The 56,933-nt window shown below is 63.5% G+C and carries 49 protein-coding genes (1 of these 49 running past the window's edge); 28 read left to right on the top strand and 21 right to left on the bottom strand.

The window, feature by feature from the left end:
* The coding region (locus H156_RS0109510) for a methane monooxygenase/ammonia monooxygenase subunit C (RefSeq protein WP_036246336.1) at positions 1 to 410 on the bottom strand (410 nt) is incomplete at its 3' end.
* 222 nt (positions 411 to 632) lie between these two features.
* Between H156_RS0109510 and glgX the strand changes: the two genes are divergently transcribed.
* Positions 633 to 2,723 (top strand): glycogen debranching protein GlgX, encoded by a 2,091-nt coding sequence (glgX, locus tag H156_RS0109505; protein ID WP_036246334.1) that lies wholly within the window; start codon positions 633 to 635, stop codon positions 2,721 to 2,723.
* Here the strand turns inward: glgX and H156_RS0109500 are convergent, their stop codons facing one another.
* The gene (locus tag H156_RS0109500; RefSeq protein ID WP_010959661.1) at positions 2,724 to 3,536 is read right to left on the bottom strand and encodes a quinoprotein dehydrogenase-associated SoxYZ-like carrier; all 813 of its coding nucleotides are present in this window, start codon (positions 3,534 to 3,536) and stop codon (positions 2,724 to 2,726) included.
* Between the two features lie 41 nt (positions 3,537 to 3,577).
* Positions 3,578 to 4,627, bottom strand: coding sequence for a quinoprotein relay system zinc metallohydrolase 2 (locus H156_RS0109495; RefSeq protein ID WP_010959662.1), 1,050 nt, complete (start codon positions 4,625 to 4,627; stop codon positions 3,578 to 3,580).
* Positions 4,628 to 4,876: 249 nt separating this feature from the next.
* On the opposite strand from H156_RS0109495, the gene H156_RS0109490 reads away from it, so the two are divergent.
* Both H156_RS0109490 and H156_RS0109485 read left to right on the top strand, forming a co-directional pair.
* On the top strand, positions 4,877 to 6,736 hold the full coding sequence (locus H156_RS0109490) for a methanol/ethanol family PQQ-dependent dehydrogenase (protein WP_010959663.1): 1,860 nt from the start codon (positions 4,877 to 4,879) through the stop codon (positions 6,734 to 6,736).
* Between the two features lie 171 nt (positions 6,737 to 6,907).
* Complete coding sequence (locus tag H156_RS0109485) at positions 6,908 to 7,762, top strand: substrate-binding domain-containing protein (RefSeq protein ID WP_017365287.1); 855 nt, start codon at positions 6,908 to 6,910, stop codon at positions 7,760 to 7,762.
* 55 nt (positions 7,763 to 7,817) lie between these two features.
* Here the strand turns inward: H156_RS0109485 and lysS are convergent, their stop codons facing one another.
* The 6 genes from lysS to H156_RS0109455 form a co-directional block, all read right to left on the bottom strand.
* Positions 7,818 to 9,308 carry a lysine--tRNA ligase gene (lysS, locus tag H156_RS0109480; RefSeq protein ID WP_010959665.1) on the bottom strand — a complete coding sequence of 497 codons (1,491 nt, stop codon included), beginning with the start codon at positions 9,306 to 9,308 and terminating at the stop codon, positions 7,818 to 7,820.
* Positions 9,309 to 9,312: 4 nt separating this feature from the next.
* Positions 9,313 to 10,411 (bottom strand): peptide chain release factor 2 gene (gene prfB / locus H156_RS0109475; protein WP_154656702.1). Its coding sequence is split into 2 segments (ribosomal slippage): positions 9,313 to 10,335 and positions 10,337 to 10,411, totalling 1,098 coding nucleotides; the frame shifts between segments, so codons are not numbered across the junction.
* A gap of 88 nt (positions 10,412 to 10,499) precedes the next feature.
* Positions 10,500 to 11,012 (bottom strand): Csu type fimbrial protein, encoded by a 513-nt coding sequence (locus H156_RS0109470; protein ID WP_010959667.1) that lies wholly within the window; start codon positions 11,010 to 11,012, stop codon positions 10,500 to 10,502.
* Positions 11,009 to 13,432, bottom strand: coding sequence for a fimbria/pilus outer membrane usher protein (locus H156_RS0109465; protein WP_017365284.1), 2,424 nt, complete (start codon positions 13,430 to 13,432; stop codon positions 11,009 to 11,011). Before H156_RS0109465 ends, H156_RS0109470 begins: the two co-directional genes overlap by 4 nt.
* Positions 13,416 to 14,147 (bottom strand): fimbrial biogenesis chaperone, encoded by a 732-nt coding sequence (locus H156_RS0109460; protein WP_017365283.1) that lies wholly within the window; start codon positions 14,145 to 14,147, stop codon positions 13,416 to 13,418. The genes H156_RS0109465 and H156_RS0109460 overlap by 17 nt, the downstream gene beginning before the upstream one ends.
* Before the next feature lie 28 nt (positions 14,148 to 14,175).
* Complete coding sequence (locus H156_RS0109455; RefSeq protein WP_017365282.1) at positions 14,176 to 14,721, bottom strand: Csu type fimbrial protein; 546 nt, start codon at positions 14,719 to 14,721, stop codon at positions 14,176 to 14,178.
* 353 nt (positions 14,722 to 15,074) lie between these two features.
* Here H156_RS0109455 and H156_RS0109450 point away from each other — a divergent pair, with 353 nt between their 5' ends.
* Complete coding sequence (locus tag H156_RS0109450) at positions 15,075 to 15,347, top strand: hypothetical protein (protein ID WP_017365281.1); 273 nt, start codon at positions 15,075 to 15,077, stop codon at positions 15,345 to 15,347.
* 61 nt (positions 15,348 to 15,408) lie between these two features.
* A complete protein-coding gene (locus tag H156_RS0109445; protein ID WP_017365280.1) occupies positions 15,409 to 16,125 on the top strand; it encodes a HugZ family pyridoxamine 5'-phosphate oxidase in 717 nt (238 codons plus the stop codon).
* Between the two features lie 6 nt (positions 16,126 to 16,131).
* Here the strand turns inward: H156_RS0109445 and H156_RS0109440 are convergent, their stop codons facing one another.
* Positions 16,132 to 16,839: a retropepsin-like aspartic protease family protein gene (locus H156_RS0109440; protein WP_017365279.1), complete on the bottom strand. Its 708-nt coding sequence runs from the start codon at positions 16,837 to 16,839 to the stop codon at positions 16,132 to 16,134.
* A gap of 150 nt (positions 16,840 to 16,989) precedes the next feature.
* Complete coding sequence (locus H156_RS0109435) at positions 16,990 to 17,262, bottom strand: DUF3862 domain-containing protein (protein WP_010959673.1); 273 nt, start codon at positions 17,260 to 17,262, stop codon at positions 16,990 to 16,992.
* Between the two features lie 157 nt (positions 17,263 to 17,419).
* On the opposite strand from H156_RS0109435, the gene H156_RS0109430 reads away from it, so the two are divergent.
* Genes H156_RS0109430 through hflC form a run of 3 tightly spaced genes read left to right on the top strand, consistent with a single transcriptional unit; the run spans position 17,420 to position 20,109 of the window.
* The gene (locus H156_RS0109430; RefSeq protein ID WP_017365278.1) at positions 17,420 to 18,118 is read left to right on the top strand and encodes an SIMPL domain-containing protein; all 699 of its coding nucleotides are present in this window, start codon (positions 17,420 to 17,422) and stop codon (positions 18,116 to 18,118) included.
* Positions 18,119 to 18,160: 42 nt separating this feature from the next.
* A complete protein-coding gene (hflK, locus tag H156_RS0109425; protein ID WP_017365277.1) occupies positions 18,161 to 19,150 on the top strand; it encodes an FtsH protease activity modulator HflK in 990 nt (329 codons plus the stop codon).
* Positions 19,147 to 20,109: a protease modulator HflC gene (hflC, locus tag H156_RS0109420; protein ID WP_017365276.1), complete on the top strand. Its 963-nt coding sequence runs from the start codon at positions 19,147 to 19,149 to the stop codon at positions 20,107 to 20,109. The genes hflK and hflC overlap by 4 nt, the downstream gene beginning before the upstream one ends.
* A gap of 89 nt (positions 20,110 to 20,198) precedes the next feature.
* Here hflC and H156_RS0109415 read toward each other — a convergent pair whose 3' ends face one another.
* Positions 20,199 to 20,591, bottom strand: coding sequence for a hypothetical protein (locus tag H156_RS0109415; RefSeq protein ID WP_017365275.1), 393 nt, complete (start codon positions 20,589 to 20,591; stop codon positions 20,199 to 20,201).
* A 140-nt stretch (positions 20,592 to 20,731) separates the two neighbouring features.
* Between H156_RS0109415 and H156_RS0109410 the strand changes: the two genes are divergently transcribed.
* Genes H156_RS0109410 through H156_RS0109395 form a run of 4 tightly spaced genes read left to right on the top strand, consistent with a single transcriptional unit; the run spans position 20,732 to position 24,945 of the window.
* Complete coding sequence (locus tag H156_RS0109410) at positions 20,732 to 21,328, top strand: TetR/AcrR family transcriptional regulator (protein WP_017365274.1); 597 nt, start codon at positions 20,732 to 20,734, stop codon at positions 21,326 to 21,328.
* Positions 21,329 to 21,388: 60 nt separating this feature from the next.
* Entirely contained in the window at positions 21,389 to 22,768 is a 1,380-nt protein-coding gene (mtoX, locus tag H156_RS0109405; RefSeq protein WP_017365273.1) for a methanethiol oxidase, read from the top strand.
* Positions 22,769 to 22,793: 25 nt separating this feature from the next.
* Complete coding sequence (locus H156_RS0109400) at positions 22,794 to 24,680, top strand: cytochrome c peroxidase (protein ID WP_017365272.1); 1,887 nt, start codon at positions 22,794 to 22,796, stop codon at positions 24,678 to 24,680.
* Positions 24,681 to 24,738: 58 nt separating this feature from the next.
* Positions 24,739 to 24,945: a hypothetical protein gene (locus H156_RS0109395; protein ID WP_017365271.1), complete on the top strand. Its 207-nt coding sequence runs from the start codon at positions 24,739 to 24,741 to the stop codon at positions 24,943 to 24,945.
* A gap of 123 nt (positions 24,946 to 25,068) precedes the next feature.
* Here H156_RS0109395 and H156_RS0109390 read toward each other — a convergent pair whose 3' ends face one another.
* On the bottom strand, positions 25,069 to 26,298 hold the full coding sequence (locus H156_RS0109390) for an AmpG family muropeptide MFS transporter (RefSeq protein WP_010959681.1): 1,230 nt from the start codon (positions 26,296 to 26,298) through the stop codon (positions 25,069 to 25,071).
* Complete coding sequence (locus H156_RS0109385; protein ID WP_010959682.1) at positions 26,282 to 27,055, bottom strand: exodeoxyribonuclease III; 774 nt, start codon at positions 27,053 to 27,055, stop codon at positions 26,282 to 26,284. The genes H156_RS0109390 and H156_RS0109385 overlap by 17 nt, the downstream gene beginning before the upstream one ends.
* A 114-nt stretch (positions 27,056 to 27,169) precedes the next feature.
* On the opposite strand from H156_RS0109385, the gene rpmE reads away from it, so the two are divergent.
* A complete protein-coding gene (gene rpmE / locus H156_RS0109380; protein WP_010959683.1) occupies positions 27,170 to 27,373 on the top strand; it encodes a 50S ribosomal protein L31 in 204 nt (67 codons plus the stop codon).
* Positions 27,374 to 27,408: 35 nt separating this feature from the next.
* Here the strand turns inward: rpmE and H156_RS0109375 are convergent, their stop codons facing one another.
* Together H156_RS0109375 and H156_RS0109370 are read right to left on the bottom strand one after the other, a co-directional pair.
* Positions 27,409 to 28,020, bottom strand: coding sequence for a hypothetical protein (locus H156_RS0109375; protein WP_026045942.1), 612 nt, complete (start codon positions 28,018 to 28,020; stop codon positions 27,409 to 27,411).
* 15 nt (positions 28,021 to 28,035) lie between these two features.
* Positions 28,036 to 30,483 carry a penicillin-binding protein 1A gene (locus H156_RS0109370; RefSeq protein WP_238536856.1) on the bottom strand — a complete coding sequence of 816 codons (2,448 nt, stop codon included), beginning with the start codon at positions 30,481 to 30,483 and terminating at the stop codon, positions 28,036 to 28,038.
* 310 nt (positions 30,484 to 30,793) lie between these two features.
* On the opposite strand from H156_RS0109370, the gene H156_RS0109365 reads away from it, so the two are divergent.
* The 9 genes from H156_RS0109365 (at position 30,794) to H156_RS0109325 (ending at position 39,144) form a co-directional block, all read left to right on the top strand.
* A complete protein-coding gene (locus H156_RS0109365) occupies positions 30,794 to 31,855 on the top strand; it encodes a pilus assembly protein PilM (RefSeq protein WP_017365267.1) in 1,062 nt (353 codons plus the stop codon).
* Complete coding sequence (locus H156_RS0109360) at positions 31,855 to 32,460, top strand: PilN domain-containing protein (protein ID WP_017365266.1); 606 nt, start codon at positions 31,855 to 31,857, stop codon at positions 32,458 to 32,460. The genes H156_RS0109365 and H156_RS0109360 overlap by 1 nt, the downstream gene beginning before the upstream one ends.
* Positions 32,457 to 33,095 (top strand): type IV pilus inner membrane component PilO, encoded by a 639-nt coding sequence (locus H156_RS0109355; RefSeq protein WP_017365265.1) that lies wholly within the window; start codon positions 32,457 to 32,459, stop codon positions 33,093 to 33,095. The genes H156_RS0109360 and H156_RS0109355 overlap by 4 nt, the downstream gene beginning before the upstream one ends.
* Entirely contained in the window at positions 33,095 to 33,637 is a 543-nt protein-coding gene (locus H156_RS0109350; RefSeq protein WP_010959689.1) for a pilus assembly protein PilP, read from the top strand. Before H156_RS0109355 ends, H156_RS0109350 begins: the two co-directional genes overlap by 1 nt.
* A 115-nt stretch (positions 33,638 to 33,752) precedes the next feature.
* Complete coding sequence (locus H156_RS0109345) at positions 33,753 to 35,813, top strand: type IV pilus secretin PilQ (RefSeq protein WP_238536855.1); 2,061 nt, start codon at positions 33,753 to 33,755, stop codon at positions 35,811 to 35,813.
* Between the two features lie 61 nt (positions 35,814 to 35,874).
* Entirely contained in the window at positions 35,875 to 36,414 is a 540-nt protein-coding gene (aroK, locus tag H156_RS0109340) for a shikimate kinase AroK (RefSeq protein ID WP_010959691.1), read from the top strand.
* Positions 36,411 to 37,490 carry a 3-dehydroquinate synthase gene (aroB, locus tag H156_RS0109335; RefSeq protein ID WP_017365263.1) on the top strand — a complete coding sequence of 360 codons (1,080 nt, stop codon included), beginning with the start codon at positions 36,411 to 36,413 and terminating at the stop codon, positions 37,488 to 37,490. The genes aroK and aroB overlap by 4 nt, the downstream gene beginning before the upstream one ends.
* Before the next feature lie 27 nt (positions 37,491 to 37,517).
* Complete coding sequence (gene hemE / locus H156_RS0109330; protein ID WP_010959693.1) at positions 37,518 to 38,570, top strand: uroporphyrinogen decarboxylase; 1,053 nt, start codon at positions 37,518 to 37,520, stop codon at positions 38,568 to 38,570.
* A gap of 4 nt (positions 38,571 to 38,574) precedes the next feature.
* Positions 38,575 to 39,144, top strand: a complete 570-nt coding sequence (locus H156_RS0109325; RefSeq protein ID WP_010959694.1) for an NUDIX domain-containing protein — start codon at positions 38,575 to 38,577, stop codon at positions 39,142 to 39,144.
* Here H156_RS0109325 and H156_RS0109320 read toward each other — a convergent pair.
* Entirely contained in the window at positions 39,120 to 39,485 is a 366-nt protein-coding gene (locus H156_RS0109320) for a DUF488 domain-containing protein (protein ID WP_010959695.1), read from the bottom strand. The two genes, H156_RS0109325 and H156_RS0109320, sit on opposite strands and share 25 nt — an antisense overlap.
* Positions 39,482 to 43,177: an FAD-dependent oxidoreductase gene (locus H156_RS0109315; RefSeq protein WP_017365262.1), complete on the bottom strand. Its 3,696-nt coding sequence runs from the start codon at positions 43,175 to 43,177 to the stop codon at positions 39,482 to 39,484. Before H156_RS0109315 ends, H156_RS0109320 begins: the two co-directional genes overlap by 4 nt.
* Before the next feature lie 183 nt (positions 43,178 to 43,360).
* On the opposite strand from H156_RS0109315, the gene H156_RS0109310 reads away from it, so the two are divergent.
* Both H156_RS0109310 and H156_RS0109305 read left to right on the top strand, forming a co-directional pair.
* Positions 43,361 to 43,702, top strand: coding sequence for a hypothetical protein (locus H156_RS0109310; RefSeq protein ID WP_010959697.1), 342 nt, complete (start codon positions 43,361 to 43,363; stop codon positions 43,700 to 43,702).
* Positions 43,699 to 45,465, top strand: coding sequence for a putative bifunctional diguanylate cyclase/phosphodiesterase (locus H156_RS0109305; protein WP_017365260.1), 1,767 nt, complete (start codon positions 43,699 to 43,701; stop codon positions 45,463 to 45,465). The genes H156_RS0109310 and H156_RS0109305 overlap by 4 nt, the downstream gene beginning before the upstream one ends.
* A gap of 114 nt (positions 45,466 to 45,579) precedes the next feature.
* Here H156_RS0109305 and H156_RS0109300 read toward each other — a convergent pair whose 3' ends face one another.
* Complete coding sequence (locus tag H156_RS0109300) at positions 45,580 to 48,489, bottom strand: PKD domain-containing protein (RefSeq protein WP_017365259.1); 2,910 nt, start codon at positions 48,487 to 48,489, stop codon at positions 45,580 to 45,582.
* A gap of 241 nt (positions 48,490 to 48,730) precedes the next feature.
* Between H156_RS0109300 and H156_RS0109295 the strand changes: the two genes are divergently transcribed.
* Positions 48,731 to 50,143, top strand: coding sequence for a DNA recombination protein RmuC (locus tag H156_RS0109295; RefSeq protein ID WP_193375383.1), 1,413 nt, complete (start codon positions 48,731 to 48,733; stop codon positions 50,141 to 50,143).
* A 4-nt stretch (positions 50,144 to 50,147) separates the two neighbouring features.
* Here H156_RS0109295 and H156_RS0109290 read toward each other — a convergent pair whose 3' ends face one another.
* Positions 50,148 to 52,058: a DCC1-like thiol-disulfide oxidoreductase family protein gene (locus H156_RS0109290; RefSeq protein WP_017365258.1), complete on the bottom strand. Its 1,911-nt coding sequence runs from the start codon at positions 52,056 to 52,058 to the stop codon at positions 50,148 to 50,150.
* A gap of 681 nt (positions 52,059 to 52,739) precedes the next feature.
* On the opposite strand from H156_RS0109290, the gene H156_RS0109285 reads away from it, so the two are divergent.
* Both H156_RS0109285 and gloB read left to right on the top strand, forming a co-directional pair.
* Positions 52,740 to 54,350 carry a MutS-related protein gene (locus tag H156_RS0109285; protein WP_017365257.1) on the top strand — a complete coding sequence of 537 codons (1,611 nt, stop codon included), beginning with the start codon at positions 52,740 to 52,742 and terminating at the stop codon, positions 54,348 to 54,350.
* Positions 54,350 to 55,120 carry a hydroxyacylglutathione hydrolase gene (gene gloB, locus H156_RS0109280; RefSeq protein ID WP_017365256.1) on the top strand — a complete coding sequence of 257 codons (771 nt, stop codon included), beginning with the start codon at positions 54,350 to 54,352 and terminating at the stop codon, positions 55,118 to 55,120. Before H156_RS0109285 ends, gloB begins: the two co-directional genes overlap by 1 nt.
* Here the strand turns inward: gloB and H156_RS0109275 are convergent.
* Positions 55,117 to 56,514 (bottom strand): amino acid permease, encoded by a 1,398-nt coding sequence (locus tag H156_RS0109275; protein ID WP_017365255.1) that lies wholly within the window; start codon positions 56,512 to 56,514, stop codon positions 55,117 to 55,119. The genes gloB and H156_RS0109275 overlap by 4 nt on opposite strands.
* Positions 56,515 to 56,691: 177 nt before the next feature.
* Here H156_RS0109275 and H156_RS0109265 point away from each other — a divergent pair, with 177 nt between their 5' ends.
* Positions 56,692 to 56,933 carry the 5' portion of a hypothetical protein gene (locus tag H156_RS0109265; RefSeq protein ID WP_017365254.1) on the top strand. 7 nt of this gene lie beyond the right edge of the window, so the window shows 242 of its 249 coding nt (coding positions 1-242); its start codon is at positions 56,692 to 56,694; the stop codon falls past the right edge of the window.

Here is a 56,933-nt window from a genome sequence, read left to right as displayed (position 1 = left end):
TCGCGCACGATCGTCTGATGCCAGGTGCCGTCCTGCTCGGTGAAGTAGGATGCGCCCCAGTAGATGGCCCAGGCGTAGGCCACCAGCCAGGTCAGGTGGGTGAAGTTGCGGCGCAGCTCTTCACGCGGGGTCAGCGCGGCCAGGTTGCGGTCGCGGGTCTTCCAGAGATAGCCCCACAGGATCGAAGCCGTCACGATCTCCAGGACGATCTCGGTGTACAGGAAATTCATCCAGTAGGTCTCGAACTCCGGCGCGAACGAGTCCAGTCCGGCGGACCAGCCATAGACACCTTCGTACCACCGCACCCACAGGTAGAACACGGTGTAGATACCGATAGCGAAAACCAGCCACTTCTTGTCCAGCAGCGGCCGGTCGATGGCGGCGATGCCGCCTGCGGTCGTTGTAGCCATCTGATTTCTCCTGAGTTGGTGTTGGATTGATGCCACGGGCTCCTGCGTCGGGTGGCCGTGGCAAAAACTAAGACCCGTGTCGCCCGAAAAAATTCCCGATTGCCGTTCTGGGGAAACGGCCCGTCGGCTGGAGCCGGCATGCGGAAGGTTGATGATACACTTCCAGCTCGCCGCGTATTCCTTGGTGTTTTGAGAATCGGTCCGGGTCGAGGTCCGGCTGCGATGACGGTGCCAGCAAAATTCGATTATTCAACGGGATCGCCCTTGCCCTTGGGTGTTCATTTCCAGGGGACGGATGCCAATTTCGCCCTGTTCAGCCGGCATGGTTCCCGGGTCCGCCTGTTATTGTTTGCCGACCCCAGCCACACCCGGCCTCACCAAGTCATCGATCTCGATCCCCATCACCACCGTACCGGTGATATCTGGCACGTGGCGGTACACGGCGCACACCGCGGGCTGGCTTACGCCTTTCAGGTCGACGGGCCGCATGAGCCGCATCTGGGACATCGTTTCGATCCCCAGGCGGTACTGCTCGACCCCTATGCCACGGCTCTGGTGACACCGGAGCATTGGGAGTTTTCGGGGGCTGCGGTCGGCGGGCCGGAGGGAGTGGTCGCAAAGGCGCTGGTCACGGCAGACCATTTCGACTGGGGGCATGACCGTCCGCTCAAGCATCACTGGTCGGAGCTGGTCATCTATGAGGCCCATGTGCGGGGGCTGAGCATTCATCCTTCGTCGGCAGTGCGGCATCCCGGCACCTACCTCGGCGTCATCGACAAGATTCCCTACTTCAAACGGCTCGGAATCACCGCCCTCGAACTGATGCCGCTGCAGGCGTTCAATCCTTACGAAGTGACCCGCTACAACCCCGTCACCGGCGAGCGGCTCCGGAACTACTGGGGCTACAACACCATCGCCTTCCAGGCGCCGCATGCCGGTTATGGAACCGGCGCCTACCCCGGCTGCCAGGTGGAAGAGTTCAAGCGCATGGTCAAGGCTCTGCACGAGGCCGACATCGAGGTTCTCCTCGATGTCGTGTTCAACCACACCGCGGAAGGCGATGAGACCGGCCCCATCCTGAACTTCCGCGGTCTGGACAACAGCATTTACTACCTGCTGGAAGAAGACCGCCGGCATTACCGCAACTATTCGGGCTGCGGTAACACCGTCAACTGCAATCACCCGGTAGTGCGCAGCTACATTCTGGACTGCCTGCGGTACTGGGTGGTCGAGATGCACGTGGATGGGTTCCGGTTCGATCTGGCCTCGATCCTGGGGCGCGACCGCAACGGCCATCTGGTGCCCAATCCACCGCTGCTGGAGCTGATCGCCGAGGATCCCATCCTGCGCGACGTCAAGCTCATCGCCGAGGCCTGGGATGCCGGCGGCGCCTATCTGGTCGGGCGTTTCCCGGGCGAGCGCTGGTGCGAATGGAACGGCGTGTACCGGGACGACGTGCGCCGCTACTGGCGCGGCGATCCGGGTATGGCGGGGGCCTTTGCCAGCCGCCTGTGCGGTAGTGCCGACATTTACGAGCATTCCGGCAAGGCGCCTGTGAACAGCATCAACTTCGTGACTTGCCACGACGGCTTCACGCTCAACGATCTGGTCAGCTATGCATGCAAACACAATTCCGCCAACGGGGAGGACAACCGCGACGGTTCGGACCACAACTTCAGCGCCAATTATGGCTGTGAGGGGCCGACCGGCGATCACGGGATCAACGCCGTCCGCCGCCGCCAGATGAAGAACTTGATGGCCTCGCTGCTGCTGTCAAGGGGAGTGCCCATGATCCTGGGCGGCGACGAGTTCTGCCGGACCCAGCGGGGGAACAATAACGCCTACTGTCAGGACAACGAGATCTCCTGGTTCGACTGGCGTTTGCTGGACGAGAACCGCTCGTTCTTCGAGTTCGTCCGCAAGATGATCGCATTCCGGGCCCGCCATCCGGTGCTGTCGCGGGAGCAGTTCTACCGGCCGGAAGATATTCTCTGGTTCAGCCCGGCCGGTGGCCAGCCGGACTGGCAGGCGGACGCTGCGCTGGGTTGCTGCATTCGGGCGGTGGGGGGCGAGGAGCAACCGCTGTGTCTGCTGTTCAATCCGACGGCGGAGGGGCTCTGCTTCCGGCTGCCGGATACGCTTCGCGGCGGGGTGTGGATCAAGGCCGTCGATACCGCCGTGGAATCGCCTTGTGACATCTGCGAACTCGAAGGGGGGAGTCCGCTGCCGGATCAGCGGCGGCTGTTCCTCCCCGACCGCAGCCTGGTGGTGCTGGTGGAAGGGGCCGCGACGGCTGCCGCGGCCCGTGCCTGATCAGTCGGTGACGGTCTGGCTGGCGGTAAAGGTTTTCCCCAGGTTGTCGCGGATTTCCGCTTTGAGTTCCCCCGCTTTGTCTGGCACGAAATAGAAACGGAAATTGGGATCGGCGCTGATGGCGATGTCTGTCCGGGCGGTCAGGACCGGCGTCCCGTCGAAGCTCACCTTGACTTCCTCGACGTAGTGCGCGGGCTTGATCAGGCGCGAGATCTGGTCCATCTGCAGCCCGGTGATGTTCGGGTGGCTGACGAGGAGCTGGACGGCGTTGGGCTGTCCCAGCACCGCCTTGTCGCCGTCCATGCGGAATTTCATCTTTCCCAGTCGCGCCATTGCGGCGTCGAGGTCGGCGCCCAGGGGGGCGGAACAGCCGCCGCTGGCCTTGACGAAAGCCTTGCTCATATAAAGCTTGCCGTCACTGGTTTCGGCGATGGCGCGGACATGGGTATAGGAGTTGACGCGGACGCGCATCGCCAGATCGGCTTTGCCGCTCGCCGGGGTCAGGTCGAAGGAAGCGGCGAAAGGCACGGGGTTGTTGTCGATGATCAGGGTGATGCGCCGGATATATTTCTCCGCTGTCTGCGGAATCTTGCCGGTGATCTGGATGGGGACCAGGGCGGGGTCCTCGGCACGGTAGGGCGCCGTCAGCTCGATGACGCCGTTGCCTTCTTCGATTGGCCGGTCGCCGAAATATTGGGCCCGCAGCGCGCCGGTCCACGCGCCTTCGTCTTGCGGGTCCGTCGCCTGCACGAGGGTGGAGAGAGCGATTCCTGTTACCAAGAGCCAAATACGCGGGAGGATGCCAGTTTGCATGTGTCTATACTCCGGGAGGGTGTGATTATTAGAGAATACTGTTAATCGTCTTCCCATTCCAGCGCGGCGAACGCCGTTGAGACGTTTCTCTTGTTGAATTCGTCGAACAGTCGCCACTCGTCCCGCATCGACGTTCCCACGGTTTCCATGGCCTGCTCCATCGTCCGGTGCTGTCGGATCGCGGCGCGGACCTCGGTTGCAAGACCGTTGAGATAGCGTTCCTCGGCGGCGGCGGCCTGGGGCCAGTCGGCGACGGCCGGGCCGTGGCCGGGAATGGCCAGGCGGGCCGGCACGGCTTTCAGACGGTCGATTTCCTTCAGCCAGCCGGTCAGGCTCCCGTCCACCACCGGCAGATGTCCCATGAACAGGAGGTCGGCCGCCCACAGTGTCGCGGTCTTGGCGTCGTAGACGCTCAGATCGTTGTCGGTATGGGCGGGGCCGTGGGCGGTGAGGCGGAGCGTCCGGTTGCCGAGGTCGAGTTCCATGCTTTCCTCGACCGGCTGGTCCGGTGGCACGAAGTCCTCGGCGGTTAGGGTGTAGCCCAGGTCCCGGGCGGCCTTGTCGATATAGTACGGCGCCCGCAAGGCCATGGCCTGGGCGAGCTTGTGATGGCCGATGAAAGAAACCCCCGGTGCCTTGAAGGCGCGGTTGCCATAGATATGGTCCGGGTGGACGTGGGTGTTGATCACGTAACACACCGGCAGCGGCGTGTGGACCGCGATTGCGGCCTTGAGTGCCCGGCCCTGCTCGGGGCTCCCGCCGCTGTCGATCACGGCGACACAGCGTTCTCCCACGATGAAGCCGATGTTGGCGATTTCCCCCCGGTTGTGCGTATCGGGCAGCTCGTGCCGGCCCTGATGAACGAAAATGCCCGGCGCGATTTCGCGCAGCTCGAGGTCTGACTGGGCGGCGGCCAGACCCCACCACAGGCCGCACAGGGCCCATCCAACGGTTCGGATGAAACGGGGGGGCACGGGGTGTCCTCGGCAGGAGTGAACGATACCTGGGAATGACGTCCGGGCATTGTCTCTTTCGGCGCCGTGATCTTCAACCGTCCCTTGTCTGGTAGGGCGTGGCGAATTGACGCGCATGACCCGGCTCGCCGGGGTTCAAACCCGCGAAAGACGCGGCTTCCAAGGCCGTTTTCCCGCCCCGTCTCGCGGTTGACTTTTATGGCGAAATCCTTCACCTTACGCGTCCAGACGGGCTGGACGGGGCATTTTCATGCCTTTTACCGGGAGAAATTCCGGCTATACCGGCCGCCGTCCTCCCTAGAGTTTTCGGAAATCTTTTCACTAACAAGATGTATTCTGCGGACGCAGATACCAGGAGGAAACAAGATGAAAAAACCCGTGAAAAGCTGGCTCATCGCAAGTTCCATAGCATCGTTGCTGGCAGTACCCGGGGTCTCTTTCGCGAACGCTGAAGTGGAAGCACTCACCAAGGATCCGAAGAACTTTGCGACTTGGGGTGGCAACTACGCGGGCACGCGTTACAGCACGCTGGACCAGATCAATTTCAAGAACGCCAAGCATCTGCAGCCGGTCTGGACGTTCTCCACGGGCATGCTGCGCGGCCATGAAGGCGGTCCGCTCGTCGTCAACGACGTGATCTACATTCATACCGGGTATCCCCACAAGGTCTACGCCCTCGATCAGGCGACTCAGTCCGTGATCTGGGAATATGTCTATGCTCCCGACAAGGGCACCGATCAGTCACAGGTCATTTCCGTGATGTGCTGCGACGTGGTCAACCGCGGTCTGGCCTACGGTGACGGCAAGATCTTCCTGGCCCAGGGCGACGCTACGCTGGTGGCCCTCGACGCCAAGACCGGCAAGATCGTCTGGAAAGTCAAGAACGGCGATCCGAAGACCGGCATGACCGCCACCAACGCCCCCCTGGTCGTCAAGGACAAGGTCCTGACCGGTATCTCCGGTGGTGAATTCGGCGTGCGCGGCTTCCTGGCTGCTTATAACATCAAGGACGGTTCGCTGGTATGGAAGAAGTACAGCATGGGTCCGGATGACGAGGTCGGCCTGGATCCCGAGCACACCATGACCTGGACCGATGGCAAAATGGCGCCGGTCGGCAAGGATTCCTCGCTGAAGACCTGGCAGGGCGACCAGTGGAAAATCGGCGGCGGTACCACCTGGGGCTGGTACAGCTACGACCCGGATCTGAATCTGGTTTACTACGGTTCGGGCAACCCCAGCACCTGGAACCCGGTGCAGCGTCCTGGCGACAACAAATGGTCGATGACCATCTGGGCTCGTGACGTCGATACCGGTGAAGCCAAGTGGGTCTACCAGATGACCCCGCATGACGAATGGGACTATGACGGCATCAACGAAATGATGCTGATCGACCAGGAAATGACCGCGAAGGACGGATCCAAGCACTCCAAGCTGCTGACCCACTTCGACCGTAACGGCTTTGGCTACACCCTGGACCGCGTCACCGGCGAGCTGCTGGTGGCCGAGAAGTTCGACAAGGCCGTCAACTGGGCGACTCACGTCGACATGAAGACGGGCCGTCCGCAGGTCAATCCGAAGTACTCCACCCAGCATGGCGGCCAGGACGTCGACACCAAGGGCATCTGCCCCTCGGCCATGGGCGCCAAGAACGAGCCCCCGGTCACTTACTCGCCGCGGACCAAGCTCATCTACATCCCGGGTAACCACACCTGCATGAACTATGAGCCGTTCGAGGTCGAATACACCGCAGGCCAGCCGTATGTCGGCGCCACGCTGAACATCTTCCCGGCCAGGGCCAACGTGAAAACCGGCGAGAAGGAATCGAGCAACCACATGGGGTCCTTCACCGCCTGGGATCCGACCACCGGTACCATCGCCTGGCAGTTCGACGAACCCTTCTCGCTGTGGAGCGGCATGGTTTCGACCGCCGGCGACATCGTGATTTACGGTACGCTGGAAGGCTACCTGAAGGTGCGCGATGCCAAGACCGGTGAGGAACTGTACCGGTTCAAGACGCCGTCGGGCATCATCGGCAACGTCAGCACCTGGACCTACAACGGCAAGCAGTACATCGGCGTGCTGTCCGGCATCGGTGGCTGGGCTGGCGTGGGCATGGCGGCCGGTCTGGAAGGTGATACCGAAGGTCTGGGTGCGGTGGGTGCCTACAAGGGTCTGAGCAGCCATACCAAGCTGGGTGGTGTGTTCACCGTGTTCGCTCTGCCGTAAGAACTGGTCGGCTTCCAGTTCCATGAGCTGAGCACCGGCGCAGGCCGGTGGATGAATGCCCCGGATCGGTCGCCCGGTCCGGGGCATTTTCGTTCGTGCCGGACGCAGGTGACATGATCGCCTGAAGGACCGTCCGGTCACGGGCGCTTATTTTCGGATCACAGCAAGAATATGATGAAGAAAACAGGTCTGATTTCGGCCGGGATCGCCTGGCTGCTCACTGCCGGCACCGCTCAGGCGGCCAGCGATGCCTTCAAGGTCTGCGCCGACCCCAACAATCCGCCGTATTCCGATCAAAAGGGCGGCGGTTTCGAGAACAAGATCGCCGAGCTGTTCGCCGGGGAGCTGGACAAGAAACTCGTCTACACCTGGTTTCCCCAGCGCATGGGCTTCATCCGCAACACCTTGAAGGCCAAGGAACCCGAATCCGAGGACTACAAGTGTGACGTGGTGATGGGTCTGCCGACGGGCTTTGATCAGGCGGCCACCACCAAGCCTTACTACCGCTCGACCTATGCCCTGGTCTACGTGAAGAAAAAGGGGTGGGACGATGTCCATTCCGCCGCGGCGCTGGACACTCTGCCGCCGGAGCGCAAGGCGAAGCTCCGGATCGCCATGTTCGACGGCTCGCCGGCGACGACCTGGATGCTGAAGCACAATCTGGTGGAACAGGGTGTTCCCTACCAGTCGATGACTGCGGACGCAGCGGTCAACACCACTCAGACGGTGGAAAAGGAACTGCTCGCCGGCAACATAGACATGGCCATCGTGTGGGGCCCGATGGCGGGTTATCTGGTCTATCACAACAAGCCGGGAACCTTCGCATTGATCCCCATGCAGTCCGAGGAAGGGGTACGATTCGACTACGCCATGTCGATGGGCGTGCGGATTCCCGACAAGGCACGGAAAGAGCAACTGGAGGCGCTCATCGACAAAAAGGCCGCAGAGATCGAGGCTCTGCTGAGGAAATATCACGTCCCGCTGCTGGACAAGGACGGAAAGCTCTTGACACCGGCGGAGGAGTGACGGGGCCGTTGCGGGGCTGCGTGGACCTGCAACGGCTCGGTCAATGCTTCACTGGTCAGCTTTCGGGCCGCATGTGCGGGAACAGGATGACGTCGCGGATCGAGGGAGAGTCGGTGAAGAACATCACCAGGCGGTCGATGCCGATGCCCTCGCCCGCGGTGGGCGGTAGGCCGTATTCGAGCGCGCGGATGTAGTCGGCATCGTAGTGCATGGCCTCCTCGTCGCCCGCGGCCTTGTCTTCCACCTGCTTTCTGAACCGTTCCGCCTGGTCTTCCGGGTCGTTGAGCTCGGAAAAGCCGTTCGCCAGCTCGCGCCCGCCCACGAAAAACTCGAAGCGGTCTGTGATGAAGGGGTTTTCGTCGTTGCGCCGCGCCAGCGGCGAGACTTCGGCCGGATAGGCGGTGATGAAGGTTGGTTCATCCAGCCGGTCTTCCACGGTCTTTTCGAAGATTTCGGTCTGGATCTTGCCGAGTCCGTCGCCGGCGGCAACCGGAATGCCCAGCCCGGCCGCGATGGCCGCGGCGCTTTCGCGCTCGGCCAAGTCTTCGGCCCGGATGTCCGGGTTGTAGTGGATGATCGATTCCAGCACCGTCATGCGCCGGAACGGCCGGCCCAGATCGTAATCCTTGCCCTGATGGGTGACGACGGTGCCGCCCAGCAGGTTCTGCGCGATTCCCCGCATCAGCGTTTCGGTCAGATCCATCAGGTCGCGGTAATCGGCATAGGCCTGATAGAACTCGATCATCGTGAATTCGGGATTGTGCCGAGTGGACAAGCCCTCGTTGCGGAAGCTGCGGTTGATCTCGAATACTTTTTCGAAGCCGCCCACCACCAGCCGCTTCAGGTAGAGCTCGGGAGCGATTCGCAGATACAGATCCAGCCCCAGCGCATTATGATGGGTGACGAACGGTTTGGCCCGGGCGCCGCCGGGGATCACCTGCATCATCGGCGTCTCTGCCTCGATGAAGCCACGCTCGCTCAAGAAGTCGCGGATGTAGCGCACGATGGCGCTGCGGAGCTGGAATACCCGGCGCGACTCCTCGTTCATGAGGAGGTCGAGGTAGCGCTGGCGGTAGCGGGTCTCGGCGTCGGTCAGGCCGTGGAATTTCTCGGGCAGCGGACGCAGTGATTTGGTGAGCAGGCGGATGTTCGATGCCTTCACCGACAGCTCGCCGGTCTTGGTGCGGAACACCGTGCCTTCCACGCCGATCACATCGCCGATGTCCCAACTCTTGAACTCCTCGTATACGCCTTCGGCCAGTCCATCGCGCTGCAGGAAAATCTGGATACGGCCGGACATGTCCTGGATGTGGGCAAAGCTGGCTTTGCCCATGATACGCTTGCCCATCAGCCGCCCGGCCAGCTTGACCGATACGGCGGTTTCTTCCAGTGCCTCGGCCGTTTCGTCCCCGTAGCGTGCCCGTAGTTCGGCGGCGAGGGCGTCGCGGCGGAAGTCATTTGGGAAAGCGACCCCTGTTTGCCGCAGCTTGCCGAGCTTTTCGCGGCGCAGCGCGACCAGTTTGTTTTCGTCTTGCAGTTCACTCATGTCGTTACAGGCCGCTCTTCAGGCTGGCTTCGATGAACATGTCCAGGTCGCCGTCGAGCACCGCCTGGGGGTTGCCGGTTTCCACGTTGGTGCGCAGATCTTTGATGCGCGACTGGTCCAGCACATAGGAGCGGATCTGGCTGCCCCAGCCGATGTCGGATTTGGAGTCTTCCAGCTTCTGCTTCTCGGTATTGCGCTTCTGCATTTCCAATTCATAAAGTTTGGCGCGCAGCTGCTTCATACACCAGTCGCGGTTGGCGTGCTGGGAACGCTGATTCTGGCATTGCACCACGATACCGGTGGGGAGATGGGTGATTCGCACCGCCGATTCGGTTCGGTTGACGTGCTGTCCGCCGGCGCCGCTGGCCCGGTAGACGTCGGTGCGCAGGTCGGCCGGGTTGATGTCGATGTCGATGTTGTCGTCGATCTCCGGTGAGACGAACACCGAGGAAAACGAGGTATGGCGGCGGTTGCCGGAGTCGAAAGGCGACTTCCGCACCAGTCGGTGGACGCCGGTTTCGGTACGCAGCCAGCCGTAGGCGTATTCGCCTTCGAAGCGGATGGTCGCGCTCTTGATGCCGGCGACTTCGCCCGGCGACTCTTCCACCAGTTCGGTCTTGAAGCCTTTGCGTTCTCCCCAGCGCAGGTACATGCGCTCCAGCATCTGCGCCCAATCCTGGGCCTCGGTGCCGCCGGAGCCGGCCTGGATGTCCAGGAACGCATTGTTCGGGTCCATCTCACCGGAGAACATGCGACGGAACTCCATTTCGGCGATGACGCTTTCATAGTGCGCCAGATCCGCGGCGACCGATTCGACGCTGTCCTCGTCGTCTTCCTCGACCGCGAGTTGGAGCAGCTCTGCCGCGTCGTCGATGCCGGCCGCGATCTCGTTCAGCCGATTGACCACACCTTCCAGTTGGGTCCGTTCTTTGCCGAGCGCCTGGGCACGTTCCGGGTTGTCCCAGATTCTTGGGTCTTCCAGTTCGCGCAGGACTTCGGTCAGGCGTTCCTGTTTGGTGTCGAAGTCAAAGATACCCCCTAAGAGCATCCTGGCGGCTCTTCAGGTCTTTGATCTGATTGTAGAGGGGATTGAGTTCGCGCATGGCGGTAATCCGTTGAAAAATCCCATATCCTACTACAACGGTTAAAGCGTCGCAGTAGTCCGAGCGTCCGGCTTGTGCTCCCGACGTTTCAATACGTCAGTGTGATGGTGACGGTGTCGGTGTAAGTGCCGGCGTAAACGTCCTGGAGTGGCGGGATCAGACCGTAAATATTGTGGATCACCTGTTGTACCGGGGTGGTGGGGTTCAGCAGCAAAGTGCCCCGCAGAGGGAATGTGCCGCCGCTTCCATCGCCCCAGATCGTCACCCTGGCGGCGTCCAGATACAGGTTGTAGCCGAGCGATCCCCTCCCGCCGCTCATTCTACGGGGATTGTAACTGCCGCTGGAGCCGCGGCTCAGCGCTATCGTGTATTGAACCTGCTGGGTCTGTTTTGCGTTCTTGAGGTGGCAGGTGATGCCGACGGTGCCCACGCCACTGCTGTTCGGATTGGAATCGGTGGGATCGTAAACCGCATGGGGGACGCTGATGTTGCCGATGTCGCATTGGTAGGGGTCTGCGTCCGAGATTTTGGGACAGGCCAGCAGGGAGAAAGTCATGGCCGCTGCCCGCCATTGGCGGCTTGCCCGAATATCGTGTTTCATCGGTGGACTCCCGCGCAAACGAATTTTCCCAGGTCCGGCAGTATCTCTGCGGATTCCGGATAATCGGCCACGATCGTGCATCGCTTTCCGTTCCATTCGACTTTCATCTCGTTCCGGGGAGACAGCCCCGTCAGGTAGACCTCGCCGTCCATGCCGACGGGAAATACGTCCGCGACCCCCTCCACCGTGACCGTTGCCCCGGCGGGGATCGGTTGGCCGTCCTCCAGCAGGATGGTCAATGTCGCCCCGCGCGAGCGCCGGATGGGGAAGTCGACCACTACGCCACTGCGGAAATAAGGCGTCACCGGCAGGGCGAGAGTCCCGACCTGCGCATCCATCGGCAGATCTTCGCCCTCGACCTGCACGTTGTTGACGTCGTAGGCACGAAGGCGCGGCAGCACCACATACCCTTCCTCGTCGGTCTGGCCGATCAGCTGATTGTCCGCGTAGACCCTGACATCCTTATAGTCGCCTACTTTCGCGATGGCAAAGCCGTCCTGGATTTGCCGCGACAGGAACGGATGGCCTTCGATGAGGCCGATGCCGCCCGAGCCGAAGGCGCGTTCGGCGAAGTCTCCCTGGAGGTGTGCGACTTCGGCGCTGAACAGTCCGAAGGTGGTCTGGGCGGTGAGTTGCGCGGCCTGGCGGTCGTTGGTGCCGGCGTCCAGCCGATAGCCCCAGCCGGGACCCCAGCCGGGAGTATGGGTATACTGGGCATCGAATTCCAATTGGGTAGGGCCGCCTTGCGTGCGGGTCGCCCGCGCGTTGGCTGTCGCATAGGTCCGCTCGCCCAAAGGCAGGGTGAAGATCGCCGCGACCTGGGCGCCCTCGAAGTCCGATCTGGTGTAGACCGCCGCGAGGCTCAGGGTCAGTCCTCCCCAGAGGTTCTGGGTGTAGTTCGCGACATAAGTGTCGATATGGGGCCGATCGAAGTAATTGGCCGAGCCGTAGCGGAGGGAAACGCTCGATCCGCTGGTGAGGGTGAAGCCACAGAAGGCATCGCTCAGCTGCTTGGGCGCGAACTGGCCCTGCTCGATGCCGAGCTGGGTGAAGGACTGGCTGGCGAAATAGGAGCTGGCGCCGTAGCTGAGGGTCTCTCCCTGATGCAAGAAGCCCAGGCCGCCGAGTCCTCCCCAGCCCCGGCCGGCGCTGATGCCCACCGCTGCATCGACCACGCCGTAGGTGCCGATCAGGAACGAGCCGCCGGTGGCCACGGCGACCTGATCGCGGACCACCTGTCCGTGCAGTTCTCCGGTCAGCCACGAATTCAAGCCGCGCCGATAGGTGGCGCTGCCGAATGGCGCGCCATAGCTCATGCTGTCCGTGCCGTAATAACGGCGCAGGAAACCCGCTTCGTAGGAGAAATCGACCAGCCCTTCCCTCAGCATGGAGCTGCCGACGTAGAAGGGTTGTGTGATCACCTGTTCTCGCCCGAGCAGATCCCGCGCCACGACGCGGATTTCGCCGCTGCCGTTGGCGGCGGGCAGGTCGCGTATTTGAAACGGGCCGGCGGGCAGGTTCTGCTGATCCACCAGCGCGCCGTTCAGGAAAATGTCGAGGCTGGACGCCTCGGTCAGACTGCCCGTGACGGCCGGCTGCGGATACCGGTAGAAGCGGGGCTGGAGACCGAAATTGGTGGCGTACTGGATGCCTGCGAAACGGGCCTGGTAGCCGCGCTGCCAGGGACGCACGATGTTGTCGCCCAGTTGCAGGCTGGCCATGTTCGCCGGATCGTCCATGATCCACGTGGTGTAGAGGCGGGTGAACTGGGTTTCCGACCCGCCTTGGCCGCTGTTGTGGCGGGCGAGGAACGCGGAGGTGGCCAGGCCGTACCGGTTCGATATTCCCAGTTCCAGCGCGCCGCCCTGGAAATCACCTTGGCGCGAATGCATGATGTTGAAATCGTAGTTGAGGAAGCCGGCGAAACTGGCCCGTTCGGCTTTCGGTTGAGCCAGGCGGGTGCCGGCCTCGACCACCGTACCGGCCAGCAGAGAGGGTTCGACCCGGAGCACCAGGGTCTGTCGGGTATCGTCGATGCGGGCTTCGATGATGCCGGGATTCGCCAGCGCCCGGTAATCCCGGCCGTCGTGGGCCAGCGTATTGGCAGCGGGCAACTCCATTCGCCAGCTTTCGATCGCCTCTTCGGGTACGTACAGACTTCCGTCCTGTCCGCGCAGCACCAGCGTTCCTTCCGACACCGTTTCGCCATTCAGCTCCACGGCGAGCAGATGCTCTTCCCGGTCCTCGGGAGGCTGGGCAGTCCCGGCAGGGGAGGGCGGCCGCACCACGGCGGTGACTGAAAGGCTGTCAGACGCGGCGTACTGGAGTTCCGCCTCTTCCCGCGAGCGACCCGCGATAGGCATCAGGAGGAGGAGGGCAGCGACGAGCGCCGGGTTGGAGCATTCAAGGCCCCTCCACATCCACGTCGCCCTCGATGACGCCGGCGTTGGTGGAGGCCCGGACATGGGCGGTTCCGGATTCGCTCCCCAGCACCTCCCCAGGGAATACCCAGCTCTGCCGGCCTCCGGGGAATATCGAAACCGGACCTTGTCCCTGGGGTTTGCCAGCGGTGGCGCGGATGCTCAGTTCGTCGACGGACAGCAATGCCGAGCCTTCGTTCCGCGCGGTGATTTCCAGTCCGCCGTCGGGGCGTTTGGTCCCGCTCCATGCGATCCGTGGACTGGCAGGGGTTGCCGGTTGTACGAGTAGCGGCAGGCTCAGCCGCAGGGCGATCTGGACCCCGGTGAAGCCGGCCTGGGGCGGGGGCGGCACTTCCTGGACGAACAGCCGGTAGGCCAGCTCGCGGCGGGGATCCACGGGCCGGCGTAGTCCTACGCGAAGTACCTGGGATCCGCCCGGCGGAACCGTGGTAATGGGCGGTGTGACGATCAGATCCTTGGTCGGGGCATAGCGGTCCTCTTTGCCCTCGCGGGTCCAGGCGACGATGGAATTCTGGATGACGAGCTTGTCTCCGCCCTCATTCTTCAGCGTCACGGCCGCCGTCGGCTTGGCGGCGGTCAGCTCGATGCGGGTCGGGGAAACGTCGAACTGACCCGCGCCGAGGCGGAAGGGCAACAGGAGAAGGGCGGCCAGGATCGGGAGGTGCCGGCCGGCCGCCCAAGCAAATAAACTCATAACGACTGCAAGGCATCCTTGCGGGAGCTTAGAAGTTCACGGTCACGGTGACGGTATCGGTGTAGCTGCCGGCGGGGACGTCCTGCCCGGCGGGAATCACGCCGTAGACCGTGAGGTTCTGCCATCCGTTGTTACTTGCCGTGTAGCTGTACTGGTTGGAACTGTCGCAGCCCCACACGGTGGTATAGCCGTTGTTTTGATAAAGATTGTACGTAAGCAGGTCCGCTCCATTGGCCATCTTGCGTACCGGGGTACCGCTGCAGGTTGCGCCAGAAGCAGTGCCGGCTCCCATGTAAATGGTGGACGTCGAACCTTTCGTGCACTTCACCCGAATCTGACCGCTGTTGGTCGCAGTGTCCGTCGTGCTGGTGGGATCATAGGTGGTGAAATTCACGTTGCTGGTTGACTCGATCTTGCAGGTGTTGGCGACGGTGGCGCTTATGCCGAGGGATGCCGTTTCCGTTCCTGCTGCCATTGCGGTTCCCGCGTCGGCCACGAGAACGATAGCGGCGGTCAGGCCGACAAAACCGGCGGTACGGCGGGAGATCCGGTGTTTCGAGACTAAGGTGTTCATGACTTGACTCCTTGGTTTTTCGTGGGGGGATGCAATCGGGGACTCCGACCGTTCAAGGACGCTTTCGTCCCCTCGAGCACGAATGAGCCATCTCCTTATCTGCTTTTCAGACGATGCCGAAAAAACTCACAGCTCATTGCTTTTGATAAAATTAAATAATTCTCTGACATGCGTCAACTTTAATTAAAGTTTATATATTTCAAGGTCTTGTCATCCGTGCTTCCGTATTCCGTCTCCGGGGGCAGCGGGGTGAGTGCGACGGCCGAGAACCAGGCAGCCGGCGGCGCTTTGGGAAGCCGGGCCGCGGTGTTATCTTTGGAACGTTGGGCGAGACCACCGAGGGTGGAGCTGGTATGGCTGAAGTGACAGTGACTCGACGCGACGATTCGGTCTTTGAAGTGGTGGTGAAGGGCGCGACCACGACTTCGCATGCCGTGACGGTCGATCCGTCCTATGCGGCCCGGATCGCAGGGGCGGCGGTGCCCGTGGAGATGCTGGTGCGGCGGTCCTTCGATTTCCTGCTGGAACGGGAACCGAACACCGCCATCCTGCGGCGCTTCGATCTTTCCGTGATCGGGCGTTACTTCCCCGAATATGAGCGGGTGATAAAGGGTATGTTGCCGTAATGGCTGTCGGAAATTCCCTTTCCCAGGGCGGAAGGGATCAGGTCGAGGAAGGATTTGGATCATGGTGGAATCGGACGAAATCGGAACGGAAGCGCGCGCGTTGCTGAATCAGGCCTATGACGGCGTGCTTTCCACGCATTCGGCGGACGTGCCGGGCTATCCCTTCGGCTCCGTGATGCCGTACTGCCTGGACCGGGCGGGGGTGCCCGTCATCTACATCGCCAACATCGCCCAGCACACCCGGAACATCCAAGCGAACCCCAAGGTCTCGCTGATCGTGCTCGACCGCAGCGTGGGGGACGTGCAGACCAATGGCCGGCTGACCCTGCTCGCGGATGCGCAGCCCGTGTCCGAGGACGACGAGGATGCCGTCGGGCGTTACTTCTCCTTTTTTCCGGACGCCCGCCGCTTCCATCGCACCCATTCCTTCGCCTTCTACCGGCTGGTGCCGGTGCGCCTGCGTTACATCGGCGGTTTCGGCCGCATCCACTGGCTGTCACCGGAGCGCGTGCTGCGGCCGAACCCTTTCCGGACGGAGGAGGAGCGGGCGATGCTGGAGCACATGAACACCGACCACCACGAGGCGCTGCGCCGGTATTGCGAGGCGGCCGGGGTTGCCGTCGACGCCGGCTGCGAGCCGGCCATGGTCGGGATCGACAGGGAGGGATTCCAGCTCCGGGTGGGTTCCAGGATCATCCGTTTCGTTTTTCCCTCCCCTGTTTCGACCCCGGCGGAGGTGAGGGCGGCTCTGGTGGCGATGGCGCGCTTGGGCCAGTGAGGCGGGCTATTTCGCCAAGAGCACGATCTCGTTGTGTTCGTCGTCGATGGTGACGCGGAACCGGTTGAGAAAGCTCATGCCCAGCAGCATTGCGCCGTTGAGACGCTTGTCGGCGATGAAGCTGACCGGGACGTTTTCGGCGGAGGCGGGGCCGACAGTGACGGAGGGAAGCACGCCGGTCTTGGTGCGAACCCGGCCGCTCGCGGTCTGGCTGATGCCGGCGGAAAGCCTCTCGGCATCGAATCCCAGGGAGGTGATCATCGAGGTTGGCAGCACCACGGTCGACGCGCCTGTGTCGACCAGGACAGACACGGTTTGTGGAACCCCGTTCGGGCCTACCAGGAGGGCTTCCACCTGGTGATGGGCGCCGACGCGAAGGGTGGGGATGGTCGAGCTTGGCGGCGGTCTCCCTCCGCTGCGGGCGATGCCGGTGATGACCAGCCGTTCGATGTTCCCCGGTCGGCTTTCCACCAGGACGTAGTTGTAACCCTGCAATAGCGTCTGCAAGCGGTCTTTGAAGCTGCCTTCGGCGCGGCGAGCCGGTTCGTCACTCAGACGCTCGAGCCCTTCGATCGCGAATCCGCTCTCCGTTGCCAGGCCCTGGAGCTGGTCCGCCAGCCCGGCGGCTTCCGCGGCAGCGGGCCACAGCCCGACGATCATGCAGGCCAGCAGAAACGGCTTGGCGGCTTGGGGGCAAGCCGTTCCAGCGATCATGGTGACCCGCGATCCTGGACGATGCCGGATCGGCAGGAATTCCGAAAGGACGGGTCCCGGCCGTGGTGGCCGTCCGCCGGGCCATGGCCACGCTCCATCTCCGGCCTTGCTCCCCGAAGGAGAAGGGGTAATGATGCGGCGACTTTCACGTTAAAGGCCGGTGTTCGAATAGAACAGGATCTTCTCGCCCACGAATTGCACACTGATGGTTTTGGGTGTCTTGCCCCAGACGCAGCTCTTGACCGAAACCACGGACTGGCAGTTCTCCGGCTCGCCCAGCAGCTCGACGACCTTGGAGTATTCCATGCCGATGGCGAGCTTGTCGTAGTTCTCGCGGGTCACCTTGTTTTCGCAGGCCGCCAGGATCAGGCCGATTGCCGCCGGCAGCAAGGTGCGTGTCATGCCACGCAGGCGTTGCTTCATGATCGTCACTTCCGGAAGTGGGTGAGGACGGTCCGATGATCCCCTAAACCGTCCGTAGGAGGCAAGCGGTGCAATCCGGGGAGACTTGCCGCATACTGCCTTTCCCCGCTCCTGAGGGGGCGTCGTGATCGGAACCTGTTCAAGGGAGGACTTGCCCATGAATGCGCGAATCCGGATGTCGGGTTTTCTGCTGGCGGTGGCGGCTTTGTCCGCCGTGCAGGCGGGTGAGCAAACGCCACTGACTTACGATCGGATCGACCTTGCGTCCGAAGCTCGGGGCGATGTCGAGAACGACATCCTCGTCGCCGTGCTTTCCAGTGAGATGGATGGCCCCAAGGCCGCGGCTCTCGCCGCCGAGGTCAACAAGACCATCGCCAAGGCGGTCGAACGGATCAAGCAGCAGTCGGAGATCAAGGTGCAAACCGCCGGTTACCAGACTGCGCCGATCTACCAGAAGGAGCGCATCAGCGGCTGGCGGGTGAAGCAGTCGATCCGGCTGGAAAGCACCGATGCCGCCAAGCTCGGCGGCCTGCTGGGGGAGCTTCAGCAACAGCTTCATCTCGAGTCCGTCGATTACGAGACATCGCCGCAGAGGCGGAAGGAAGCCGAAAACGGTCTGATCAAGGAGGCGCTGGGGGCGTTCCGCCAGCGTGCCGAGCTGTTGACGCGGGAGTTGGGCCGCAGCCGTTACCGGATCGTCGCTCTGCGGGTCGATACCGGCGGTGCGCCCGTCAGGCCGATGGCACCGGGCATCCGCGCCATGGCTGCGGAAGCCGCTGCGCCGGTACCGATCGAGGCCGGGACGCAGAGGATCGAGGTGAATGTGAGCGGCACCATCGAGCTCCAGGCGGACTGACTCGTGCCGTTTGCCCGGCTGCCCGAATAGACAGGAGCCGATATGGAAAATTCGAACTCACCCTGGGGGCGCATCGCCAGGCCACTCTCCGGATCGTTGCCGGCTTCGCCTGCCCGCATCGTCCTGATCGTCTTGGCGCTCATGGGGCTGTGGACCGCCTATTATACGATCCCGGCCGAATCCGAAGGCGTGGTGCTCCGGTTCGGCAAGTACATCCACAAGGTTCCGCCGGGTCTCCATTTCAAGCTGCCTTACGGTATCGACGGCGTCATCGCCGTGCCGACCCAGCGCCAGCTCAAGCTGGAGTTCGGATTTTTCTCGCCGGGCGCGACCAATCCGGATCAGGCCGGTCTGGAGCCCGGCAAGGAACGGTCCATGGTCACCGGCGATTTGAATGCGGCGCTGGTGGAGTGGATCGTCCAGTACCGCATCACCGAACCTCAGGACTATCTGTTCGCGGTGCGCGACCCCGGTCAGACGTTGCGCGACATTTCCGAATCCGTCATGCGCGCCGTGGTTGGCGACCGCACCGTGGACGAGATCATCACCATCGGACGGCAGGAAATCGAAGATACCTCGCTGCAACGGATGCGGGCGCTGGCCGAGCTTTACCACCTCGGCGTATTCATCAGCCAGGTGCAGCTCAAGAACGTGAATCCGCCGGAGCCGGTCCAGCCGTCTTTCAACGAAGTCAACCGTGCCCAGCAGGACCGCGAGAACGCCATCAACCTCGCCAACGGTGACTACAACAAGGCGGTGCCCCGCGCCCGCGGCGAGGCCGATCAGCAGATCCGGGCGGCGGAAGGTTACCGCTTCAAGCGGATCAACGAGGCGGAAGGCGACGTCGCCGCCTTCAGTGCCGTGCTGGAGCAGTACGTCAAGGCGCCGGAGGTGACACGCATGCGGCTCTACCTCGAAACCATGGGCGAGGTGCTGCCCCAAGCCAAGCAGTCGATCGTGGTCGACGACACGGTGCAGCAGATATTGCCGATGCTGCCCCTGCCGGTCGCGGTGCAGGAGGAAAAGCGATGATCGCCGCAAGACACCGGGTTTCCCTCGTGGCCGCGCTGGTGCTGCTGGCGCTGTATCTGTCCGCTTACACCGTCGACCAGACCGAGCAGGTCATCGTCACCCAGTTCGGCCGGCCGGTGGGCGAGCCGATCACCGAACCCGGCCTTCACTTCAAGCTGCCCTTCGTCCAGCAGGTCAACCGCTTCGACAAGCGCTACCTGGCCTGGGACGGTCCCATGGTCGAGATGTCCACCAAGGACAAGACCTACCTCCAGGTCGATACCTTCGCCCGCTGGCGCATCACCGATGCCATGCGCTACTACCTGCGGCTGCGGGACGAACGCAGCGCCCAGTCGCGGCTGGAGGACATCCTCGGCAGCGAAACCCGTACCGCCATTGCGCGGCACGAACTGATCGAAGTCGTGCGCAGCGACAAGGAGCGCCAGCCCTTGCGGGACGAAGGCCTGGCTGCTCAGTTGCCGCAAGGCGGGCTGCGCCCGATCCGGGTCGGGCGGCAGCAGATCGAGAAAGACGTGTTCGAGAGTGCGGCCCCCAAGCTGGCGGAATTCGGGATCGAGCTGCTCGACGTGCGCTTCAAGCGCCTCAACTACAATCCGGAGGTGCTGGAACGCATCCACCAGCGCATGATCAGCGAGCGCCTGCAGATCGCCCAGCGTTTCCGTTCGGAAGGGGAAGGCGAGGCCGCCCGCATCGCCGGCAACAAGGAGCGTGACATCAACGAGATCGCATCCACCGCCTACAAGCGGGTCCAGGAGATCGTCGGCGAAGCCGATGCCAGGGCCACCGAGATCTACGCCAAGGCATACACCCAGAGCCCCGAGGCCGCCGAGTTCTACCGTTTCCTCAAGAGCATGGAGACCTACCGCAGGATCATCGACCGCGACGCCACCCTCGTCCTCTCCACCCGCAGCGACCTGTTTTCTCTGCTCAAGCGTATCGAGACGGAGCGGAAGCCTTGATGCGCAAGCGCCAATGACGAGACTCGAATGGTCCGGATGACGGGTGCCGTGGAATCGGCAGCGGTGGGTGAAAGTCGCAGAACGGTCGTTCACTCCTTCCGCAGGACCCGCTTCACCGCTTCGCGCATCTCGTCCTTGGATGAAGCGAAGCGCTCGAACTGATCGGGCGTCAGGATCTGCCGCAGTTCGGCATCCTTGTTTTCCTGGATCGCCTGGGCTTTGAGCATTTTGCCGAGACCGCCGTCGGCGCCCTTGATCACGGGTTCCATCTGTTCGGCGTATTTTTGATTGATGGCGGCGATCTTGGGCATCTGTGCATCCGTGAGACCCAGACGGTTCTTCATGTACTCGGTCTGGGCAGCCGCTCGCTCGCTGGGCGTCGTGGCTTTGAGCTGGTCGAAGTCGTCCGCGCGGGCAGCGGTGCCGAAGGTCATCGCCAGGAAGAGGCCGAGTTTGAGGGTATTGGTGACGACGTTGTTCATGGGGCTCTGACTCCTGTGGTGGTGGGATTGCCGGCCGTCGCGGTGTGCAGGGGACTCCATGTTTTCAGGCAGGCGATTCGAGGCACGGGATCAGGCTCGCCTGCTTGCGGATATGAGACGACTGGTCGTATCATTCTCGCATGGCGAAGACCGCAACCAAACAACTGATCCGGGAAAGGCTGCTGAACGAAGGCGTGGCCTTGCTCATGGAACAAGGCTACCACGGCACCGGACTGCAGGACATACTGCACAGCGTGGGCGTGCCGAAGGGGTCGTTCTACAACTACTTCGCCAGCAAGGAGGAATTCGGCGCCGAGGTGATCCGGCACTATATCGAGCCGTTCATCCTGCAGCTCGACGGCCATCTCCGGAATTCCGCACTGAACGGCGCCCAAGCCCTGCAGGCGTATTTCCATACACTGATCGGAGAAGCCGCCCGCCGGCAATTCAAGGGTGGCTGCCTGCTGGGCAACCTGATGGGCGAGATCGGGGACACCAGCGATACCTGTCGTGAGGCACTGCGGGAGGCGCTGCACCGTTATCGGGACAAGCTGGCGCAAGGCATCGCCCGTGCCCAGAGCGAAGGTGCGTTCCGGCGCGATCGGACTGCCGAAGACCTGGCCGATTGCCTCGTCGACGCCTGGCAGGGCGCCTTGCTGCGGATGAAGGTCGAACAGTCCGTCCGGCCGCTGGAAGAATGTTGCCGCAACCTGTTGGAGGGATATTTCCGAGCCTGAAAAATTTTTGAGCCATTTCGAGACGACCGGTCATATAACATAGAAGAAAGAGGTTATGCCATGAAGAGATTCATCGTTTCAGGACCATCCATGCATTTCGCTTTGCGGGCCCTGGCTTCGGGTTTGGCCCTGGCGCTCGCGGCGCCGGCCGGCGTGAGGGCCGACGAAACCTGCGCCTCGCCCTACATGAAGAAGATCACCGGGCAGGAGGATTACGTCTACGTCTGGACGCTGGGGGCCGAAGGCGTCGGTGACGAGCAGGACAAGCTGGTCACCGTCGACGCCAACCCTAAATCGCCGCAATACGGCAAGGTGGTGAACACGCTTTCGGTGGGCGGACGCAACGAGGCGCATCATTCGGACTTCACCGACGACCGCCGGTACCTCTGGGCCGGCGGGCTCGATACCAGCAAGATCTTCGTGTTCGACGTGCACAGCGATCCTGCCAGGCCCGTCCTCTCGAAGACCATCACCGACTTCGTGGAGAAGAGCGGCGGCGTGGTCGGGCCGCACACCTTGTACGCCCTGCCGGGACGCATGCTCATCACGGGGCTTTCCAACAACAAGGACCACGGCGGCCGCACGGCGCTGGTGGAATATACCAATGCCGGCGAATACGTCGCCACCCATTGGATCCCGACCGACGGCGACCTGCGCGGGGCGATCAAGACCGGCAAGTATGCCGATGGCTACGATTACGACGTGCGTGCGCTGCCCCGCAAGAACCTGCTGGTGACCTCGTCCTTCACCGGCTGGAACAATTACATGATGGACTTCGGCAAGATGCTGGCGGACCCCGAGGCCATGAAGCATTTCGGCAACACCGTGGTGACCTGGGATCTGCACACCAAGCAGCCGAAGAAGGTCTTCGACGTGCCCGGCGCGCCGCTGGAAATCCGCTGCGCCTGGGGCGAAGCCCACAACTACTGCTTCACCAGCACGGCGCTCACCTCGCAGCTCTGGCTGATCTACGAAGACGGCGAGGGCGAGTGGCAGGCCAAGGCCGTGGCCGACATCGGCGAGCCGGCAAAGGTTCCGCTGCCGGTCGACATCTCCATCTCCAACGACGACAGCCGGTTGTGGGTGAACACCTTCATGGACGGCAAGACCCGTTTGTTCGACATCAGTGATCCGCACCATCCGAGGCAGGTCTACGAAAAGACCATCGGCGCCCAGGTCAACATGGTGTCCTCGAGCTGGGACGGCCAGCGGCTGTACTACACCTCCTCGCTCCTGGCCAACTGGGACAAGAAGGGCAAGGACGACGAGCAATTCCTGAAGCTCTACTACTGGGACGGCAAGGAACTGAAGGAGCAGTTCGCCATCGACTTCTACGCCGAGAAGCTGGGGCGTCCGCACCAGATGAGGTTCGGGGCGCGGGCGCTTTATGCGGGGCCGGCGGGCGACGGAAACCGCGTGGTGCAGGCCAGGGCGGAATGAGTCTTCGTCACCGGAAGTTTCCGGCGTGAACCTTGTTCCCCTTCCGTGCCGGCTCCTGGCCTGCCTGCTTCCGGCGCTGCTTTTTTCGGCGCCGGTTCTCGCCGGCGGACTGGCGCCTGGCTACCGCAACCTGCCGTTCGCCGCGCCGGAACCGGGCAGCTACGAGCTCCCGGTTCTGGGTACGGCGGCGGACGGCGTCGTGCTGGATTCCGACGGACGGCCGCTCCGGCTCCATGCCTTGTACGACGGCCGTATCGTCCTGCTCGGCTTCATCTATTCCACCTGCGACGACGTCAACGGCTGTCCCTTGGCGACGGTGGTGTTCCAGAAGCTCAGGAATGCGTTGAAGTCGGAGCAGGAGCCGGCCGGCCGGCTCCGCCTTCTCACCCTGAGTTTCGATCCGGAGCACGACACGCCCGAGGCCATGCGTCGCTACGGCGAGGGCTTCCGCGACGGAGGGGTGGACTGGCATTTCCTCACCACGCGCTCCGAGGCCGAACTTCAGCCGATTCTGGAAGCCTACGGCCAGTCGGTGCAGAAGGAATACGACGCGGCTGGACGCTCGACCGGCAAGTATTCCCATCTGCTGCGGGTGTTTCTGATCGATGGGCAAAAACGGATTCGCAACGTCTATACGGTTTCGGTGCTGCATCCGGATTTGGCGCTGGCGGATGTGAAGACGCTGCTGCAGGAAGTCCCGGCGCCGGTGCCTGGAGGCGGACGGGCGGCATCCCCGCCGCTTCGGGCCGGCGATGACAAGACCGGCTATGCCAGCCCGGCTTATGAGACCCATGCCTTGGCCTTGGACGCGCGCCGTGGCCGGCCGGCCGATCTGTTCCAGCGGGCGCAACGGCCGGTGCTGGGACTGCCGAAACTGCCCGTGCCGGCCGACGACCCGCTGACTCCCGCCAAGATCGCCCTGGGGCGCAAGCTGTTCTACGACCGCCGCCTCTCGCTCAACCAGACCTTCTCCTGCGCCATGTGCCATATCCCCGAGCAGGGATTCACCAGCCAGGAGCAGGCCACGGCGACCGGCATCGAGGGGCGCACGGTCCGGCGCAATGCGCCGACGCTCTACAACGTCGCCTATCTGACGAAACTGTTCCACGACGGTCGCGAATCTTCGCTGGAAAACCAGGTCTGGGGGCCTCTCCTGGCGGCCAACGAGATGGGCAACCCTTCCGTCGGCTTCGTGTTGGATCGGATCGAGTCGCTGCCGGATTACCGCGGCCTGTTCGAACAGGCCTTCGGCCGCGGTCCGGGCATGGAGACCGTCGGCCAGGCCTTGGCCTGCTACGAGCGCGTCCTGGTATCGGGCGATTCGCCGTTCGACCGCTGGCGCTATGGACACGAAAGCGGGGCGCTGTCGGAAGCCGCACGCAAGGGATTCGAACTGTTCACCGGCAAGGCAGGCTGCGCGGCCTGCCACACGGTTGGGGACCGCCATGCCCTGTTCACCGACGACGCGCTGCACAACACCGGCGTCGGCTACCGCGCCAGCATGGACAAGACGCCTGCCGCCCGGCGCGTCCAGGTGGCGCCGGGCGTGTCCTTCGAGGTCGACGCGAAAACCTTTGCCCAGGTCGCCGAGCCCGTCCCCGGCGATCTCGGGCGCTACGAAATCACCCAGAACCCGGCCGACCGGTGGAAATACCGCACGCCCACCCTGCGCAACGTCGCCCTCACCGCGCCGTACATGCACAACGGCGTCTTCGCCAGCCTGAGGGAGGTCGTCGAGTTCTACAACCGGGGCGGCGAGCCCAACGAAAACCTCGACCCGCTGATCCGCCCGCTGGGGCTGTCGGCGCAGGAAGTGGATGCCTTGGTCGAGTTTCTCTCCAGCCTCACCGGCGGGGACAATCAGACCCTGGTGTCGGATGCGTTCGCGGCGCCGGTGGGGAATGGACGCTGAGAAGCGAGCGCCTTTTGCCGGCTTTGCCCGGACCCGATTGGCTGATGGACTTCGAGCCATGGGTAAGCATCTGAAAAATCTTCTCGACGGCGCGTGGCAGGTGCTGGTCATGTGGCCGGAGAGCGATTACGTGCGGCCGAGCCGCGGGGATTTCGGCAAAGATAGCGACAACTTGCGTGCGAATGCGCGACGCATCGCCCGCGGTTTGCGCGATAACGTGAAGAAGAAAAAGCCTGGGAAGGCATACGACGGCGCATGTGCGTGAGCGCGGATCAATGCGCTGGCGGACCGCGCCCCGCTTTTGGCCGTCATCGAGGGGCCCGAGGCCCGGTTGCCGCAATGGGGAGGCATGGCCGGTCTGGAGCGGTTCCGGCCGGGGTAGGCGTTTTCAGTCGGCCAGCCAGGTCCGGAACCGGGGCAGCACCAGCAGTCCGGGAATGGCGAACAGGGCGCAGAGGATGAAGAAGTTCTGCCAGCCTACGGTCGTGGCCAGCCAGCCGGAGGGGGCGGCGGCGATCACGCGCGGCACGCCCATCAGGCTGGACAGCAGCGCATATTGGGTGGCGGTGAAGCGGCGGTCGGTCTGGTTGGCCATGAAGGCGACGAAGGCGGCCGTGCCCATGCCCGCGGACAGATTCTCGAAGCTGATCACCGCGGTCAGCGCCGGCAATTGCGGGCCGGTGTGCACCAGCACGGCGAAGGCGGCGGTGGAAAGGAGCTGCAGCAGGCCGAACTGCCACAGTGTGCGGTAGATGCCGTAGCGCAGGATCAGCGCGCCGCCGGCCAGGCCGCCGAGCACCGTGGCCCAGAAGCCGAACAGCTTGACCACCGCGCCGATCTCGGTCTTGCTGAAGCCCATTTCCAGATAGAACGGCGTGGTCATCTGCCCGGCCACGGTGTCGCCCAGCTTGTACAGAAGGATGAACAGCAGGATCCAAACGGCTTCGCTGCGCCGGAAAAATTCGACGAAAGGCAGCACCACCGCGTCCTTCAGGCTGTTCGGATGCGCTTCTCCGGCAGCGGCCTCCGGCAGCAGCAGGGTGACGAGCATCCCCGTTGCCATCAGCGCCGCCATCAGGCCATACATGTCGGAAAAACCGATCCAGTCGGCAAGGATCAGGCCGCCGCCCGAAGCCAGCAGCATTCCCAGGCGATAGCCGTTGACATAGAGCGAGGCGCCCAGGCCCTGTTCACGGTCGTGCAGGCTTTCCCGCCGGTAGGCATCGATCAGCGTGTCCTGCGAGGCGGAAAAGAAGGCGACGGCCAGCGCCAGTCCCGCCAGCACGAGGGCGGAAGCGCCGGGGCCGTAAACGGCGAGACTGCCGATCGACACCGCCAGCAGGAGCTGCGTCAGCAGCAGCCAGCCGCGCCGCCGCCCCAGCCGGGGCCAGTGGAAGCGGTCGAACACCGGCGCCCAAAGGAATTTCAGGGTATACGGCAGACCCACCAGGGCGAACAGGCCGATGGTGGTCAGATCGATACCGCGCTCCTCCATCCAGGCCAGCAATACCGATCCCGTCAGCAGCAGGGGCGCGCCACCATAGAAGCCCATGGCGAAGGCGGCCAGCATGCGGCCGCTCAGGATTCGGCGCGCGATCGGTTCAGAGGGTGAGGTCATAGTCGATGATGAGCGGGGCGTGATCGGAGAAGCGCTCTTCCTTGTAGATCGCCGCGGAGCGGATCAGCTCGCGCAGTCCCGGACTGACGACCTGGTAGTCGATGCGCCATCCCACGTTCTTGGCCCAGGCCTGCCCGCGGTTGGACCACCAGGTGTACTGCTCCGGTTCCGGATTGACCGCGCGGAAGGCATCGACCCAGCCCGCTTCCTCGAACACCCGGTCCAGCCAGGCGCGTTCCTCCGGCAGGAAACCGGAGTTTTTCTGATTCGAACGCCAGTTCTTCAGGTCGATGGGCTTGTGCGCGATGTTCCAGTCGCCGCAGAAAATGTATTGCCGGCCGGAGCGGGCGCAATCGTCCAGGAAGGGGAGGAAACGGTCGAGGAAACCGAATTTGACGGCCTGGCGCTGTTCACTGGATGAGCCGGACGGAATGTACAGCGACACCACACTCAACTCGCCGAAGCGGGCCTCCAGGTAACGAGCCTCCGTGTCCATGTCGTCCCAGCCCAGGCCCTGGATCACATCGTCGGGCTCCTTGCGAGCGTAGAGGGCCACGCCGCTGTAGCCTTTTTTCTCGGCTTCCAGGTAATAACAGGCATAGCTTTCCGGCCAGAACAGTTCGTCGTTGAGCTGGGTGGTCTGGGCTTTGATTTCCTGCAGACAGACGATGTCGGCGTTCTGCTTCGGCAGCCAGTCGAAGAAGCCCTTGCGCGCGGCCGAGCGGATGCCGTTCACGTTCAGCGTGATGATTCTCATGGGGAGACAGGGAATGGAGGGCGAGGGTTTCCGGGGTCGCGGCTTGCTGCGGTGGTCCGATTACAGTACCATGCCAGATTTCGTCCGTTCGAGCCCCTTGGAGTACCTCGTACCATGAAGCCAGACATTCATCCCGACTATACGACGGTGACCGTAAGCTGCAGTTGCGGAAACACCTTTGAAACCCGATCTACGATCGGCAAGGATTTCCACGTCGAAGTCTGCTCGGCCTGTCACCCATTCTATACGGGTAAGCAGAAGATCGTCGATACCGCGGGCCGCGTCGACAAATTCCGCCGCAAATACGGCCGCGGCTGACGAAGCGGGGGCGGCCGCCGCTGCTCGGGCGGGGCTCAGTCCGTCTCCCCGTTTTCCGTGCCGGCCGCTCTCCCGAGCAGGGTGCGCAGCTCCCGGATCGATGCCCCGCCCTCCCTGTTTCCCGCAGCGGCGGCCCGCCCGGCCGCCGTCGCCGGGAATATGCACAGCTCCATCGGCGTTTCGTCCACGTAGAACGAGAGGGCGGGGAGCGTCGCGTTCTCACCCCGGAGCCGGCATCGGCACGAGGTTTCGCGGAACGGCACATGGGCGTCGAGCAGTTTGCGCATGACTTCTTCCGGCGCATCGGCAAACACCTGCAGCGTGATCGAGCTGTGGCGGCCGGCGGTTCCGTCCAGTGCTGCGCCCGTGAGGCGCGGATCGAACTCCGCGAGGAACTCCATGGCCTCCAGAGCCAGAACGCGCTGTCGGTCCAGTTCGGCGCTCTGCATGGCCGGCCGGAACAGCCGGTTATACTCGATCAGGGCTGCGTCGACCTCATCCGGTTCCGGCAACTGACGTCGGTCGGTCTGGCCTAGCCGGGCGGCAGCCTTGTTCAGTGCCTGCTGAGGGTCGTCGATGCCTTGCTCGGCCATCAGCCGGGCAGCCGCCCAGGCCAGGTGAGAGCGTGTTTTCTGGCGGGTTCTCACTTTCCGTTCCCATCGTCAAAACAAGGATTCCATCGGCTTCGGCGTTTCCACGGGCTGCGCCGGTGGAGCCTCCCCGATTTCTTCCTCTTCGGGGGGGATGGATTCGGGGGCGCGCGCGCCCGAGGCATCGGACTGGGATGCCGGGGCGGCGACTTCGGGCTCCTCGGCGGCGGCATCGAAGCCGGGTTGGGGCGTCGGCCGCGGCACCAGTTCCACGATCCCGCCGGGGACGCTGGCGGGCAGCCGGTTTCCCGTCGCGGGGTCGATCCGTGCGGTCATGATCCCGGCAGGCTGGGGAAATTTGCGCTCGGGCACGTCGCGCAGCATCTCCTTCATGAACTCCATCCAGATGGGCAATGCAGTCTGTCCGCCGGTTTCCTTGTCGCCGAGCGTCTGGTACGAGTCGAATCCCACCCACGCCACCGTCACGAGACCGGGCACATAGCCATTGAACCAGGCGTCGCGGTACTGATTGGTGGTGCCGGTCTTGCCTGCCAGGTCTGATCGTCCGAGCTCCAATGCCTTGGTGGCGGTGCCCCGGCGAACCACATCCTGCAGCATGGAGTGCATCATGTAATGGACTTCTTCCGAGATGACCCGTTTCGCCCGGTTCGCCGTGGATTTGCCATCGGCGCAGTCCAGGCAGGCGATGGCCGGCGTGGCCTGATACAGCAGCCGACCGTTCTGGGTTTCGATGCGGCTGATGAGGTAGGGGTCGACCCGGTAGCCCCCGTTGGCGAACACGGCATAGACCTGGGCCATCCGGAGCGGGGAGGCGGTACCGGAACCCAGCGCCAGCGTGTACGAGCGGGGCAGTTCGTCCGGCGTGAAGCCGAATTTTTCTGCCAGCTCGATTACTTTGGGCAGACCGACGGCGCGCAAGAGTCGGATGGACACCATGTTGCGCGATTTGGCCAGGGCTTCCCGCAAAGGGGTGGGCCCTGCGTATTTCATCGAATAGTTGTGCGGCCGCCAGATCCCGCCAGGCGAGGCGGGGTCTGGGAAGGATACCGGTGAATCGTTGACCACGCTCGCCGGGGTGAACCCCGAATCCAGGGCGGCGGAATATACCACAGGTTTGAATCCCGACCCGGGCTGGCGTTGGCCCTGGCTGGCGCGGTTGAACTTGCTGAGCCGGTAGTCGAAGCCGCCGGCGACGGCGATGATGGCGCCGCTGTCGGCATCCAGCTCGACCAGCGCGCCCTGGACCTTGGGAATCTGGGTCAGCACCCAACGGCCGTCGGCGTTCTTGCGGATCCGGATCACGTCACCGGGCTTGAGTACCTCCTTGACCGAGCGGGGCGGCACCCCATGGGCATCCACGCTGATGAACGGTCTGGCCCAGCGGACGGCGTCGTAGGAGAGTTCGGGTTCGCCGTGATTTACGGTATAGAGACCCGCGGTCGTGTCGGTGGCGGTGAGTACCAACGCTGGCACGGTGTCGCCCGCGGGGCCTTGGTCTTCCAGTATCCGGTTCCACGCCGACTTGGCCTTCAGCTGTTTGAGATCGATGTGAACCTTGGCTTTGCGGTAGCCGTGCCTTTCGTCGTAGGCTCGCAAACCCGACTGCAGGGCCGACTCCGCCGTTCGTTGGGCATGGCTGTCGATGGTGGTGTAGACCGCGTAGCCACTCTCGTAGGCATCATCGCCGTATTGCTGATACATCTCGGCGCGTACCATCTCGGCGACGTAGGGGGCGTCCAGCTCGATGAGCCGGGTGTGGATGCGGGCGGTGATCGGCTCGTTCAGGGCTCTCTGGTAGACCTCGTCGGTGATGAAGCGTAGCTTGCGCATGCGTCGCAGTACGTAGTTGCGACGGGTCTGGGCCCGCTCGGGGTTGGCGACCGGGTTGAAGGCGGACGGTGCCTTGGGGAGTCCGGCGATCATCGCCATCTCGCCGAGGGTCAGTTCACCCACGTGTTTGCCGTAGTACACCTGGGCCGCGGCCTCGATGCCGTAGGCGTGCTGGCCGAAATAGATCTTGTTCAGGTAGAGCTCGAGAATCTGGTCTTTGGAGAGTTCCGAGTCGATCCGGATCGCCAGCATGATTTCCTTGATCTTGCGGAGAAAGGTCTTCTCGCTGCTCAGGAAGAAGTTGCGCGCGACCTGCATGGTGATCGTGCTGCCGCCCTGACGTTTTTCGCCGGTCCGGGCGAAGGTGAGCACGGCGCGCAGGATGCCTTGGTAATCCACTCCGACGTGGTCATAGAAGCGGTCGTCTTCGGCCGCAATGAACGCATGGATCAGGTCCTGGGGGACGCTGCCGATGGCGACGGGGCTGCGCTTCTTCTCGCCGAACTGCGCGATCAGCTTGCCGTCGCGGCTGTAGACCGACATGGGGATCTGATAGCGCACTTCTTTCAGTATCGCGATGTCCGGCAATTGCGGTTCGAGATGGCGGTACAGTCCGAACAGCCCCAGCGCGATGACCAGGATGGCGACCAGCAGGACTTCGAGTGTCATCAGCCAGTAACGGGGTCTTCTGGTCTTTCGGGAAAAAATTGCCACGACGTTGGTTTCGGCGATGGCGGTGAGATCCGCGGCTGCCCGACGGCTGTTCACCGGAGAGGATTTTGTAGGGGGAGCGTTTTTATATTAAGGTTTGCATGATACCCCAGTTGCCCGAAGGGAGCGAACCGCCACGGCGGGCTGCTTCGGCCGATCATTCCGTGTCTCCAGTGTTGGGGTATCTTTGAATTATCAATGATGTCGTTTTCCAGTAGCATGTTGCGGCTTTCCGAGCTCCGTTCCATTTTCCGGTGACATGTCAGCCATGTGGGGCTTAGGAAGGAAGAAACCGCTCCTGCTGGGGATCGACATCAGCGCGGCGGCGGTCAAGCTGCTCGAGCTGAGCAGAAAGAACGGCGGCTACCAGGTGGAAAGCTATGGCGTTGTGCCTTTGCCCCGCAACACGGTGGTCGACAACACCCTTGCCGAGCCGGACAACGTGTCGGCGGCGGTCCGGGCCGTGGTCAAACAGTCGGGGACCGCGCTCAGGCACGCGGTGGTCGCTGTGCCTGGCTCGGTGGTCATCACCAAGCGCATCGCCCTACCCGCCAACCTGGAGGGCGACGAACTCGAGGCGCAGATCGAACTGGAGGCGGACCAGTACATTCCTCACGCCAGGGAGGAAGTCAGCCTGGATTTCGAGGTGCTGGGGAAGAATCCGAAGAATCCCGATCTGCTGGATGTGCTGCTGGTGGCGACTCGCCGGGAGAACGTGGAAGACCGGGTCTCGGTACTGGAAAATGCCGGACTCGGCGTCGAGATCGTCGATGTCGAGTCCTATGCCATCGAACGCGCCTTCGAACTTGTCCGGGATCAGCTTCCACCGCTCCTCCGCGACCGGGCGGTTGCCGTAGCCGATGTGGGCGCCATGGCCACGACGCTCAACGTCATCCATGGCGGTTCCATCATCTACACGCGGGAACAGGGTTTCGGCGGCATGCAGCTCACCGACGAGATCCAGCGGCGCTACGGTTTGACCTACGAGGAAGCGGGGCTGGCGAAGAAGGAGGGGAGCCTTCCCGGCAACTATGCCGAAGAGGTGCTGGAGCCGTTCAAGCATGCCTTGGTTCAGCAGATCAGCCGATCGTTCCAGTTCTATCTGTCGTCCACTGCGCAGCGTGGTTTCGATGCGGTGGTGCTGGCCGGCGGCTGCGCCATGATTCCGGGGATAGACCGTTACGTCGAGGCGGCGTTGCAGGTTCCCACCGTGATTGCCAATCCCTTCCGTCACATGAGTTTTTCGGGAAGGGTGCGGCAGGAGCGCCTGAGTTACGATTCATCCGCCCTGATGCTGGCATGCGGCCTGGCACTGCGGAGTTTCGACTGATGGCGCGCATCAACCTCCTGCCCTGGCGCGCTGCGCTCAGGCGCGAACGGCAGAAGGAATTCGCCCTCTGGACCGGGCTCGGTCTCGCCCTGACCGCGGCGATGATGCTGCTGATACGGACCCAGATCAGTGCCGCCATGGATACCCAGAATCGGCGGAATCAGTATCTCGAGGGCGAGATAGGGGCGCTGGAGCGCCAGATCGCGGAAATCAGGGACCTGGAAGCCAAGAAGAGCCGGCTGGTGGCCAAGATGGAAATCATCCAGCAACTGCAGTTGAGCCGGCCGGAAGAAGTGCATCTGTTCGACGAAATCGCGCGGACGGTGCCGGAAGGTGTCAGCCTGCGGGACTTGACCCAGGAGGAGCGCGCCATCACGGTCAACGGCTTCGCCCAGTCCAATGCCCGGGTTTCCGCCTACATGCGCAATCTGGAAGGATCGGAGTGGTTGTACGATCCGGTCCTGGAGGTCATCGAAAACAAGCAGGATGCACAGGGAAGGGGCAAGGAACGGGAGAAGGGTAGCCGGTTCACCCTGCGAATGAAACAGGGTCCCAGGGGCCGGACCGGCGAAGAGTCGCTGCCAGGGGGCAAGGCGGCGCCGTGAACCTCGCGAAGATCAACTGGGACCTCGAGTATGCCGGGTCCTGGCCGACGCCGGTCAAACTCGCCGTCATCGCCGTGCTGAGCACCGTGCTTGCCAGTGTCTGGTACTACCTCGACACCCGTACCCAGTTGGCCGGACTGGAGGATCAGCAGCGCCGGGAGCAGGAGCTCAAGGAAACCTTCGAGATCAAACAGAAAAAGGCGGTCAACCTCGAAGAATACAAGCTGCAACTTGCGGACATCGAGAAGACCTTCGGTGACCTGCTGCGGCAGCTTCCCGACCGCACCCAGGTGCCCGATCTGCTGGTGGACGTTTCCCAGACCGGTCTGGCAAGCGGCCTCGAGTTCGAGCTGTTCAAGCCGGGCGGGGAGGTTTCCAAGGAATTCTATGCCGAACTGCCGATCGAGATCCGGGTGGTCGGAACCTACATGGAGTTCGGAGCCTTCGTAAGCGGCCTGGCGTCGCTTCCCCGGATCGTGACCGTCCACAACGTGAAGATCGTTTCGCGTTCCGCCGATGGAGCAGGACCCAAGCCCGGCGAGGCCGAACTGGTCATGACGGCGCTGGTGAAGACTTATCGCTACCTCGACGACGGCGCCGTACCGTCCTCCCCGGCTGACCGCGGGCGACGCTGATGATGGTTCGTGCGAAGTACGCATGGGCGCCGGCGGTGCTGGTTTGCTTGTCCGGTTGCGCCGAGGACGAATTGGCCGACCTCAGGAGCTATGTGGCCGACGTCAAGGCGCGCCAGAAAATCACTATCGAGCCGCTGCCGGAAATCAGAACGGTATCGCCATTCCTGTTCAACCCGGCCGGTTTGCATGATCCTTTCAAATCCATCGAAAAGCCCGACGATGCCGGGACAGCGGCGGCCGACAACGGGATTCGCCCGGACTTGTCCCGCCAGAAGGAGCAGCTCGAGAGTTACGAGTTGGATACCTTGAGAATGGTCGGGACGGTCCGGATGTCCGGAATCATGTGGGCGCTGGTGCGGGCCGCCGACGGCACGATACACCGGGTCCGGACCGGTAACCACATGGGCAGGAATTTCGGCAGGATCACCCGCATCAGCGAAAACGGGGTGGAGCTGGTCGAAATCGTTCCGGATGCACAGGGCGGATGGCTCGAGCGCATCACCACGATGACGCTGATCGAAGCCGGTGGTGACAAAAAATGAAGAGGGCCGAGTGAGACGGTTTGTTATTCGATATGTTGGGAGCGGCAGAGTCCCGCCTTGCTGGATTGCGGGCATCTTCGCCCTATGCTGGGGTGGGGTGGCTCTGGCGGGCGGAGTGGCGTTGCAGTCCGTCGATTTCACGGCCCTGCCCAGCGAGAATTTCCAGCTTCGCCTGGGTTTCGACGGACCCGTGCCGGAACCCCGGTCTTTCACCACGGAACATCCCGCACGGATCGCGTTGGATCTGGCCGGTGTCCGAAGCGATCTGGACAAGAAGCCGATTCCGGTGCACCAGGCCGGCGTCGAAACGGTCCAGGCCATCGCGGCCGGCGGCAGGACACGGGTGATCCTGAATCTGGCCACTGCGGTTCCTTATACCACCCGCGTTGCCGGGCGCTTCCTGTATGTGACCCTGCAGAGTGGGAAGGCCGGGAGCCGGGCCGACGATTCGGCTTCGGCGCCGGTCGTCGTGACCGAACGGCCCGTGGCCGGGGGACCACAGGTCGAGAGCATCGATTTCCGGCGCGGCGAGAAGGGCGAAGGGAGGTTGCTGGTCACGCTGAGTGATCCGAATTCCCTCATCAATCTCCGCGAAGAAGGGCGCAGCGTCGTCGCCGACCTCCCCGGCACCAGCCTGCCGGGCCGGTTGGCGCGCAGGTTGGAAGTGATCGATTTCGCCACCCCGGTGAAATGGGTCGAGGCGATGCCCGTCGGCCGGGGTACGAGACTGCTGATTACGCCGGTGTCGGACGAATACGATTACTCTTCCTATCAGTCCGGCAAACTGCTCACCGTCGAACTGCGCCCCCTGAGCCGTGCGGAAAAAGAGGAGGCCAAGAAGCGGCGGCTCGTGTTCACCGGGGAGCGTCTTTCCCTGAACTTTCAGGACATCCCGGTGCGGAACGTCCTGCAGATTCTGGCGGACTTCACCAATCTGAACATCGTGGCCTCGGACTCCGTGCAGGGCAGCGTCACCTTGAGACTCAACGAGGTTCCCTGGGACGAGGCCCTGGACTTGGTGCTCAAGGCCAAAGGGCTGGGCAAGCGGCAAGAGGCGAACAGCAACGTCATCCGTGTGGCTCCGCTGGATGAGATCAACCGGAGCGAGCGCGACGAACTGGAGGCGTTGAAAGTCGTCGAGGACCTGGAGCCGCTGCGCACCGAGATCATCCAGATCAACTACACCAAGGCCGACGACATCAAGAAGGTCATCATGGGCACGACCGAAAAGGCGGAAAAAGCCATCACCCGGCCGGAAGCCCTGACCGGTGGACCGGGTGTGACGTCGACGGAGGCCTACGACGTCACCCAGTCGATCCTTTCGAGTCGCGGCAACGTGACCACCGATCCGCGCACCAACCAACTCATCGTCCAGGATACCCCGAGGAACCTCGAACGTATCCGCGACCTGGTGCGGCAGCTCGACAAGCCGGTGCGGCAGGTGATGATCGAGTCACGGGTGGTCATCGCCAACGTGGATTTCCTGCGCGAGCTGGGGGCAAAGCTGGATTTCCGGCCTAAAAACCTGACCGCCGCCGAGCGCCTGAATCCCACCGGAAGCATGGCGGACTTGGGGGTCGATCTGGCCAAGCTCACCACGCTTTCGCCCTACGGCACGGCGCAATACGTGGTTTCCATGGGCGATTACCTGCTGGATCTCGAACTGTCGGCAGCCCAAAAGGAGGGCCGTGGCGAAATCGTCGCCAATCCCCGGGTACTCACCGCCGACCAGTCCAAGGCCAAGATCATGCAGGGCGTGGAGCTGCCTTACCAGATTACCCAGCAGGGTACCGGTGGCGGCATTCCTGTGCAGAACGTGGCGTTCAAGCCCGCCGTGCTGGAACTCGATGTGACACCGCACATCACGCCGGACGACCATATCCTGATGGATCTCATGGTCAAGAAGGATGACAAGGGCGAACTCGCGCCCAATGGCAATTTCGCCATCGAAAAACGTGAAATCGACACCGTGGCGCAGGTGGCCAACGGCGAAACGGTTGTGCTCGGCGGCGTATACGAAGGCACGCGCCGCAACAACACCGACAAGGTGCCGTTTTTCGGCGATCTTCCCGGCATCGGTTTCATGTTCCGGCGCAACGCGGTCGAGGACAGGAAGAAGGAACTCCTCATCTTCATCACGCCGAAGATCGTCAAGCAGACGAGCATGACTCCCTGAGACCGCCGGGATGGGGGGCGGCGCGTGTTATCATTCTCCGCTTCAGTTGGGGCGGGAAACGATGCGAAACCGTCGAAACATCTTCCTGATCGGCCCGATGGGAGCGGGCAAGACCACCGTGGGACGTCTGCTCGCCCGTGCCCTGGGGATGGAGTTCTGGGACAGCGACAAGGAAATCGAACGCCGGACCGGCGTCACGGTGCCGATGATTTTCGAATACGAGGGCGAGGCCGGATTCCGGCGCCGCGAATCGGAAGTCATCGCCGATCTCACGGGCAAGGAAAGGATCGTGCTGGCCACCGGCGGCGGTTCGGTGCTGGCAGCGGAGAACCGGGAGCATCTGGCGGCACGGGGGCTGGTAATTTACCTGCAGTGTTCGGTCCAGAAGCAGTTGGAGAGGACGCACAAGGACATGAACCGGCCCTTGTTGCAGACGGAGAATCCCAGGCAAAGGCTGGAAGAACTGCTGCGGGTGAGGGATCCCATCTACCGCGAGCTTGCCGACTACGTCGTCGATACCGGCCAGCATTCGAGCCGCAGTGCCGTGCGCCGGATCATCAACGCCTACGAGAAATCCGGAACCAGACTGCGGACGGAATGAAAACCTTACACGTCGAGCTGGGGGAGCGCAGCTACCCCATTTATATAGGACGGGGCCTGCTGGGCCATCCCGACCTGATACAGGCCCATCTGCCGGGCGGGCAGGTCCTGGTGGTGACCAACGAAGTGGTGGCGCCGCTGTACCTCGACCGCATGCTTGCATCCCTGGCCGGCAAGGACACGGGCAGTGTCGTGCTTCCCGACGGCGAGGCCCACAAGACCCTGGACTCGGCGATGGCCGTGTTCGATGCCTTGCTGGCCCGGCGTTTCGGCCGCAACGCCGCCATCGTGGCGCTCGGCGGCGGGGTGATCGGCGATCTGGCCGGTTTCGCGGCAGCCTGCTATCAGCGCGGCGTGCCTTTCATCCAGGTGCCCACCACCCTGTTGTCTCAGGTCGACTCCTCGGTGGGAGGCAAGACCGCGGTCAACCATCCGCGCGGCAAGAACATGATCGGCGCCTTCTACCAGCCGCGCTGCGTTCTGGCCGACACCGACACTCTGGATACGTTGCCCGACCGCGAACTGAGCGCGGGTCTGGCCGAGGTCATCAAGTACGGCTTCATCCGTGACCCGGAATTCCTGGCCTGGCTCGAAGCGAACGTCGAGCGCTTGCTGCAGCGCGATCCCGAAGCGCTCGCCTATGCCATCGAGCGGTCCTGCATCAACAAGGCGGAAATCGTGGCGGAAGACGAGACCGAAACCGGGGTGCGGGCGACGCTGAACCTGGGGCACACTTTCGGCCACGCCATCGAAACCGGCATGGGCTATGGTGTATGTCTGCACGGCGAAGCGGTGGCGATCGGTATGTGCCAGGCGGCCGATCTGTCCCGTCGCCTGGGCTGGATCGGTGACGACGAGGTGGCGAGGGTGATCCGCCTGCTGGAGCGGGCGCGGCTGCCGGTCGTCCCGCCGCGCGAGTTGGATGCGGACGCCTTTCTCGAACACATGGCGGTCGACAAGAAGAACGTCGACGGCGGTCTGCGACTGGTTCTGCTCAAATCCCTGGGTGAGGCGACCCTGCCGGTGGCCGTGGACGCCGGACTGTTACGGGCCACATTGGAATGCTACGGCCGCTGAGGCCATCGAACCGACGAAGGACATGCCATGACTCATTGTTTCATTCGCGCCCTGCTGCGCCAGCCGGTCGAACGGACGCCGGTCTGGATGATGCGCCAGGCGGGCCGTTACCTGCCGGAATACCGCGAGGTCCGGGAGCGGGCCGGCAGCTTCATGAATCTCTGCACCTCCCCCGAACTCGCCTGCGAAGTGACTTTGCAGCCGCTGGAGCGCTACCGGCTGGATGCGGCGATCCTGTTCTCCGACATTCTGACCGTACCTGACGCCATGGGGCTGGGTCTGGAATTCGTCGAGGGCGAGGGACCGAGGTTCCGCAACCCGATCCGGGGGGCTGCGGACATCCACCGGCTGGGTGTGCCGGATCCGGAAGCGGAGCTGGCCTACGTGCCGGCCGCGGTGCGGCTGATCAAGCAGCGCCTGGGTGATCGGGCCCCGTTGATCGGGTTCTCGGGCAGTCCCTGGACCCTGGCGACCTATATGGTGGAAGGGGGCAGCAGCCGGGAGTTCCGCAAGGTCAAATGCCTCATGTACGAGGAGCCGGCGCTGATGCACGAACTGCTGGAAAAGCTTGCTGATGCGGTCGCCTTGTATCTGAACGCCCAGATCGCGGCCGGCGTCGATGCCGTGATGGTGTTCGACACCTGGGGGGGCAATCTGGATACGGAGCACTATCTGGCATTTTCGCTGCGCTACGCCGAGCGCGTGCGCCAGCAGCTCCGGCTGACCGGGCGGGGCCGCATCCCCGCGATCTTCTTCACCAAGGGCGGCGGGCAATGGCTGGAGGCGATGGCGGACGCCGGTTATGACGCGCTCGGTCTGGACTGGACCACGGACATCGGTTCGGCGAGACAGAGGGTCGGCGACAGGGTGGCTTTGCAGGGCAACCTCGATCCGGTGGCGCTCTATGCCAGACCCGAAATCATTCGCGGGGAAGTCCGGAAGATCCTGGAGCGTTACGGTAGGGGTAGCGGCCATGTGTTCAACCTCGGCCATGGGGTCACGCCCGACATCAAGCCCGAGCATGTGGGCGCGATGATCGAGGCGGTGCACGAATTCAGCCCGGCGTTCCACCGGACTTGATCCTGTGGCGGAGCCGAATCCCTGGCGCCTGCTGAGCCGGCGGGAGATCTACGACAACCCCTGGATCCACGTGGATGAGGACAGGGTCGTCAACCCCGGCGGCGGCATCAGCCTGTACGGTCGCATCCACTTCAAGAACCGGGCGATCGGTATCATCCCCCTCGACGGCCGGGGCAATACCTGGCTGATCGGCCAGTATCGTTATGTACCCGATGCCTGGTCTTGGGAGATCCCGATGGGTGGTTCGCCCGAAGGTGAACCCATCCTGGAGTCGGCCCGGCGCGAGCTGAAGGAGGAAACCGGTCTCAGCGCCGCCTCCTGGACGCTCCTCATGCGACTCCACACCTCGAATTCCGTCACCGACGAGGAAGGCTTCGTGTTCGTCGCGGAAGACCTGGAGGAAGGCGAGCCGGAATTCGAGGAAACCGAAGACCTGCGTATCTGGAAGCTTCCGCTGGCCGATGCTGTCGCCATGGTGATCTCCGGGGAGATCACCGATGCCATCAGCGTCGCCGGTCTGTTGCGCCTGGCTTTGGAGCGCGCCTCGAATCAGGTCGGATCCGGATTCAAGTGACGTTCCAGGTAGTCTCGCAGGGCGACGGCGCTGCTGCATTCGCCATTGCGGGCACTGTAGAGCAGCGTCACGGTACCGCGGCTGCAGGCTTCCAGCAGGAGGGTCAGCGCTGCCGGCGCGCGGTCCAGTTCGGCAAGGTAGCGCTGCCTGAATTCCCCCCATTTGCGGGGATCGTGGCCGTACCAGCGTCGTAGTTCCTTGCTGGGCGCGATGTCTTTCAGCCAGCCATCCAGCGCCAACGCCTGCCGAGAGATGCCGCGCGGCCAGAGCCGTTCCACCAGGAAACGCTCGCCGTCTTCCGGGGAACTCGGTTCGTAGACCCTTTTCAGCCGGATGGTCACGGCCGCGTCAACAGCCAGTCCAGCCAGAGCGCCGACAGCTTCTCCTGCACCGAATTCTGCCGCAGCCGGGCCTGGAGATTCGGGAAATCGACGCGATCCAGTTCCTGGTCCTGGTTGTAGCAGGAATACACGAAATACTCGCGTCCCGTTTCCGGATCCACGTGTTTGCACAGGCACTGGGCGCACACCCCTTTCATCATGCACTGCATCGGTGAGTTGATCGAGCCGATGGCGGCATGGTGCGGTTTGAGGTAAGGCGCCAGCAGGCCGTGGCGGGCATGCTTCACCGCTTCCATCATGCGGTCCGAGCCGATCACGATCATGTGGTCCACGTCGTCGAGATGGATGGGGGTGGGGCCCAGTTCGCCCTTGGCATAGGCCAGCATGGCCTCGACGATGTTGCCCATGAAGGACTTGTCGTCGGGGCGGGTGATCGGAATGGGGGTGTTGCCCTCGCGTTTGTCCACCGTCCAGACCAGCAGATCCGATGCCGCTTCGAGTTCTTCGGCCTTGAAGACGTCCGCGCTGTTGCGGTAGCCGGCGAAGTAGATCACCTGGTTGCCGGCGCTACGCAACGCCTTGCCGATCGAAAACAGCACCGCGTTGCCCAGGCCTCCGCCGACGAGGGCAACGGTCTGGCCCGAGGGGATTTCGGTCGGTGCGCCGGTGACGCCCATCACCACCAGCGGATCACCGGGTTTCCACTGCGCACACAGCCTGGAAGAGCTGCCCATTTCCAGCGCGATCAGCGAGATCAGGCCGTTGTCCTTGTCCACCCAGGCGCCGGTGAGCGCGATGCCCTCGGTGGCGAGTACCGTGCCTTCCACCACCGGGGCCAGCGCCTCGTAGTTCTGCACCCGGTAGAACTGGCCGGGCTGGAAGTGTTTGGCGGCGGCCGGAGCGCGGACGACCACTTCGATGATGGTCGGCGTCAGCCGGTTCACCGCTACGATGCGAGCGGTCAAGGCGTCGTCGATGACCGCCTGGAAGGCCTGCAGGTTCCGGTCGCGGTGGGACTGTTCGGCAGGATCGAGCCGCTTCAGCTCCTGTTCGAACAGGCGGACGATGTAGGGGTACCCGTCTTTGGCGCTGGCCATGGCTTTGACCACGTTGCCGGCATAGACCGGATGGTTGTCGCCGTAGAAAGTGATGAACTTGCCGCCTCGGTGATAGGAGGTGAAGGGGGCCGGCTTGCCGATCTTGGGCCATGGTTCGTCCCGTACCGGCACCAGACCGGGCGTCTCACCCACCCATTCGGGCTCGTGACGCCTGTAGAACTTGTGATCCATCTCGAAGGTTTCCGGATGCTCGGATTCGTAGATGGTGTTGGGCGAGGTGCCGGCGGCGATGAAGAGGCTCCGCAGCGGGATCTCGATTTCTCCGGCGGGTTGCCAGCGGCCTTCCCGTTCTTCCAGCTTTTCGAAGCGCACCGCCTTGAGATGGCCGTGCTCGTCTTCCAGCGCGACCAACGGATTCAAGCCTTCCGCCAGCACGATGCCTTCGTCCATGGCTTCCCTGATTTCCTCGTGGTTCTGGCGGTAAGCCGGCGAGTCCTCGATGCCCTTGCGGTAGAACAAGGTGGCTCCCCCCCATTGGTTCAGCAGCGGCAGGAAATCTGGCGTCTCGCCTGCGGCTTCGGCGCGCCGTCGCTCGGCCTGGATGGCCCGGCCGTGCGCCAGGAATTCATCGAGTATCCCGAGTTCCTCGGCGTCGTAGCGGGCCCGTATGGCCGACTCGCCATGGGCCGCACAGAGCTTTTCGTAGCGGTGCAGGATCTTCTCGACCTGGACCGGATAGTAGGCCAGCAATTCGGTGGCGGTGTCGATGGCGGTGAGTCCGCCACCGATGACACCGGCCGGCAGTCGGATCTGCAGGTTCGCCAGCGAGGATTCCTTGGCCGCGCCGGTGAGCTGCAGAGCCATGAGGAAATCGGAGGCCTTGCGGATGCCCCGGATCAGGTTGTTTTTCAGCTCGATCAGGGTGGGCTTCCCGGCGCCCGAGGCGATGGCGATGTGGTCGAAGCCCAAGTCCCAGGCCTCGTTGATCGTGATCGCCCCGCCGAAGCGCACGCCGCCGTAGCAGCGGAAGGTCTTGCGCCGAAGCAAGTTCAGGTAGATGACCTTGAGGAAGTTCTTGTCCCAGCGCACCGTGATGCCGTATTCGGCCACACCGCCGAAGCCGAGCATGATGCGCCGGTCCAGTCTTTCGTAGAGAGCGCCGAAGTCGCGGATCGGCTGGGGCGGATGGTGCTCGTCGCCGACCAGCTCGGCCGGCAGCGGCTCGATCTTGAGTCCATCGATGCCCACCACGCCGAAGCCTTCGTTCAACAGATAATGCGAGAGGGTGTAGCCGGCCGGTCCCATACCGGCCACCAGCACGTTCTTGCCATTGTAGGGCAGGGCGTAAGGGCGCTTGACATTGAGCGGATTCCAGCGCGTCAGCAGGCTGTAGATCTCGAAGCCATAGGGCATGAACAATACGTCGGTGAGGACGTTGGTCTCGATCTGCGGAATGTTGACCGGCTCGGTCTTCTGGTAGATACAGCCTTTCATGCAGTCGTTGCAGATGCGGTGGCCGGTGCCCGGACAGAGCGGGTTGTCCACCGTGATCAGCGCGAGGGCTGCGATGTTGTCGCCCTGGCGTTTGAGCCAGTGCATCTCGGAAATCTTTTCCTCCAGGGGGCAACCGGTGATGGGTACGCCCAGCGGGTTGGTCTTGAAGCCGCCGTCCTTCTTGTTGCGCATGCCCTTGGAGCAGGAGTCGGCGTCGCGGTCGTGGCAGTAGATGCAGTGATCGACCTCATACAGGACCCGGCGCTCCGGGAAGCGCGGATCGGTCAGGGCGAAACCGTCGCGGCGGCGGTGGTGGCCGGGTTCGGCGGCCCAGACGTCGTAGCCATCGCGGTGTTCCACGACGTGGTGGACCAGGTGCCGGAAGTCGGTTTTGGCTGGAACCTTGAAGCTCACCCAATCCTTGACCTGAGATCCGAGCCGGTCATCGCAGCTGGCGGCGAAGCACCAGCGCTCGAACTCCGCGAACAGACCGGCGGCGAAATCGGCATCACCCAGTGATATCGCATCCTTCCACAAGGCGGCCCGCGGATGGGCGCCGAGCTGGGCACGAAGTTTGGCGGTGCGGGCTTCAGGGTCGGAGAGCGGGCCGCCGCCCGGCTGTTTCGCCTCCTCCTCGTAGTGCCTGTGCAGATTCTGCAATGCCAGGCCGACCCTGGCCACCGCCGCCTCGCGGTCCGTGGTCGCATATTCCGGCGCGAAGGCTTCGACGAGAACGTCGATCTTCGCCCCCAGTGCCGCCATATCCCAGTCTTCGATGGAGACCTTCTTGAAGCGGCTCGGCAGCTTCGCCACGATTTCCGAGCGGAAGGTGAAGATCGTGGCGAAGCTGTCCCGAATCTCGGCCATCTGCCGTTCGCGCTCCGTCTCCACGCCGAACAGGCGGGCGACGAACTCACCCACGAGCGGAGCCATCTTGACAAGAAGCTCCGAGACGGCTTCGGGCGCCATGTTCGTGCCGTTCGAGGCGCGGTAGTCCCGGAATGTCGCGAACAGCTCGGGGTCGTGTTGCAGGGTCCAGTCGTCGAACGTCTGGAGCAGAAGCCGAAGCTTTTCGGGTTCGTGGAGATCGGGGTAGCGGAGACCGGCTATGCCGAGGCCGTGCATGGCGTCGTCGTTCATCGAGAGTGTCCCTGGAGAAAAATGTCAATACAATAACGTGTTGGAGGCCGTACCGCCTAGGGGCCGCGGATCGGAAGCCTTCGGCCAGCCCTTCGCCGTGGAGTTCTTTATAGAGAGATGTTCCTCTACCGCTGCGGAGAATTTCAATGCGTCCGATTCGTTCTTTTCAAAGGAGATGAATCGATGAGCTCTGACCGTAATTTCAAACACTTGCTCCGGGTCCGGGTCAAGGAATTCAACATACCCCCGATTTCCGACGGCGTCGTGCTCGGCCGCGAGGCGCCGATCGGTTGCGCGGCCTTCCGGAAGGCCCTGGAACTTTTGGTGGTAGCGCCCTTCGAACATATCCAGCTGGACGACGATGTGATCAGCGACATTCTAGTCCGGCGCGCTTTCTTGCGCCGTGTTCCCCGGGAATATCTGGTCCAGTTCGTGCTCCAGCGGATCAAGCCCCTGATGGGATCGGAGGAGATCATGCAACTGGATCTCAACGCTGAAATTCTGATCGAGGATGAAGCCCTGTGACTCTCGTCCGTGCCCGCGATGCTTTGTGCGACAGCAGGATCGTCGTGCGCGTCGAGGCCGACGCCCGTCCGCCGCGAGACCGCCGGAGTCCGGCGATTTACGCGGTTTTCCACACGGATGAACCGGACGGTAGCCGATTTCTGGGGCTCGTCACCGAACACCAGATCGCACGCTTTCCCCAGCGGATTTTCGCCGACCTGATCGATCCGCGGGTGCCGCCGCCGGTCGCGTCTGATACGCCGCTCGAGCAGTTGATCCACGCCGTGGGCGAACGGGGCCAGACCCTGGGCATGCCGCTGGCGGTGCTCGAGCGTGACGGTTCGTTCCTCGGGGTGCTGACGCCCCACAGCATCGTCGAAGTGCTGCTCGAGCGTGAGCGGCGGTTGCTGGAGGATGCCAGGAAAATCAATGCGGAAATCCGGCGGGAAGCCGATAAGGCGATCGAACAGCTCGATATCAAGGCGCATTATGACACCGTGACCGGTCTGCCCAACCGGCAGTTGTTCTGCGACCGCCTGCTGCAGGCGTTGGCTGCGCATGAACGGGATGGCAATCCGGTCGTCCTCCTGTTCCTGGATGTCGACAATTTCAAGTCCATCAACGACAGCCTCGGCCATCTCGTCGGAGACAGGCTGCTGAGGGCGACGGCGGAAAGAATCAGGACCGCGGTTCGCGACGGCGATACCGTGGCGCGGATCGGGGGTGACGAATTCACCATCCTCCTGAACGGAGCGAAAGACACGCTCAACGGCGCCCTCGTGGCGCAAAAGATTCTCGATGGGCTGGCGCAACCTTTCGTATTCGGCGCGCAGCAGATCGTCATCAGCGTCAGCATCGGTATCGCCGTGTCCCCGGCCGATGGCGAGACGATGGAGCAGCTGTTGCGTAATGCCGATACCGCCATGTATCACGCCAAGTCGCGGGGTAAGAACAATTACCAGTTCTTCTCGCCGGAACTGAACGTCCAGGCCTACCGGCGGCAGGAAATCGAAAGGAACCTCCGCTGCGCCCTGCTCCAGGGCGAACTCGGCCTGAGCTATGCGCCCCGGGTGGATTTGCGCAGCGGCAGGATCGTCGCCCTGGAGGTGTGTCCCTTCTGGCTCAGTTCCGAGCTGGGAGACGTGCCGCCGGACGACTTCGTTCCCGTGGCGGAGGAAACCGGTCTCATCGTGCAGATCGGTATCTGGGCTTTTCGCACCGCCTGCGCTCATGCGGCGGTGTGGCGGACGCAAGGACTCGACGACCGCTGTCTCTCTTTCCGGTTGTCGCAGCGGGAACTGGATGATCCCCAGTTCGGCGATAGGATCATGAGTTTGCTGGATGGCTGTGGTCTGGAACCGGAGAACCTGCAGTTCGAACTCTCGGAGCGCATGCTGATGACGCATGCCGCACACACCCTCGCCGTGCTGCAGGAACTCAGCAACCGGGGCATCCGCTTCTCGGTGGGGGACTTCGGCACGGGCAATGCGTCCTTGCGGCGGCTGCGGCGGTTTCCGATCGATGAACTCAAGATCGATCTGTCATCCGTCCGGGACATCGAGCCGGATTCGGACGATGCCGCCGTCATCACCGCGATGATTGCCATGGCCAAGAGTCTGCGGATGGACGTCGTCGCCGTCGGCGTGGAAACCCCGGAGCACGTGGCATTCCTGCTTGAGCGCGGGTGTCGTCACGGGCAGGGCCGTCTGATCGGGGCGCCGCTGCCACCGGAGAGGATCGCCGCCCTGCTGGCAGGGGATGCGGTCGACTTGTTCGTCGCCTGAAAAATAGGGCGTTTTTCGCTCGGGAGACGAAAAACGCCCGGCGGATACCGTCCGGGTCTTTCCGTTCGCGGCCGCCACCTGGGCGGGCCGCGAACGGTGCCGGCTCCTGGTTTTCTACCGCTCGAAGCTCTTGCTCAGGCTGTGGCAGAGATTGCACGCCACCGGCTGACCCGCTTTGATGCTGACGGTTTTGCCTTCCACCGAAAACCTGCGGTCGGCGGCGGCGCGCGAGAGGACGGTTCCGAGATGATCGCTGCCATGGCAGGCACCGCAGGTGCCGCCACCGGGCTGCCGGTTCTGGTTTTCCGCCAGATCCCCGTGGGCATCGCCGTAGAAGCGGCTGTCATTGACCAGGTGCATGCCGTGAGGCCCCCCTTGGGTGCTGCTTGGGAGGCTGCCGGCCGTGTGACAGGTGTTGCACTCGGCGATCGTGCCGGTGTGGCCCTGCAACTGCACGGCGGCCAGGTTGTCGTTGGCATTGGCCGTGGCATTCGGCCACTCCGCGTGGGTCGCGCCGTGGCAGCCTTCGCACATCACCCCGCCGTGGCCAGTACTGACCCGATACAGCTTGGGATTACCCGCGCCTGGGTTGTTGAAGCCGTTGAACTGGGCGGGAATGGCCGGCTCGGCGAAGCGCTTGTTGCTGGGTACGATGGGCGTGGCCTTGGCATCGCCCGTGCGGAAGGCCTGGCGCAGGCGGATGCCGTCCTTGTTGCCCTTGCTGTCGACCTTGTTGACGATCACGTTGGCCGAGCCCGTCAGGTTGCCATTGGCGTCGCCCGTGTGACAGGAGCCGCAGCCGGGTTCGTTGGCCCAGGGTACCCGGGGCTGGCTGCTGGCCGGATCGTAGAAGTTGCCCTGGTTCAACACGAAGGCTCCAGGGTTGGCGGGGGAGACGCCGGTGGAGAAGTCGGCGCCGATCTGCTTCATGTCGCCGTGGCAGTCGCTGCACAGCATGCCGCCGTTGAACATGGCGCCGCGCAGGCATTTGGTTTCCTTGCCCGGATGGCACTGGTAGCAGTTCTGTTCCAGCGCCGTCAATCGTTCGGCCTGATTCCGGATGGCGCCGGTCGCAGGATCCTGGTCGGGTGCCGGAATGGCCGTGAACAGGTTGGTGAAGGTGCCGTGGTGGTTGTGCATCACCCGTGAATTGCTCTGGTGTGCCAGCTGGTTGCGGCCGTTGGCGGGGCTGCCGATGGCGCCGGCCTGGGGGCCGACCTGTGCCAGGTCCAGGGCCGGGGTGTAATGGCAGCTCTGGCATACCACCGGCTTGTTCTGCACCACCGCCTTGTAGGTCAGGCAGTTGGCATCACCGTTGGAACTGGCAGGGAGGCCCGACTTGATATCGCAGGGCGTTTTCGCGCCGGTGGGATCGACGTAGTTCGCGCCCTGGCGGAGGTCATGCAGGCGCAGGATGTTGATGTCTGCGGCGTATTCCACGCTGACCTTGGTGGGGTTGTTGGTGTCAGGGTCCTGGACCCTGGTGGCGACTTCCAGGCCGGCGCCCCGCAATGCGTCGGTCGGCCAGCTGGACCGGCTGTTCGCGACGTCCGCGGGGTCGGAATGACAGTTGGTGCAGCTCGCTTCGCTCGATACCGGGAGCACCGTATCCACGGTGGCAAGCACGGTAGTGCCGCTCTTCGCCTGCACTCTCACCAGCGGGAAAGGGTTCTGCCGGCCGAAATCATCGAACGGCGCCAACGGGATGCCTGCTGCCTCGAACCAGTTGACGCCGTTCGCGACGTAGCCGAAGGGGAAATTCACGAACATCGGCTTATCGGTGTAACGCTCTTCGACGCGCTGCGGAGCGTTGGCGGCATACGGACTGGAGAATCCCGGCATCGCATGCTGGGCGACGGCGAGCCGTTCGTCGCCGCTGTTGACCCTGCCGTCGCTGCCGATATAGAGCTTTTCCGCGTTGGGCACCGGCAACCCTTTGTCGACGGGCACCAGATCGGCCAGTCTCGTGCCGGCGGGAAGATTCAGCGGCGGCTGGTCCAGGGGCGGATAGAAGGCATCATAGGCGCCATTGACGACGCTGTCCCAGAAATTGGTTTTGAAGGTCGTGCCGTCCGCGGCAATGCCGTTGAACAGATCGTTCCGGGACAGGATGGGGTCTTTGGGGTTCGATACCGCCGAATAATAGAGCTCGACCCCCTGTGGGTTGATGACCGGTTTCGCGCCTTTCTGGATGACCTGGCCGAGCATCACCTGGAAGGGCGGCAGGATGTTGACGATGCGGGTGTCGAGATCGACACAGTGCATGCCCAGGTCATTGACCGCCAGCACGCTGTAGTTGCCGCTGGTGACCTTGGACGGCTCGGGCACCGGGGTGGTGACCTTGGCCAGCGAGGCGGCACTGGTGGAATTGATCGAACCGGCGGAGGAGGCGGGCGGCGCGGCGACGGTGACCTGGACCGTATCGGCGGCGCTGGTCGCCCCCTTGTCGTCGGTGACGGTGAGCGTGAAGACATACGTGCCCGCGGTCAGGATGACGCCGGGGCTGACCGTGTCGGCGGGATCGGGATTGCCGGTCCATTGGTAGGATGCGATGCTGCCGTCCGGATCGGAAGAGCCGCTGCCGTTGAGGGTAACGGCGATGCTGCTCTGGCCCTGGGCGAGGGTGACGGCCTGGTCGGGGCCCGCGTTGGCAACCGGCGGCTGGTTGGGGGCGCTGCCGGAGCAATCGGCGGGAGCATTGGCCACGTCGCGCTCGGTCGCCGAGTCCTTGGAGGTCGCCCGAACGCGGCAGGGCACGGCCGCGGGTTTCGAGAGCGTATTGCTCCAGGCGCCGCTCTTGCTGGCCGTCACAGAGGCGAGTTTCGCGTTGGTTCGGGCATTGTACAGGGTGACCACGGCCCGGTTTTCGCTGGTCCCGGCCAGGCTCAGGCTTTTGGTCTTCGCATTCCAGGATGCCGAGGTGATGGTCAGGTCCTTGGCCTGGACCATGCCGGCGAAAGCGGCAATGGAGACGGCGAGCACGCTCGCGATCCCCTGTTTGAAACGGTGGTTTGTCGTATACATTAGTGTACTCCCCTTCTTTCGTTCGGGCGCCGCCGCAAAGAACGGGCGGAACCCCTTGTTTTGCTGTCGATGCGCCGACAGGATGTCCCCTAATCCAATGTTCCGGCATTGATGCCGGTCAAAGATTTATTCGGAATTTCTGATGCGCCAGAACGCACCGACGCTTGGAAACGGTTTGGCAGCGATACGCCATGGCCTTGGAAAGATTAGACAATATTTATATTAATGAAAGGTGATTGGGTTGACTGGAGCACTTGCCCCGTATCTCGCCGTTGCAGTTCTCGCAGGGATCGTCCTGCCGTTGTGGATTTGCCTGTTTCTTTGTCTGCGCCAAGGGCGGCGACTGGCGTCGCTCACATCCGAGCGTGAACACATGGAGCGCCTGCTGCGCGAGGAGCTGAGCCAGCTCAGGGCAGAGATCGGCCGTGCATCCCGCGACAGCCGCGAGGAGATCGGCGGGGCGATCGGCCGGTTCCAGATGGCGCAGCAGGATCAGGCCGAAAGGATGCGGCTGCTGATGGACGAAAAGCTCGTTCGGGTCCAGGCCGATGCCCGGGATGGACGGGAGGAGATGAGCCTGGGGCTGAAGCGCTTCGGCGAAGTGCAGAAGGAACAGCTCGACAGCGTCGGCCTGCTGCTGAAAAACCAGCTCGAAACCCTCGCCGGGACGAACGAGAAGAGCATCGAACGTCTGCGCCTCACCATCGAGGAAAGGCTGCAGGCGCTGCAGCACGACAACGGCCAGAAGCTGGAGCAGATGCGCCAGACCGTCGACGAGAAGCTCCACAACACCCTGGAGCAGCGGCTGGGCGAGTCGTTCAAGCTGGTCAGCGAGCGCCTGGAGCAGGTACACAAGGGCTTGGGGGAGATGCAGTCCCTCGCCTCGGGGGTGGGGGACCTGAAGCGGGTGCTCACCAATGTCAAGACCCGCGGTACTTGGGGCGAGGTGCAGCTCGACGCCCTGCTGGAACAGATATTGACTCCGGAGCAGTACGGCAAGAACGTGCCGACCCGACCCAACGGGGCGGAACGGGTCGAGTTCGCGATCCGGCTGCCTGGACGGGATTCGGGCGATGCGCCGGTGTGGCTGCCGATCGACGCCAAATTCCCCATCGAGGATTACCAGAAGTTGCTGGATGCGCAGGACGGCGCGGATCACGCCGGCATCGAAGCGAGCGGCAAGGCGCTGGAACAACGCCTGAAGAACGAGGCCCGGACGATCCGCGACAAATACGTGGAGCCGCCGCACACCACCGACTTCGCCATCCTCTACCTGCCGATCGAGGGGCTGTACGCCGAGGCCCTGCGCCGGCCCGGGCTGGCCGAAACCCTGCAGCGCGACTACCGGGTGACCCTGGCCGGCCCGACCACCCTGGCCGCCATGCTGAACAGCCTGCAGATGGGTTTCCGGACCCTGGCGATCGAGCGGCGCTCGTCGGAGGTATGGACCCTCCTCGGAGCGGTCAAGACCGAATTCACCAAATTCGGCGATGCCCTGGCCTATACCCGCAAGAAGCTGGAGGAGGCCACCAGCTCCATCGACAAGGCTGAAACCCGCACCCGCGTGCTGACCCGCAAGCTCAAGGAGGTCGAGGCCATCCCGGCGCAGGAGGCGGGGTGGTTGCTGCCCTCGACGGCGGAGGCGGACGACTGAAGACTCAGTCGGCGCTCAGCGCCTCCAGGTCGCGGTCCAGCTCCAGCCGCATCTCGCCGTCGCGCCACACCGCCCGGCCGACGTCCTCCCAGGGTTGGGCGAGGTTGTACCGGCGCAGGCCCGGCTCCCAGTCCATCGGTGCTTTGACCGTTTTGAGCTTGAGCACGAACGTGGTCCGGTTCAGATCCAGCCCGAGGCGGGTGCCCCAGAACGCCGTCACCTTGCGCACGAATTTGTCCAGTCGGCGTGGGTCCATGTGTCGGGTCACCGCGACGTTAGCCCACATGGAATGCACCCGGCCCCAGTTCGGCGACACGATCCGGCCCTCCTCGTCCACGAACGGCAGCCAGCGTTCCTTGCCGTCGGAGTCGAGATGGACGATCCCCAGTATGTGCTCGTAGCCCTGGAAATGGTCGTGCAGGTAGAGTGGATGCGGGGTGATGCCCAAGAACGTGTGGGAGGCCGAAATCAGCGCATTGCTGAGCATCGTCAGCACCTGTCCGGCTTCGTTGGCCTTGGTGTCCACGCCCAGTCGATAGAGGATGGCGTAGTGCAGGGTGCAGTTGAGTTGCAGGATCAGCACGACGACCAGCATCCGGCTGATGCGGTTGGCCCGCTGCTGCAGGCTGCCGCCGACCCATCGGCCGATGCGCTGGGCCAGGTCGGGCTCCGTCCGGCCCGGCGCCGGCGCGCAGGACGCGTCGCAGCCCAGCCGGACGCGGTTGTCGGCGATACGCCGGTAGACCCGGTCGGCGATCGTAGCGAGGCCCGGCAGCCGCATCGCCAGTCCCGCCAGCGCTGGATAGCGCATGGCGACCAGGATGCGGGCGTAGGTCGCCACCCCCGAATAGCGTCGCCCTTCGCGGTCGACGGCGTAGAGATCGCCCAGCAGGTCCCGTTCGGGAATGTCCTCGAGAGGGGGTGCCGTCGCGGCGTGGGTCTGCAGTCCGCGGAATTCCACGGCGCGGAACACGTCGAAATGCTCGATGGCGAGGACGGTCTTGAGGCACAGCGGGCAGCGCTCGTCGTAGAACACCTGCAACGCCGGCTCCGCCGGGCGCAGGGTTCGCCCGAGGGTCCGCCACCAACGGAACGGCACCATCAGGAAATAATGCACCAGCATGCCGAAGCCGAACGGGTAGATGTTCAGCGACACGATGATGCCCGCGTGCAGCGATAGGCCGACCAGCATCAGGGGCACGCGGAAGCGGCGGAAATACAGCAGGAACAGGAAGGCGAACTGGAACGCGATGATGGTGTAGCCGATCGCCCGCTGCAGCGGCTCGATCTCCAGCAGCCAGCCCATGTCCAGCGGCGACATGTAATAAGGCAGCGAGGAGGGAAGCCAGGGCCCCAAGCCGTTGCGCCAGAACTCGGCGAATAGCTTGTGGATCACCGAATCGAAATAGATGAAGCCGAGCGACACCGCCAGCGGCAGGAAATAACACAGCACCGGCACCGTCCGCGGCAGGGCGTAGCACCGATCCACCGTCGAATGGCGCCAGGCGAGGCGCAGCCGGTCCAGCGACCAGGCGCGTTCCGAGGGCAGGAAGATCAAGAGCAGGCTCGATCCCAGCATGAGCTGGTCGAAGCCGCCGTCGAAGTCCTTCCACATCGGCGTGAACACCGTGAACACCAGCCAGAACAGGTAGTTGGCGATGGCGGCGAGCCGGGTGTACAGTCCCAGCGCCAGGCACAGCGCGGCGATCGCCCACAGCACCAGGAACAGATGGACCGAGGGCGAAGCGATGTCCAGGTAGGGCACCGGATCGAAGATCAGCTGGCGGAAGTAATACAGGAAACAGATTTCCTGGAACGCGACCAGTCCGAACGCCAGCCGGAACAGGCCGAGGCCGGTGGCCGGCACCTGCTTTTCCAGGCCGCGCAGGACGAGATTGAACAGGGCTTTTTGCATAGGGGCTCTTCAAGGGTTCGCCGGATTTTCCGACGCCGGATGCGGGAATTCGGGCGGCTAATGGTATGCGCAGGCGGGGGGCGCCTCAAGTTCGGATCGGCGGGAGTCCAGGGATCAATGCTTTCTTCTCTCGGGTTCGCAAGCGCCCGGTCGATCTCGGTCTCAACGAGGAACGGGCGGAGCGTGCCCGCCGGTCGACCGATGACCTGTCCGGGGTTGTCGAGCCCTGCTTGCCGAATTCGTCGAACGCGAGTTGCAATGCCGGCCCGAACAACCTCGACGCGTCGAAGCGACCGTTGTCTCGTGGAATGACTTCGAGGAAAAACACGGTTCTTTTGCCGACGAGCATTCGACGTTCCGATGGCCCAGTTCGATGTCCGCCGAAATACCGGCCGCCCGCACGGGGACGCCGTCCCGTCTTCGCTCTTCGACGATTGTCGGCGCAGGGTCGTGGTGCCGCTGGTGCATCGGTGGCGGTAGCCCGATTGGGGGAGCGGGCAGGATCGTCATCGGCTATCGGAGACCAGATCATCGGGGCCACGGACCCGATGCCGAGCCGGGCTTGGCGGTAAGCCGTATCTGGAAAACGGCTGCCGAGAGGATGGCCGAGCCTGTGGCTTTTGCCTTCCTTTGCCCAACCGGTTCAAAATTGCACTTTGTCAGTCGAGCGAGGGCGGTACAGTGGAATCCATCGATATCCGGGGCTACCCGACGATTTTGAAATCCGACGGCAGGGAACCGCCCAAGATCCCTTCGGTCGCGCCGGGGCGGACCGGCGCGGCGGTGCTGGACGAACAGGCATTCCGGGTCATCGAGGTGGACAAGCTGTTCGAGGCCGCCGATCATGCCACCACGGCCATCGGGCGGGCCGTGCTGTACCGCTCCCTCGCGCAGCCGCCGGTCGACGCCGGGCTGATCCGCGCCAAGCAGGAGGCGGTGCGGGAACTGGAGCGGAACGCTGAGCTGCGGGCGGGACTCGAAGTCCTGCTGGCCGAAGCCGCCAAGCTGGAAGGGGAGTTCTACAATCTCCTCTACGCCCAGTTCCTGGGGCTGATCGGTTCACCTGCGCATCCCCTGGAAATCGACGGCTACGGCTACGCCACCTATATCAAGGGCACGCGCTTCATGCTCGAGCTGGTCGAGCGCGCCAACCGTTTGCCCGAACCGGACAGCGCCTATCTCAAGGCACTGGTGCGGGAAGTCCGCGATTTCGCCCGCTCACGCGCCTACGCCCTGATGAAGGGGCCGGTGTACCGGACCGAGAGGCGGGTCTGCACCCGGGCCGAAAAGGGGTGGTTCACACCGGGCATCCGGTTTCGGCCGTCGCTGTTCAAGCCGGTCGGCCTTACCGTCACGGTGCTGCTGTTTCTGGCCGCGATCGAGTTTTTGCCGTTCGCGCTGGACATTGCGGCGTCGATCGCGCCGGTGTTCTGGCTGTTCCTGCTGCCGATCGGCTTCGTCTACGTGCCCATCGTCGGCGGCATGGACCGCGATGGCATCATCTATCCTCTGCGCGAGGTTTACCGTCGCTCCGAGGAAGTGCAAGCCACGCTGGATACGCTGGGCCAGCTCGACGAGCTGATGAGCTTCGTCCGGTTCCGCGAGTCCTTCGGGCATTTCATGACGCTGCCGGCCATCCTGGACGGGGAGCGGCACCGGATGTCGCTGCGCGGGGTGCGCAATCCGGTGTTGGCCAAGAACGATCCGCTCTATGTGCCCAATGACATCGACCTGACCGAGCAGCGGCTGACTTTCATCACCGGTCCCAACAGCGGCGGCAAGACCGCGTTCTGCAAGACCCTGGCGCAGGTCCAGATCCTGGCGCAGGCCGGTTGTTACGTGCCGGCGGAGCGGGCCGAGCTGACCGTCGCCGACCGGGTGTTCTACCAGGTGCCCGAGATCAGCCATCTGACGGACGGCGAAGGCCGCTTCGGTACCGAACTCAAGCGGACCAAGGACATCTTCCTGGCCTCGACGCCGCGCAGCCTGGTCATCATGGATGAGCTGTCGGAAGGGACGACCAACGAGGAAAAGATGGACATCTCCGTCGCGATCCTCGACGGCTTCCGGGAAAAGGGCAACACCACGGTTCTCATCACCCACAACCATGAACTGGTGGACGTCTACCAGGGGAGGCGGATCGGGCAGGCGCGGCAGGTGGAATTCCGCAATGAACAGCCGACCTACCGCCTGATCGAAGGGGTGTCGCGGGTCAGCCATGCCGACCGCATCGCCCGGAAGATCGGTTTTTCCAGGGAGGACATCGCCAGATACCTGCAAGGCAAGCCCTGATGCTCGAAATCCTTCAAATCCCCGTGCTCGAAGACAACTATGTCTATCTCCTCCACGAGCCCGGCAGCGGCGCCACCGCGGCGGTGGATCCGGCCGTCGCCGGGCCGGTGCTGGAGGCGCTCGATGCCAGGGGCTGGCGGCTCGGCCATGTACTCAATACCCATCACCACGGTGACCACGTCGGCGGCAATCTGGAGCTCAAGGCGGCGACCGGCTGTACCATCGTCGGCGCGGCAGGAGATCGCCACCGCATCCCGGGAATCGATGTCGCGTTGAAAGACGGCGAGGAATTCCGGCTCGGTTCCGCATCGGCCCGGATGCTGGATGTCCCGGGGCACACTTCCGGCCACGTCGCTTTCTGGTTCGAGGACGATGCCGCGCTGTTCTGTGGCGACACGTTGTTCGCGTTGGGCTGCGGCCGTTTGTTCGAGGGCAGTGCGGAGCAGATGTGGCGTTCCCTGGAGCGGCTGCGCGCGCTGCCGGCGGAGACGAAGGTTTTCTGTGCCCATGAATACACCCAGGCCAATGCCCGATTCGCCGTGACGATCGAGCCCGGCAACGTCGCCTTGCGCGAACGCGTGGAGCGGGTCGAGGCCTTGCGGCGTGAGGGGGCGGCCACCGTACCCTCCATCCTGAGTGAAGAGCTGGCGACCAATCCCTTCCTGCGGCCGGAAAGCCCCGAAATCAGAGCGAGGCTGGGTTTGCCCGGTGTGCCGGAGGTGGAGGTGTTCGCAGAAATCCGGCGCAGGAAGGACGTTTTCCGAGGTTAGTCCGCCAGCCTGCTGTGGCGGTAGGAGTAGGCGAAATAGATCCCGATCCCCAGCAGCAGCCAGACCACGAAACGCAGCCAAGTCAGGGCCGGCAGGAAGGCCATCAGGGCGCCGCAGGAGAGGGCGCCCAGGATCGGAAACCAGGGCACGACGGGTGTCTTGAAGGGCCGGTGGAGCTCCGGCCGGGTGACGCGGAGCACGATCACACCCAGGCACACCAGGACGAAGGCGAAGAGGGTGCCGATGTTGACGAGTTCGGCCAGTTCGCCCAGCGGCACGAAGCCGGCGACCAGGGAGATGAACAGGCCGCACAGGACGATCACCCGTACCGGGGTCTGGGTGCGGGTGTTGACGGCGGAAAACCAGGGCGACAGCAACCCGTCGCGGGACATGGCGAAGATGATCCGGGTCAGCGCGTAATAGAGCACCAGCATGACCGTGGTGAGCCCCGCGATCACTCCCGTGGCGACCAGCCCGGAAGCCCAGCGGATGCCCAGCAGCTGCAGCGCATGCGCGACCGGCGAGGAAACGTTGAGTTCGGTGTAGGGCACGACGCCGGTGAGGAGTCCCGCCACCACGATGTAGATCAGGGTGCAGAACACCAGCGAACCGATGATGCCGATCGGCACGTCGCGCATCGGGTTGCGCGCTTCCTCCGCGGCGGTGGAGACCGCATCGAATCCCACGTAGGCGAAGAACACGATCGAAGCTCCGGCCAGCACGCCGGTCGGTCTGCCTTCGGCATCGTGGCCGAACCAGCCGAACGGCAGGAACGGATCCCAATGGGCGGGATCGACATGGGCGCTGGCGACGGCGACGAACACCGCGATGGCCAGTACTTTGACCGACACCATGACGGTGTTGAGGCGGGCGCTCTCCTTCACTCCGGCGATGAGCAGAGCCATCAGCAGGATGATGATCGCCGAGGCCGGCAGGTTGATGATCCCCCCCTTCTCGGGCGCCTTGGTCAGGTAGTCCGGCAATTCCAGACCGACGGCGGTCAGCGCGTTGGCGAAATAGCCCGACCAACCGTTGGCGACCGCGGCCACCGAGATTGCGTACTCCAGAATCAGGTCCCAGCCGATTATCCAGGCGATCAGCTCGCCGAAAGCCGCGTAACTGTATCCATAGGCGCTGCCGCAGCCGCCGACGCAGGCCGCCAGTTCGGCGTAGGCCAGGGCGGCGAAGGCGCAGGCCAGTCCGGCGAAGACGAAGGACAGAACCACGGCGGGGCCGGCCTGGGTGGCGGCGGCGATGCCGGTCAGCACGAAGATGCCGGTGCCGATGATCGCGCCGATCCCGAGCAGGGTCAGGTCGAGCGCGCCCAGACAGCGTTTGAGGCCGCCGCCTGAGCAGTCGTCAGTGGAAACTGCCTTGGTTCGAAAGATTCGCATGTCGCCTCTCCGTATCTTTTTTTGGAAGTCTGGGGCGATTATGCCTGAACCAGCACATCCGCCGAACGGTGCTCGCGGTTCGTCAAGGTGAAATGTTGCAAGACGTTGAAATCCTTCATCGGGACACCATGTCAGAGCCATGAGACGCCCACGGTTTGCGGGCGAGGAGAATTTCCGATGACTATCGAAATCACGATGTATCTGCTGTTCCTGGCGGTGGGCTTCGGGCTGGGGGTGGTGGTGAGCCTGAATCTTTCCGCCCAGCGGCTGGAGAAGCGCATACAGCGGTTGACCGAGCCGGCGCCGCCGCGTGTCGAGATCAACGTCAGTGAAGAACTGGTGGCACGCTATCTCGATTCCTTCGATCTGGTCGCAATACCGAAGGACTTGGTGGTACGGGTGGGGCAGGCGCCGACCCG

This window comes from Methylococcus capsulatus str. Texas = ATCC 19069, from assembly GCF_000424685.1.
In the GTDB taxonomy this organism is placed as follows: Bacteria; Pseudomonadota; Gammaproteobacteria; order Methylococcales; family Methylococcaceae; genus Methylococcus; species Methylococcus capsulatus.
The sequence above is the reverse complement of the archived record's forward strand: the minus strand, read 5'-3'. Positions and strand labels throughout refer to the sequence as shown.

Excerpts from the sequence above, each read along its gene's own strand:
- H156_RS0109470 (WP_010959667.1), bottom strand. The coding sequence starts at position 11,012 with ATGAAACACGATATTCGGGCAAGCCGCCAATGGCGGGCAGCGGCCATG.
- H156_RS0109415 (WP_017365275.1), bottom strand. The coding sequence starts at position 20,591 with ATGAACAACGTCGTCACCAATACCCTCAAACTCGGCCTCTTCCTGGCG.
- H156_RS0109440 (WP_017365279.1), bottom strand. The coding sequence starts at position 16,839 with ATGATCGCTGGAACGGCTTGCCCCCAAGCCGCCAAGCCGTTTCTGCTG.
- H156_RS0109310 (WP_010959697.1), top strand. The coding sequence starts at position 43,361 with ATGAGCTCTGACCGTAATTTCAAACACTTGCTCCGGGTCCGGGTCAAG.
- H156_RS0109500 (WP_010959661.1), bottom strand. The coding sequence starts at position 3,536 with ATGCAAACTGGCATCCTCCCGCGTATTTGGCTCTTGGTAACAGGAATC.
- mtoX (WP_017365273.1), top strand. The coding sequence starts at position 21,389 with ATGAAGAGATTCATCGTTTCAGGACCATCCATGCATTTCGCTTTGCGG.
- H156_RS0109290 (WP_017365258.1), bottom strand. The coding sequence starts at position 52,058 with ATGCAAAAAGCCCTGTTCAATCTCGTCCTGCGCGGCCTGGAAAAGCAG.
- H156_RS0109445 (WP_017365280.1), top strand. The coding sequence starts at position 15,409 with ATGGTGGAATCGGACGAAATCGGAACGGAAGCGCGCGCGTTGCTGAAT.
- hflK (WP_017365277.1), top strand. The coding sequence starts at position 18,161 with ATGGAAAATTCGAACTCACCCTGGGGGCGCATCGCCAGGCCACTCTCC.
- H156_RS0109460 (WP_017365283.1), bottom strand. The coding sequence starts at position 14,147 with ATGAGTTTATTTGCTTGGGCGGCCGGCCGGCACCTCCCGATCCTGGCC.
- H156_RS0109350 (WP_010959689.1), top strand. The coding sequence starts at position 33,095 with ATGATGGTTCGTGCGAAGTACGCATGGGCGCCGGCGGTGCTGGTTTGC.
- H156_RS0109385 (WP_010959682.1), bottom strand. The coding sequence starts at position 27,055 with ATGAGAATCATCACGCTGAACGTGAACGGCATCCGCTCGGCCGCGCGC.
- hflC (WP_017365276.1), top strand. The coding sequence starts at position 19,147 with ATGATCGCCGCAAGACACCGGGTTTCCCTCGTGGCCGCGCTGGTGCTG.
- H156_RS0109370 (WP_238536856.1), bottom strand. The coding sequence starts at position 30,483 with ATGACACTCGAAGTCCTGCTGGTCGCCATCCTGGTCATCGCGCTGGGG.
- H156_RS0109275 (WP_017365255.1), bottom strand. The coding sequence starts at position 56,514 with ATGCGAATCTTTCGAACCAAGGCAGTTTCCACTGACGACTGCTCAGGC.
- glgX (WP_036246334.1), top strand. The coding sequence starts at position 633 with ATGACGGTGCCAGCAAAATTCGATTATTCAACGGGATCGCCCTTGCCC.
- H156_RS0109455 (WP_017365282.1), bottom strand. The coding sequence starts at position 14,721 with ATGAACACCTTAGTCTCGAAACACCGGATCTCCCGCCGTACCGCCGGT.
- H156_RS0109495 (WP_010959662.1), bottom strand. The coding sequence starts at position 4,627 with ATGCGCGTCAATTCGCCACGCCCTACCAGACAAGGGACGGTTGAAGAT.
- H156_RS0109390 (WP_010959681.1), bottom strand. The coding sequence starts at position 26,298 with ATGACCTCACCCTCTGAACCGATCGCGCGCCGAATCCTGAGCGGCCGC.
- H156_RS0109395 (WP_017365271.1), top strand. The coding sequence starts at position 24,739 with ATGGGTAAGCATCTGAAAAATCTTCTCGACGGCGCGTGGCAGGTGCTG.
- H156_RS0109365 (WP_017365267.1), top strand. The coding sequence starts at position 30,794 with ATGTGGGGCTTAGGAAGGAAGAAACCGCTCCTGCTGGGGATCGACATC.
- H156_RS0109435 (WP_010959673.1), bottom strand. The coding sequence starts at position 17,262 with ATGAAGCAACGCCTGCGTGGCATGACACGCACCTTGCTGCCGGCGGCA.
- H156_RS0109465 (WP_017365284.1), bottom strand. The coding sequence starts at position 13,432 with ATGTGGAGGGGCCTTGAATGCTCCAACCCGGCGCTCGTCGCTGCCCTC.
- hemE (WP_010959693.1), top strand. The coding sequence starts at position 37,518 with ATGACTCATTGTTTCATTCGCGCCCTGCTGCGCCAGCCGGTCGAACGG.
- rpmE (WP_010959683.1), top strand. The coding sequence starts at position 27,170 with ATGAAGCCAGACATTCATCCCGACTATACGACGGTGACCGTAAGCTGC.
- aroB (WP_017365263.1), top strand. The coding sequence starts at position 36,411 with ATGAAAACCTTACACGTCGAGCTGGGGGAGCGCAGCTACCCCATTTAT.
- gloB (WP_017365256.1), top strand. The coding sequence starts at position 54,350 with ATGCTCGAAATCCTTCAAATCCCCGTGCTCGAAGACAACTATGTCTAT.
- H156_RS0109490 (WP_010959663.1), top strand. The coding sequence starts at position 4,877 with ATGAAAAAACCCGTGAAAAGCTGGCTCATCGCAAGTTCCATAGCATCG.
- H156_RS0109430 (WP_017365278.1), top strand. The coding sequence starts at position 17,420 with ATGAATGCGCGAATCCGGATGTCGGGTTTTCTGCTGGCGGTGGCGGCT.
- H156_RS0109300 (WP_017365259.1), bottom strand. The coding sequence starts at position 48,489 with ATGTATACGACAAACCACCGTTTCAAACAGGGGATCGCGAGCGTGCTC.
- H156_RS0109410 (WP_017365274.1), top strand. The coding sequence starts at position 20,732 with ATGGCGAAGACCGCAACCAAACAACTGATCCGGGAAAGGCTGCTGAAC.
- H156_RS0109315 (WP_017365262.1), bottom strand. The coding sequence starts at position 43,177 with ATGAACGACGACGCCATGCACGGCCTCGGCATAGCCGGTCTCCGCTAC.
- H156_RS0109360 (WP_017365266.1), top strand. The coding sequence starts at position 31,855 with ATGGCGCGCATCAACCTCCTGCCCTGGCGCGCTGCGCTCAGGCGCGAA.
- aroK (WP_010959691.1), top strand. The coding sequence starts at position 35,875 with ATGCGAAACCGTCGAAACATCTTCCTGATCGGCCCGATGGGAGCGGGC.
- H156_RS0109450 (WP_017365281.1), top strand. The coding sequence starts at position 15,075 with ATGGCTGAAGTGACAGTGACTCGACGCGACGATTCGGTCTTTGAAGTG.
- H156_RS0109485 (WP_017365287.1), top strand. The coding sequence starts at position 6,908 with ATGATGAAGAAAACAGGTCTGATTTCGGCCGGGATCGCCTGGCTGCTC.
- lysS (WP_010959665.1), bottom strand. The coding sequence starts at position 9,308 with ATGAGTGAACTGCAAGACGAAAACAAACTGGTCGCGCTGCGCCGCGAA.